The organism is Pseudomonas abyssi, assembly GCF_003444685.1.
In the GTDB taxonomy this organism is placed as follows: domain Bacteria; phylum Pseudomonadota; class Gammaproteobacteria; order Pseudomonadales; family Pseudomonadaceae; genus Halopseudomonas; species Halopseudomonas abyssi.
In genome coordinates, this window is record NZ_LMAZ01000004.1 from 80,924 (window position 1) to 136,190 (window position 55,267).

The 55,267-nt window shown below is 63.3% G+C and carries 53 protein-coding genes (1 of these 53 only partly in view); 23 read left to right on the plus strand and 30 right to left on the minus strand.

The annotated features are described in order from the left end of the window. Nucleotides 1-2: 2 nt before the first annotated feature. From ASB58_RS13320 to ASB58_RS13345, 6 genes are all read right to left on the minus strand, one after another. Nucleotides 3-1,232 carry a spore maturation protein gene (locus ASB58_RS13320; RefSeq protein WP_118131205.1) on the minus strand — a complete coding sequence of 410 codons (1,230 nt, stop codon included), beginning with the start codon at nucleotides 1,230-1,232 and terminating at the stop codon, nucleotides 3-5. Between the two features lie 6 nt (nucleotides 1,233-1,238). Next, nucleotides 1,239-2,126 (minus strand): N-acetylmuramoyl-L-alanine amidase, encoded by an 888-nt coding sequence (locus ASB58_RS13325; protein ID WP_118131206.1) that lies wholly within the window; start codon nucleotides 2,124-2,126, stop codon nucleotides 1,239-1,241. Beyond that, nucleotides 2,123-3,829 (minus strand): GGDEF domain-containing protein, encoded by a 1,707-nt coding sequence (locus ASB58_RS13330; protein WP_118131207.1) that lies wholly within the window; start codon nucleotides 3,827-3,829, stop codon nucleotides 2,123-2,125. Before ASB58_RS13330 ends, ASB58_RS13325 begins: the two co-directional genes overlap by 4 nt. A 51-nt stretch (nucleotides 3,830-3,880) precedes the next feature. Continuing rightward, nucleotides 3,881-4,690 carry an endonuclease/exonuclease/phosphatase family protein gene (locus tag ASB58_RS13335; RefSeq protein ID WP_118131412.1) on the minus strand — a complete coding sequence of 270 codons (810 nt, stop codon included), beginning with the start codon at nucleotides 4,688-4,690 and terminating at the stop codon, nucleotides 3,881-3,883. A 51-nt stretch (nucleotides 4,691-4,741) separates the two neighbouring features. After that, nucleotides 4,742-5,380, minus strand: a complete 639-nt coding sequence (locus ASB58_RS13340) for a thiol:disulfide interchange protein DsbA/DsbL (RefSeq protein WP_096005239.1) — start codon at nucleotides 5,378-5,380, stop codon at nucleotides 4,742-4,744. Between the two features lie 138 nt (nucleotides 5,381-5,518). Next, nucleotides 5,519-6,127, minus strand: coding sequence for a c-type cytochrome (locus tag ASB58_RS13345; RefSeq protein ID WP_096005240.1), 609 nt, complete (start codon nucleotides 6,125-6,127; stop codon nucleotides 5,519-5,521). 305 nt (nucleotides 6,128-6,432) lie between these two features. Between ASB58_RS13345 and yihA the strand changes: the two genes are divergently transcribed. Then, nucleotides 6,433-7,071, plus strand: coding sequence for a ribosome biogenesis GTP-binding protein YihA/YsxC (gene yihA, locus ASB58_RS13350; protein WP_118131208.1), 639 nt, complete (start codon nucleotides 6,433-6,435; stop codon nucleotides 7,069-7,071). Between the two features lie 395 nt (nucleotides 7,072-7,466). Here the strand turns inward: yihA and polA are convergent, their stop codons facing one another. Beyond that, the gene (gene polA, locus ASB58_RS13355; RefSeq protein ID WP_118131209.1) at nucleotides 7,467-10,208 is read right to left on the minus strand and encodes a DNA polymerase I; all 2,742 of its coding nucleotides are present in this window, start codon (nucleotides 10,206-10,208) and stop codon (nucleotides 7,467-7,469) included. A gap of 132 nt (nucleotides 10,209-10,340) precedes the next feature. On the opposite strand from polA, the gene ASB58_RS13360 reads away from it, so the two are divergent. The 4 genes from ASB58_RS13360 (at nucleotide 10,341) to ASB58_RS13375 (ending at nucleotide 13,171) form a co-directional block, all read left to right on the plus strand. Further along, nucleotides 10,341-10,565, plus strand: coding sequence for a DUF2782 domain-containing protein (locus tag ASB58_RS13360; RefSeq protein WP_235827309.1), 225 nt, complete (start codon nucleotides 10,341-10,343; stop codon nucleotides 10,563-10,565). 8 nt (nucleotides 10,566-10,573) lie between these two features. Next, nucleotides 10,574-11,527 (plus strand): homoserine kinase, encoded by a 954-nt coding sequence (locus ASB58_RS13365; RefSeq protein ID WP_118131210.1) that lies wholly within the window; start codon nucleotides 10,574-10,576, stop codon nucleotides 11,525-11,527. Between the two features lie 77 nt (nucleotides 11,528-11,604). Continuing rightward, the gene (locus ASB58_RS13370) at nucleotides 11,605-12,396 is read left to right on the plus strand and encodes a peptidoglycan-binding protein (protein WP_118131211.1); all 792 of its coding nucleotides are present in this window, start codon (nucleotides 11,605-11,607) and stop codon (nucleotides 12,394-12,396) included. A 76-nt stretch (nucleotides 12,397-12,472) separates the two neighbouring features. Further along, nucleotides 12,473-13,171 carry a P-loop NTPase family protein gene (locus ASB58_RS13375; protein WP_118131212.1) on the plus strand — a complete coding sequence of 233 codons (699 nt, stop codon included), beginning with the start codon at nucleotides 12,473-12,475 and terminating at the stop codon, nucleotides 13,169-13,171. 34 nt (nucleotides 13,172-13,205) lie between these two features. Here ASB58_RS13375 and ASB58_RS13380 read toward each other — a convergent pair whose 3' ends face one another. Continuing rightward, complete coding sequence (locus ASB58_RS13380; RefSeq protein WP_096005247.1) at nucleotides 13,206-14,669, minus strand: NCS1 family nucleobase:cation symporter-1; 1,464 nt, start codon at nucleotides 14,667-14,669, stop codon at nucleotides 13,206-13,208. Between the two features lie 355 nt (nucleotides 14,670-15,024). Between ASB58_RS13380 and ASB58_RS13385 the strand changes: the two genes are divergently transcribed. Together ASB58_RS13385 and ASB58_RS13390 are read left to right on the plus strand one after the other, a co-directional pair. Then, nucleotides 15,025-15,561 (plus strand): TFIIB-type zinc ribbon-containing protein, encoded by a 537-nt coding sequence (locus tag ASB58_RS13385; RefSeq protein WP_118131213.1) that lies wholly within the window; start codon nucleotides 15,025-15,027, stop codon nucleotides 15,559-15,561. A 92-nt stretch (nucleotides 15,562-15,653) separates the two neighbouring features. Further along, the gene (locus tag ASB58_RS13390; RefSeq protein WP_118131214.1) at nucleotides 15,654-16,157 is read left to right on the plus strand and encodes a metal-dependent hydrolase; all 504 of its coding nucleotides are present in this window, start codon (nucleotides 15,654-15,656) and stop codon (nucleotides 16,155-16,157) included. 50 nt (nucleotides 16,158-16,207) lie between these two features. Here ASB58_RS13390 and ASB58_RS13395 read toward each other — a convergent pair whose 3' ends face one another. Next, complete coding sequence (locus ASB58_RS13395; RefSeq protein ID WP_118131215.1) at nucleotides 16,208-17,113, minus strand: zinc ABC transporter substrate-binding protein; 906 nt, start codon at nucleotides 17,111-17,113, stop codon at nucleotides 16,208-16,210. 105 nt (nucleotides 17,114-17,218) lie between these two features. Between ASB58_RS13395 and ASB58_RS13400 the strand changes: the two genes are divergently transcribed. The 3 genes from ASB58_RS13400 to znuB are packed head-to-tail and all read left to right on the plus strand — an operon-like array spanning nucleotide 17,219 to nucleotide 19,252. After that, nucleotides 17,219-17,713, plus strand: a complete 495-nt coding sequence (locus ASB58_RS13400) for a Fur family transcriptional regulator (RefSeq protein WP_118131216.1) — start codon at nucleotides 17,219-17,221, stop codon at nucleotides 17,711-17,713. After that, a complete protein-coding gene (gene znuC / locus ASB58_RS13405) occupies nucleotides 17,710-18,474 on the plus strand; it encodes a zinc ABC transporter ATP-binding protein ZnuC (protein ID WP_096005337.1) in 765 nt (254 codons plus the stop codon). The genes ASB58_RS13400 and znuC overlap by 4 nt, the downstream gene beginning before the upstream one ends. Continuing rightward, nucleotides 18,467-19,252 (plus strand): zinc ABC transporter permease subunit ZnuB, encoded by a 786-nt coding sequence (znuB, locus tag ASB58_RS13410; protein ID WP_096005252.1) that lies wholly within the window; start codon nucleotides 18,467-18,469, stop codon nucleotides 19,250-19,252. Before znuC ends, znuB begins: the two co-directional genes overlap by 8 nt. 47 nt (nucleotides 19,253-19,299) lie before the next feature. Here the strand turns inward: znuB and ASB58_RS13415 are convergent, their stop codons facing one another. From ASB58_RS13415 to ASB58_RS13435, 5 genes are read right to left on the minus strand one after another with little or no spacing between them, the layout of a single operon-like run. Continuing rightward, on the minus strand, nucleotides 19,300-19,929 hold the full coding sequence (locus ASB58_RS13415) for an SCO family protein (RefSeq protein ID WP_096005338.1): 630 nt from the start codon (nucleotides 19,927-19,929) through the stop codon (nucleotides 19,300-19,302). Beyond that, nucleotides 19,926-20,831 carry a heme o synthase gene (gene cyoE, locus ASB58_RS13420; protein WP_118131217.1) on the minus strand — a complete coding sequence of 302 codons (906 nt, stop codon included), beginning with the start codon at nucleotides 20,829-20,831 and terminating at the stop codon, nucleotides 19,926-19,928. Before cyoE ends, ASB58_RS13415 begins: the two co-directional genes overlap by 4 nt. A 24-nt stretch (nucleotides 20,832-20,855) precedes the next feature. Then, on the minus strand, nucleotides 20,856-21,941 hold the full coding sequence (locus tag ASB58_RS13425; RefSeq protein ID WP_118131218.1) for a COX15/CtaA family protein: 1,086 nt from the start codon (nucleotides 21,939-21,941) through the stop codon (nucleotides 20,856-20,858). A 3-nt stretch (nucleotides 21,942-21,944) separates the two neighbouring features. Further along, the gene (locus ASB58_RS13430; protein ID WP_147336838.1) at nucleotides 21,945-22,544 is read right to left on the minus strand and encodes a redox-active disulfide-containing membrane protein; all 600 of its coding nucleotides are present in this window, start codon (nucleotides 22,542-22,544) and stop codon (nucleotides 21,945-21,947) included. Nucleotides 22,545-22,571: 27 nt separating this feature from the next. Then, nucleotides 22,572-23,297: an SURF1 family protein gene (locus tag ASB58_RS13435; protein ID WP_118131220.1), complete on the minus strand. Its 726-nt coding sequence runs from the start codon at nucleotides 23,295-23,297 to the stop codon at nucleotides 22,572-22,574. Between the two features lie 52 nt (nucleotides 23,298-23,349). On the opposite strand from ASB58_RS13435, the gene ASB58_RS13440 reads away from it, so the two are divergent. Continuing rightward, on the plus strand, nucleotides 23,350-23,562 hold the full coding sequence (locus tag ASB58_RS13440) for a twin transmembrane helix small protein (protein ID WP_118131413.1): 213 nt from the start codon (nucleotides 23,350-23,352) through the stop codon (nucleotides 23,560-23,562). A 24-nt stretch (nucleotides 23,563-23,586) separates the two neighbouring features. On the opposite strand, the gene ASB58_RS13445 is transcribed toward ASB58_RS13440, so the two are convergent. Genes ASB58_RS13445 through coxB form a run of 4 tightly spaced genes read right to left on the minus strand, consistent with a single transcriptional unit; the run spans nucleotide 23,587 to nucleotide 27,804 of the window. After that, nucleotides 23,587-24,474, minus strand: coding sequence for a cytochrome c oxidase subunit 3 (locus ASB58_RS13445; protein ID WP_096005257.1), 888 nt, complete (start codon nucleotides 24,472-24,474; stop codon nucleotides 23,587-23,589). A gap of 29 nt (nucleotides 24,475-24,503) precedes the next feature. Next, complete coding sequence (locus tag ASB58_RS13450; protein ID WP_096005258.1) at nucleotides 24,504-25,070, minus strand: cytochrome c oxidase assembly protein; 567 nt, start codon at nucleotides 25,068-25,070, stop codon at nucleotides 24,504-24,506. A gap of 15 nt (nucleotides 25,071-25,085) precedes the next feature. Then, nucleotides 25,086-26,669: a cytochrome c oxidase subunit I gene (ctaD, locus tag ASB58_RS13455; RefSeq protein WP_096005259.1), complete on the minus strand. Its 1,584-nt coding sequence runs from the start codon at nucleotides 26,667-26,669 to the stop codon at nucleotides 25,086-25,088. A 10-nt stretch (nucleotides 26,670-26,679) separates the two neighbouring features. Then, nucleotides 26,680-27,804, minus strand: coding sequence for a cytochrome c oxidase subunit II (coxB, locus tag ASB58_RS13460; protein WP_118131221.1), 1,125 nt, complete (start codon nucleotides 27,802-27,804; stop codon nucleotides 26,680-26,682). A gap of 416 nt (nucleotides 27,805-28,220) precedes the next feature. On the opposite strand from coxB, the gene ASB58_RS13465 reads away from it, so the two are divergent. Continuing rightward, entirely contained in the window at nucleotides 28,221-28,865 is a 645-nt protein-coding gene (locus ASB58_RS13465; protein WP_096005261.1) for a hypothetical protein, read from the plus strand. 22 nt (nucleotides 28,866-28,887) lie between these two features. Here ASB58_RS13465 and ASB58_RS13470 read toward each other — a convergent pair whose 3' ends face one another. Together ASB58_RS13470 and prlC are read right to left on the minus strand one after the other, a co-directional pair. Then, nucleotides 28,888-29,154 (minus strand): YheV family putative zinc ribbon protein, encoded by a 267-nt coding sequence (locus ASB58_RS13470; RefSeq protein WP_096005262.1) that lies wholly within the window; start codon nucleotides 29,152-29,154, stop codon nucleotides 28,888-28,890. Next, nucleotides 29,151-31,193 (minus strand): oligopeptidase A, encoded by a 2,043-nt coding sequence (prlC, locus tag ASB58_RS13475; protein WP_118131222.1) that lies wholly within the window; start codon nucleotides 31,191-31,193, stop codon nucleotides 29,151-29,153. The genes ASB58_RS13470 and prlC overlap by 4 nt, the downstream gene beginning before the upstream one ends. A 128-nt stretch (nucleotides 31,194-31,321) precedes the next feature. On the opposite strand from prlC, the gene ASB58_RS13480 reads away from it, so the two are divergent. The 4 genes from ASB58_RS13480 (at nucleotide 31,322) to amt (ending at nucleotide 37,817) form a co-directional block, all read left to right on the plus strand. Next, entirely contained in the window at nucleotides 31,322-31,864 is a 543-nt protein-coding gene (locus ASB58_RS13480; RefSeq protein WP_118131223.1) for a gamma carbonic anhydrase family protein, read from the plus strand. A gap of 55 nt (nucleotides 31,865-31,919) precedes the next feature. Further along, a complete protein-coding gene (locus ASB58_RS13485) occupies nucleotides 31,920-32,993 on the plus strand; it encodes a GGDEF domain-containing protein (protein ID WP_235827301.1) in 1,074 nt (357 codons plus the stop codon). 142 nt (nucleotides 32,994-33,135) lie between these two features. After that, nucleotides 33,136-34,158 (plus strand): NADP-dependent oxidoreductase, encoded by a 1,023-nt coding sequence (locus ASB58_RS13490; RefSeq protein WP_118131225.1) that lies wholly within the window; start codon nucleotides 33,136-33,138, stop codon nucleotides 34,156-34,158. Between the two features lie 269 nt (nucleotides 34,159-34,427). Beyond that, nucleotides 34,428-37,817 carry an ammonium transporter gene (gene amt, locus ASB58_RS13495; protein ID WP_118131226.1) on the plus strand — a complete coding sequence of 1,130 codons (3,390 nt, stop codon included), beginning with the start codon at nucleotides 34,428-34,430 and terminating at the stop codon, nucleotides 37,815-37,817. Here the strand turns inward: amt and ASB58_RS13500 are convergent. The 4 genes from ASB58_RS13500 to ASB58_RS13515 all read right to left on the minus strand — a co-directional run bounded on the left by ASB58_RS13500 (nucleotide 37,814) and on the right by ASB58_RS13515 (nucleotide 41,406). Next, the gene (locus tag ASB58_RS13500; protein WP_118131227.1) at nucleotides 37,814-38,185 is read right to left on the minus strand and encodes a YbaN family protein; all 372 of its coding nucleotides are present in this window, start codon (nucleotides 38,183-38,185) and stop codon (nucleotides 37,814-37,816) included. The two genes, amt and ASB58_RS13500, sit on opposite strands and share 4 nt — an antisense overlap. Before the next feature lie 52 nt (nucleotides 38,186-38,237). Then, entirely contained in the window at nucleotides 38,238-38,870 is a 633-nt protein-coding gene (locus ASB58_RS13505) for a sensor histidine kinase (RefSeq protein WP_096005341.1), read from the minus strand. Between the two features lie 62 nt (nucleotides 38,871-38,932). After that, the gene (locus tag ASB58_RS13510; protein WP_118131228.1) at nucleotides 38,933-40,537 is read right to left on the minus strand and encodes a response regulator; all 1,605 of its coding nucleotides are present in this window, start codon (nucleotides 40,535-40,537) and stop codon (nucleotides 38,933-38,935) included. 197 nt (nucleotides 40,538-40,734) lie between these two features. Beyond that, a complete protein-coding gene (locus tag ASB58_RS13515; RefSeq protein ID WP_096005280.1) occupies nucleotides 40,735-41,406 on the minus strand; it encodes a Rossmann-fold NAD(P)-binding domain-containing protein in 672 nt (223 codons plus the stop codon). Nucleotides 41,407-41,616: 210 nt separating this feature from the next. Here ASB58_RS13515 and ASB58_RS13520 point away from each other — a divergent pair, with 210 nt between their 5' ends. Next, nucleotides 41,617-42,300: a tellurite resistance TerB family protein gene (locus ASB58_RS13520; protein WP_118131229.1), complete on the plus strand. Its 684-nt coding sequence runs from the start codon at nucleotides 41,617-41,619 to the stop codon at nucleotides 42,298-42,300. A gap of 29 nt (nucleotides 42,301-42,329) precedes the next feature. Here the strand turns inward: ASB58_RS13520 and cadR are convergent, their stop codons facing one another. After that, nucleotides 42,330-42,770: a Cd(II)/Pb(II)-responsive transcriptional regulator gene (gene cadR / locus ASB58_RS13525; protein ID WP_118131230.1), complete on the minus strand. Its 441-nt coding sequence runs from the start codon at nucleotides 42,768-42,770 to the stop codon at nucleotides 42,330-42,332. Nucleotides 42,771-43,127: 357 nt separating this feature from the next. On the opposite strand from cadR, the gene ASB58_RS13530 reads away from it, so the two are divergent. From ASB58_RS13530 to ASB58_RS13545, 5 genes are all read left to right on the plus strand, one after another. Next, nucleotides 43,128-45,302, plus strand: coding sequence for a heavy metal translocating P-type ATPase (locus ASB58_RS13530; RefSeq protein WP_118131231.1), 2,175 nt, complete (start codon nucleotides 43,128-43,130; stop codon nucleotides 45,300-45,302). Between the two features lie 162 nt (nucleotides 45,303-45,464). Continuing rightward, nucleotides 45,465-45,620 (plus strand): hypothetical protein, encoded by a 156-nt coding sequence (locus ASB58_RS20060; RefSeq protein WP_165771290.1) that lies wholly within the window; start codon nucleotides 45,465-45,467, stop codon nucleotides 45,618-45,620. Between the two features lie 81 nt (nucleotides 45,621-45,701). After that, a complete protein-coding gene (locus ASB58_RS13535; protein WP_096005284.1) occupies nucleotides 45,702-46,073 on the plus strand; it encodes a DUF2946 family protein in 372 nt (123 codons plus the stop codon). A gap of 89 nt (nucleotides 46,074-46,162) precedes the next feature. Beyond that, complete coding sequence (locus ASB58_RS13540) at nucleotides 46,163-48,325, plus strand: TonB-dependent receptor (protein WP_118131232.1); 2,163 nt, start codon at nucleotides 46,163-46,165, stop codon at nucleotides 48,323-48,325. A gap of 46 nt (nucleotides 48,326-48,371) precedes the next feature. After that, entirely contained in the window at nucleotides 48,372-49,862 is a 1,491-nt protein-coding gene (locus ASB58_RS13545) for a PepSY domain-containing protein (RefSeq protein WP_118131233.1), read from the plus strand. Nucleotides 49,863-49,898: 36 nt separating this feature from the next. On the opposite strand, the gene ASB58_RS13550 is transcribed toward ASB58_RS13545, so the two are convergent. The 3 genes from ASB58_RS13550 to ASB58_RS13560 all read right to left on the minus strand — a co-directional run bounded on the left by ASB58_RS13550 (nucleotide 49,899) and on the right by ASB58_RS13560 (nucleotide 51,905). Beyond that, the gene (locus ASB58_RS13550) at nucleotides 49,899-50,108 is read right to left on the minus strand and encodes a YgdI/YgdR family lipoprotein (RefSeq protein ID WP_118131234.1); all 210 of its coding nucleotides are present in this window, start codon (nucleotides 50,106-50,108) and stop codon (nucleotides 49,899-49,901) included. A gap of 90 nt (nucleotides 50,109-50,198) precedes the next feature. Beyond that, nucleotides 50,199-51,053 (minus strand): SDR family NAD(P)-dependent oxidoreductase, encoded by an 855-nt coding sequence (locus tag ASB58_RS13555; RefSeq protein WP_118131235.1) that lies wholly within the window; start codon nucleotides 51,051-51,053, stop codon nucleotides 50,199-50,201. A gap of 135 nt (nucleotides 51,054-51,188) precedes the next feature. Next, the gene (locus ASB58_RS13560; RefSeq protein ID WP_118131236.1) at nucleotides 51,189-51,905 is read right to left on the minus strand and encodes a hypothetical protein; all 717 of its coding nucleotides are present in this window, start codon (nucleotides 51,903-51,905) and stop codon (nucleotides 51,189-51,191) included. 215 nt (nucleotides 51,906-52,120) lie between these two features. On the opposite strand from ASB58_RS13560, the gene ASB58_RS13565 reads away from it, so the two are divergent. Next, nucleotides 52,121-52,831, plus strand: a complete 711-nt coding sequence (locus tag ASB58_RS13565) for an extensin-like domain-containing protein (protein ID WP_181977936.1) — start codon at nucleotides 52,121-52,123, stop codon at nucleotides 52,829-52,831. On the opposite strand, the gene ASB58_RS20390 is transcribed toward ASB58_RS13565, so the two are convergent. Together ASB58_RS20390 and ASB58_RS13575 are read right to left on the minus strand one after the other, a co-directional pair. Beyond that, on the minus strand, nucleotides 52,828-54,942 hold the full coding sequence (locus ASB58_RS20390) for a phosphatase PAP2 family protein (RefSeq protein WP_328587546.1): 2,115 nt from the start codon (nucleotides 54,940-54,942) through the stop codon (nucleotides 52,828-52,830). The genes ASB58_RS13565 and ASB58_RS20390 overlap by 4 nt on opposite strands. Before the next feature lie 174 nt (nucleotides 54,943-55,116). After that, nucleotides 55,117-55,267, minus strand: the 3' end of a protein-coding gene (locus tag ASB58_RS13575; protein ID WP_235827302.1) for a YbaN family protein. 224 nt of this gene lie beyond the right edge of the window; 151 of the gene's 375 nt are visible here — the last part of the coding sequence; the start codon falls outside the window, past its right edge — the gene reads right to left on this strand; the stop codon is at nucleotides 55,117-55,119.

The window sequence follows — 55,267 nt, forward strand, 5'->3', positions numbered from 1 at the left end:
TGTCAGCCAAAAAACCAGTAGCAGACGCCGATGGCCGTCAGCATGCCGGCCAGGTCGGCCAGCAGCGCGCAACCCAGTGCGTGGCGTACGCGGCTGATACCGATGGCACCGAAGTAGACGGCGAGCACGTAGAAGGTCGTCTCGGTACTGGCCTGGAAGGTCGCGGCCAGCTGGGCGGGGAAGCTGTCGACGCCGAAGGTGTTCATGGTTTCGATCATCATGGCGCGTGAGCCGCTGCCCGATAGCGGTTTGATGAAGGCGGTCGGTAGCGCATCGATAAAGCGGGTGTCCCAGCCGAGCCCTTCCGCCAGCCAGCGAATGGCGTCGAGTATCGCGTCGAGCACCCCGCTGGCGCGCAGTACGCCGACGGCGACCAGCATGGCAACCAGAAACGGTAGCAGTGAGATGGTGACTTCAAAACCCTGCTTGGCGCCTTCAATAAAGCTGTCGTAGACGTTGACCTTGCGCAGGGCTGCGATCAGCAAGAAGGCGATGACGATACCGAACAGGGTGAGGTTGCCGACCAGTGTGGAAGTGGCCGCCAGCGCCTCGGCCGACAGGCCGGCGAGGGTGGTCAGCAGCAGTCCGAGCGCGGCGGCGCCACCCGCCAGGTAGGCCAGCACAACCGGGTCCCAGAGCTTCAGGCGCTGCATCAGCGCAACGCTCAGCAGACCAACCAGACTGGAGGCGCTGGTGGCCAGCAGGATCGGCAGGAACACCTCGGTCGGGTCGCTGGCACCTTGTTGGGCGCGGTACATGAACACAGTGATCGGTAGCAACGTGAGCGACGAGGTGTTGAGTACCATAAACAGGATCTGCGCGTTGCTGGCGGTCTCCTTGCTCGGATTCAGGCTTTGCAGCGAATGCATCGCCTTGATGCCGATGGGCGTGGCGGCGTTGTCCAGGCCGAGCACGTTGGCAGCAAAGTTCATGGTGATGTGGCCCAGCGCCGGGTGCCCTGCCGGCACCTCCGGCATCAGTCGGCGAAACAACGGGGTGAGCAGTCGCGCCAGCTGGTTGATCAGCCCGGCGCGCTCGGCAATATTGAGAAACCCCAGCCACAGGGTCATGGTGCCGACCAGTACCAGAATGATGTCCACGCTCAGCCGCGCCATATCGAACAGCGCTGTCACCAGGCGGCTGAACACCTCGGCGTCGCCCAACCCCAGCCATTGCCAGAGCGCGGCAGCAAAGGCACTGATGAAAAAGCCGAGCCAGATCCAGTTCAGCATGCCTGATCAGTCCGCCGCGGTGCAGGGTGGCAGCCGTGGACTGAGCTGAGCCTGATCGGGCTGATACCACTGAGGGGCGGGGTCATTGAGCAGCTCGCTGCCCTGCTGCGGCACCAGTGCAGCGAGCAACGCGGCGGTCTCGCTGTCGGGCAAGCCGTCAAAGCGCGCCGGGCGAAAGCGCATCTGGAAGGCGGCAATCACGTTGCGCGTGGCCTCATCCAGGCTGCCATGGGCCGGGACGGCGTAGCCCCAACGCTGCAGGCCCTGCTGGAACCAGGTCACCGAGGGAACGCGTCCCATCAGCCAGTGGCGCATGACCTCGGCGCGCTGCGGGTCAACGCGGGTGGCCAGGCCAGCCGCTTCGAGCTGCGCCCAGGGGAACAGCGGGCCGGGGTCGACCTTGCGCTGTGGCGCGACATCGCTGTGGCCGAGGATGGCTTCTGGCGGCAGCTGGTGGCGTTGCTGGATGCCCTTGAGCAGGCTGATCAATGCATCGATCTGCGGTTGCGCCCAGGGGTGCCACTGACGGCAGGTCGGAGTGTCGGTGTAGCCGGGTTGTACCATTTCGATGCCGATGGTGCTGGCGTTCAGCCAGGTGCGGCCTTGCCAGCTGCTGTCGCCGGCATGCCAAGCGCGGCGGTTTTCGTTCACCAGTTGATAGATCACCGGTTCACCATCACTGATCAGGTAATGACTGCTGACGTCGCCCTGGGTCAGGCTGAACAGCGAGCGCGCGAAACCCGACGAGGTGTAGTGCAGCACCACGTACTGCACCCGGCTGTCCTGACTGCGGGCCTGGTAACGGGTGTCGATGGCGGGGCCGGTGGTGCAGCCTGTCAGCAGGGCTGCGGACAGAGCCAGCAGGGTGCGTAAACGAGGGAATAGCAGACTCATGACGTTGCGGCGTGCACCACTCGGTTGCGGCCCAATTCCTTGGCCTGATACATCGCCTTGTCGGCGCGATCAAAGGCGCTGTCCAGCGAGTCGCCCCGGGTGAACTCGGTGAAGCCCAGGGAGATGGTGACCGGCACCGGCTCGCTCTTGAAGTGGAAGGGCGTGCCTTCGATACCGCTACGCAGCTCTTCCAGGGCGACGATGCCCTGTTCCGGGCTGACGCCGGGCATCAGGATGACAAATTCCTCGCCACCAAAGCGCCCGATAAAGTCGGTCTTGCGCAGGCGCCGAGACACTTGCTGGGCGATCAGGCGCAGCACCTTGTCGCCGGCCAGATGGCCAAAGCGATCGTTGATCGATTTGAAGTGGTCGACGTCCAGCACGACCAGCAGCAGGCGGCCACCGTAGCGTTGCCAGCGTTCAAACTCTTCGTCCATACGTTGCTGCAGGCCGCTGCGGTTGGCCAGGCCGGTCAGGCTGTCGATCAGCGCCTGCTGGCGTTGCTCCTCAAGGTGGTGGCGGAAGGTCTGTGCCTCTACCTCCATGGCCTGGATACGCTCGACCATGGTGCTCAGGCGTTCGGCGACTTCGCTGTCGCGCGCCTCGCGCAGCTCACGGGCCTTGTCGATATTCTCCAGCAGCGAGTTCAGCCGGGCTTCAACGTTGGCCTTGAGTGAACTCAAATCGTCGGCATCGCGCACGCTGTCATTGAGCACCTGCACCTGGCCGCGAATGGTCCCGCTGAGTTCGCGCTCGGCGTCCAGCGAGCCGCTGTAGCTGTTCTGGGCTTCTTCCAGGTTGCCCTGGAACTGGCTCAGGCGCTCATTGAGTTGCAGCAGGTAGCGCTCAAAGTCGGCCTGGCGGCTCTGCTGGGCGCCCAGCACCAAGTCGCACAGGGCGTCGAGGGCGGCGGTCAGTTCATACCAGTTGAGGCCCTTGCTGACCTGCTCGCGCAGCCGGTCGCGGGCTGCTTGCTGGGTTTCCAGTACCTGCAGTTCGCTCAGCAGACGCAGCAGAATCGATTCGATATGGGCCGCCAGCTGGGAAAAGTGCTGCTCCTCGCCGCTGATATTGCTGGCGCTGTCGGCGGGCTGCTCTTGCTCTTGCTCTTGCTCTGGTGGCGGTGAGGCGACGGTGTTGTCCTGGGCCGCTTGCTCGGCGGCGGGGGCTGCTACCTCATCGTCGCTGAGCGGGCCTGCCTGGAGCTCTGCGCGCTGCTTGCGACGCAACAGGCGGGACCAGAGACCGCTGCTGCTTTGCTCTTCGCTGTGCTGCAGGGCTTGCTGTTGCAGTTGCTGCAACTCACCCAGCAGCGAGGGCAGTTTGCGTGGGAGTTCGGCAAGCTCACCGAGCTGACGCTCGAGCGCGCGCAGTGCGCGGGCCACCTCGCGCGGGGGCTCACACTCCTGCAGCTGTTCGATCAGTTTGTGCACTGCCTTGCTGGTGTCGCTGGAGGCTTGCTGACGGTTCTGGTCGGCAGCCAGCACGGCTCGCTCAAGGTCGGGCAGCAGCTCGCCCAGCAGGTGCGCAGGCGCGTCCGAGCGCAGGGCGCGGCGTAGCTCATTCAGCCGTTTGTCCAGCAGCGGGTCGATGCCCGCAGCCGCGATACTGACGCGCACCAGGCCACGTTTCAGCAGCTCGGTCTGTTCCTCAGACTCGAAATAGCGGGAAGAGCCGTGGGTGTTAGGCTGGGTGTCCGACATGATGGCTCCGGGGTTGATTCCCAGAGATTATAGGGTATGTGGGGTGGCTGGCTAGCTTTGACAGAGGCTGGTTGGCAGTTTGATATGCATGGCGACGGGCAGATGGTCGGAGATGGCTTGCGGCAGCACGTCGACCCGATCGATCTCCAGGCTGGGGCTGATGAGGATATGATCCAGCACGCGTGCCGGCCGCCAGCTCGGGTAGGTGCCCGGCAGGTCTGGTGCCTGCAGGTTGGCGCCCTTGAGCGGCGAGTGTTCCAGCAAGTCCTCGGCGTGGGTATTCATATCGCCCATCAGCACTACATGGCGGTGATCGGCGATGCGCTCGCGCACGTAGGCCAGCTGGTTCGCGCGCCCTTTGGTACTCAGTGCCAGGTGCATCATGACCACCAGCAGCGATTCTTCGCCCTGGCCGAATTGCGTCAGGATGGCGCCACGGCCCGGCAGGATGCCCGGCAGCTTATGGTCTTCCAGCAGGTCAGGCGCGTAGCGGCTGAGCAAGCCGTTGGAGTGCTGGGCAAAGCGCCCAAGGTTGCGGTTGAGCTGCTGATACCAGTAGGGGAAGGCCCCTTCGCGGGCCAGGTGCTCCACCTGATTGACGAAGCCGGAACGCAGACTGCCGCCATCGACTTCCTGCAGGGCGACCAGATCAAACTCGTTGAGCAACTGCGCTACGCGCCCCAGCTGCTGCTGGCGTCCGGCGTGGGGCAGCAGATGCTGCCAGCTGCGGGTCAGGTAGTGGTGATAGCGCTGGGTATTGATGCCGACTTGGATATTGAAGCTCAGCAGGCGCAGGACATCGGGCAGCGGCTGCCGGTCGTTGGCGCAGTGTTCATTGGTGCGCAGCTCTCCCGGGGCCATGTGACCCCGGGTGGTGCGGCGACCATTGATGTTGCCGACCGAAAGCATGGATCAGCCCTGGGTGGCCTGACGTTCCTGCTCGATCAGGTATTCGGCAATTTTCATCATGTTTTCGTAGCTGCCGGCCATCTGGCCTTCGATACGGTATTTGCCGTTGATGATCAGGCAGGGTACACCGGTTGCGCGGTACGAGCGGGCCAGGCGGGTGGCCTGATCGATGCGGCTCTTCACGCCGAAGGAGCTCCATGCCTTGCGGAACTCGTCTTCAGTGATGCCGTAGGCTTCAAGGAAGTCGATCATGGCGTCTTCATCTTCCAGGCGGTTGTTCTGCTTGTGAATCGCGTTGAAGACGGCGTCGTGGGTCTCTTCCAGCTTGCCCAGGCTGTCCAGGGTGTAGAACAGCTGGCCGTGGGTGTTCCAGGCGCCACCGAACATGGCCGGTACCGGACGGAAGACCACGTCGTCGGGGAGGGTCTTGCTCCACTCGGTGACCATCGGGTTCAGCGTGTAGCAATGCGGACAGCCGTACCAGAACAGCTCTGCCACCTCGATCTTCTCCGGGTCGGCGGTCGCGGCCGGGGTCGGTAGGACGACGTAATGCACGCCAGCCTGGTAGGGGGCTTCCTGGGCCTGGGCCAGAGCAAAGCTGCCAAGCAGCCAGATCAGGGCAACGCTGAACAACGCACGCATGTAGAACTCCAAAACGGGGTGATGACGGATGTGAGACCCGACAGTAGAACAAAGATTCCGTGATTACCAGATACAAAGCGTGCGGGCACAAAAAAGGGCAGCCGCTGGCTGCCCTTTATTTGTTACAAGCGCTTACGCTTAACGCAGGCCCTGGATATAGGCGGAAACCGCTTCGATATCCTTGTTGCTCAGGCGGCTGGCAACGGTGCGCATGATGGCGGCGTCACCGTCGTTGGTGCGGTTGCCTTCACGGAAGTCGGTCAGCTGCTTGGCAGTGTAGGTGGCGTGCTGGCCAGCCAGGCGCGGGTAGGAGGCCGGCGGGTTACCCTTGCCAGTCGGAGAGTGGCAGCCAGTGCAGGACGGCAGACCGGTGTCCAGATTGCCGCCACGGAAGATGGCTTCGCCGCGTTCGGCCAGGGCCGGATCAGCAACGCCCAGCGTCATGCTCTGGGAAGCAAAGTAGGCAGCGATGTCTGCCAGGTCCTGCTCGTTCAGTCCGTCCAGCATGCCGGTCATTTCGACGACGACGCGACGACCTTCCTTGATATCAGTGATCTGCTTGAGCAGATACTGTTCACCCTGGCCAGCCAGCTTGGGGAAGTTGGGGGCTGGGCTGTTGCCGTCTGCACCGTGACAGGCGCCACAGACGGCGACCTTGCCCTGACCGGCTTCTGCGTTGCCCTCAAGAGCGTGCGCGCTCGTGGCGACACCCAGGGTCAACACCAGACTAACGAGTAATTTATTCATCGGCTAATCCAATAACGGCTAAAAGAAAACGTGTTGGCTTTGCCTGCTGTCCGGCCTTGATGACCGCGTTATCCAGCGCAGGCTACCTTGATTTTGTGCTCATGCTAGCGGCGCACTGGCCCCGGTGCAATGGCTGAAATGCCGCACCCTGGACCACAGCCTGACCGGCAGGCCTCTTTTGAGCCTGACACGAGCCGAGGCAATTGGTCAGTGCTTCCCACAACCGCCGCATTATATACTAAGCGGGCCGCAAACGTGAACGTCATCAGTGTCCGGCCTGTTGCGCCGGCTTCAATGGGAATCCCATGTCCTCCAGCACCCCTCTCGTCTCCCTCTGTCAGCAGGCTACCTTCATCAAAAGCGCCAGCCTGGTGTCCCAGTGCCCGCCCGATCTGGGGCTGGAAGTGGCTTTTGCCGGCCGCTCCAATGCGGGTAAGTCCAGCGCCCTCAATACCCTGACCCACGCGCGTCTGGCACGCACGTCCAAGACGCCGGGGCGTACGCAGCTGATCAACTTTTTCCGGCTGGATGACGAACGTCGCCTGGTGGATCTGCCCGGTTACGGCTACGCCAAGGTACCGCTGGAGCTGAAGGCGCACTGGCAGCAGCATCTGGATGCCTATTTGACTGGACGTCAGAGTCTGGTCGGACTGGTGCTGGTGATGGATCTGCGTCATCCGCTGTCGGATTTTGACTGCATGATGCTCGAGTGGGCGCGCAAGAGCGACATCCCGGCGCATGTGCTGCTCAGCAAGGCCGACAAGATGGCCTTTGGCGCGGCCAAGAATGCGCTGCTCAAGGTTCAGACGCGGATGCGCAAGGAACTGGGCTCCAATGCCAGCGTCCAGCTGTTCTCCTCGCCCAAGCGCATGGGCATTGATGAGGCCCACGGGCGGTTGGCGCAGTGGCTGTTCCCGGCAGAGCAAGACGGTGGCGAAGGCTAGAGTCTTTGGCTGATCAACGGCCGCCGGCAGGCGGGTGAGCGCAACCGCATCAGACCCTGAATGTCAGGCAAAAAAAACCCCGAGCTTCTATGGGGAGGGAGGCTCGGGGTTAACTAACCGGGCTGTGCTAGGAAAGGGAGTGCCCGGTTTTTCTGCCAACACTAAATCACATCTAAGGAGCATGAATGGCTCTCAAGCCGTTCATAAGGTCTGACCGGGTAGGTTCGGGATAAGTTCAAAAAAAGTTTTAGATGGGTTGGTTATGAAAACGGCAGCGCTTAGGCGCTGCCGTTTTCAGCGGCAAGCTTCAAGCCGCAAGTTAAACCCGCGCAAGGTCGAATGTTGCGGGTTTAACTTGCGGCTTGAAGCTTGCAGCTCGGCCCAAAGGGCCGCCGCTAGTGCGCCTCGTCCCAGTTATCACCCACTCCTACCTCAACCACCAGCGGCACGTCGAGTTCGGCGGCCTGGGCCATGTGCTCCTTGAGGCCCTGGGTGACGGCGTCGATCTGGTCTTCACGTACTTCCAGAACCAGTTCGTCGTGTACCTGCATGATGACGCGGGCATCCAGGCTGCTGTCGTTCAGCCAGGCTTCTACCTTGATCATCGCGCGCTTGATGATGTCGGCGGCGGTGCCCTGCATCGGCGCGTTGATGGCGGTGCGTTCGGCGGCCTTGCGCATGGCCTGGTTCTTGGCGTGGATTTCCGGCAGGTACAGGCGGCGGCCGAACAGGGTTTCGACGTAACCCTGCTCGCTGGCTTGCTCGCGGGTCCGTTCCATATAGCTGAGTACGCCCGGATAACGCGTGAAGTAGCGGTCGATGTAGGCCTGGGCCTGTTTGCGGTCGACGCCGATCTGCTTGGCCAGGCCGAAGGCGCTCATGCCGTAGATCAGGCCGAAGTTGATCGCCTTGGCGCTGCGGCGCTGGTCGCCGGTGACCTCGTCCAGCTCGACGCCGAACACTTCGGCAGCGGTGGCGCGGTGGACGTCCAGATCGTGCTTGAAGGCATCCAGCAAGCCAGCGTCCTGAGCCAGGTGCGCCATGATGCGCAGTTCGATCTGCGAGTAGTCGGCCGCCAGCAGCTTGTAGCCCTTGGGGGCGACAAAGGCCTGGCGGATGCGCCGGCCTTCGGTGGTGCGGATCGGGATGTTCTGCAGGTTAGGGTCTGAGGACGACAGTCGGCCGGTGGCAGCTACCGCCTGATGATAGGAGGTGTGAATGCGTCCGGTGCGCGGGTTGATCTGCTCCGGCAAGCGGTCGGTGTAGGTGCTCTTGAGCTTGCTGACGCTGCGATACTGCATGATCACCTGCGGCAGCTCGAAGCCCTGTTCGGCCAGTTCGGCGAGCACCGCTTCGGCAGTCGAGGGCTGGCCCTTGGCGGTTTTCGACAGCACCGGCAGGCCCTGCTTTTCATACAGAATGGCACCCAGCTGCTTGGGTGAGCCGAGGTTGAACTCCTCGCCCGCCAGCTCGAACGCCTGGCGCTCCAGCGCCACCATCTTCTCGCCCAGCTCGATGCTCTGCTGGCCCAGCAGCTTGGCGTCGACCAGTGCACCGTTGCGCTCAATACGCGCCAGCACCGGCATCAGCGGCATCTCGATCTCTTGCAGTACGCGCGCCAGCGAGGTCTGTGGCTGCAGCTTGGCCCACAGGGTCTGGTGCAGGCGCAGGGTCACATCGGCATCTTCTGCGGCGTAGGGGCCGGCCTGCTCTAGGGCGATCTGGTCAAAGGTCAGCTGCTTGCTGCCCTTGCCGGCGATCTCTTCGAACTTGATGGTGCCCTGGCCCAGGTACTTGAGCGACAGGCTGTCCATATCGTGACGGGTAGCGGTGGCGTCCAGCACGTAGGACTCGAGCATGGTATCGAAGGCCACGCCCTGCACGCGGATGTCGTAGTGGGCCAGTACGTTGATGTCGTACTTGGCGTGCTGGGCGACCTTGGCCTTGGCCGGGTCTTCCAGATAGGGCTTGAGCGCGGCGAGTACCTGATCGCGGTCGAGCTGGTCGGGTACGCCCATATAACTGTGGGCAACCGGGATATAGGCGGCCTCGTGAGGCTGGACCGCCAGCGACACGCCAACCAGCTCGGCACGCTGGGCGTCGATGCTGGTGGTTTCGGTATCGAAGGCGAACAGCTCGGCAGCCGCCAGCTTGCCGAGCCAGCGCTCGAAGTCGGCCTGCTCGGTAATGATTTCGTAGTGGTTCTGTTGCGTTTCGGCGGGTTCGTCGGCACTGCCGGCCTGACCCTCGGCCTTGGCTTCGCGCAGCAGATCGTCGAGCCAGCTCTTGAACTCCATTTCCCGATACAGCTCGATCAGCGCTTCACGGTTGGCGGCGCTGGGCTGCAGCGCGTCGACCTGTACTTCCAGTGGCACGTCCAGCTTGATGGTGGCCAGCTGGTAGGAGAGGTAGGCCATCTCCTTGTGCTCTTCGAGCTTCTCGGGCAGCTTCTTGGCGCCGCGAATGGCCAGTTCCGGGACCTTGTCCAGGTTATTGTAGATCACGTCCAGACCGCCGCCGACGCCGGTCAGCAGGCCCAGCGCGGTTTTCTCGCCCACGCCGGGAACACCGGGAATGTTGTCGACCTTGTCGCCCATCAGCGCCAGGTAGTCGATGATCAGTTCCGGGCCGATGCCGAACTTGTCGTGTACGCCCTGAATGTCCATCACCGTGTTGGTCATGGTGTTGACCAGGGTGATGTGGTCATCGACCAGCTGAGCCATGTCCTTGTCACCGGTGGAGATCACCACGGCGCGGCCGGCGTCGGCGCTCTGGCGCGCCAGGGTGCCAATCACGTCATCCGCTTCCACGCCATCGACGCACAGCAGTGGCAGACCCAGCGCGCGCACGGCGGCATGCAGAGGCTCAATCTGCGAGCGCAGATCATCCGGCATCGGCGGGCGGTGCGACTTGTACTGCTCGAACATCTCGTCGCGGAAGGTCGGCCCTTTGGCGTCGAATACGACCGCGATCGGGCTGTCGGGATACTGCTTGAGCAGGCTTTTCAGCATGTTCAGCACGCCTTTCACCGCGCCGGTCGGCTGCCCCTTGCTGGTGGTCAGTGGTGGCAGCGCGTGGAAGGCGCGATAAAGGTAGGACGAACCGTCCACCAGGACGAGGGGTGTGGAGTCTGTCATGCGTCAGGTCAACAATTCCGGAGCCAATGGGGCTAGAATGAGGGCATCATTCAGGCAAAGGACAAGACTACCATGATTCGTAGAACGGGCTTTGGATTGGCCGCCGCGCTGTTGTTGGGCAGTGCTTCGGTCATGGCGCAGGACGCGGTACCGGGCGACCCTGAGGTGACCATCCGTCAGGAAGGCGACCGCACTGTGGAAGAATACCGCGTCAACGGTTTTCTCTATGCCATCAAGGTTATCCCCACCAGCGGCGCGCCCTATTACCTGGTGGCGGTAGATGACGACGGCAACTACGTGCGCTCAGACCAGCCCGAGGGGCTGCGTATTCCCTCCTGGAAGATCTTCGAGTGGTGACCTGAGCCGTGTCTGTGTTTACCCCGCTGGCGCGGGCTGAGCTGGAAGACTTTATTGCCGGTTTCAGTCTGGGCCGGCTGGTTGACTACCAGGGCATCGACGGCGGCAGCGAGAACAGCAATTTCTTTGTCAGCTGCGAGGGCGGTGAGTTTGTGCTTACCCTGGTAGAGCGCGGCGATCCGGCGGCATTGCCGTTTCTGGTCGAGCTGCTGTCCTGTCTGCAGCAGGCCGGGCTGGCGGTGCCCTATGCGGTGGCTGATCGCAGCGGTCAGTGTCTGCATCAGCTCAAGGGGCGTCCGGCCCTGCTGCAGCCCCGGCTGGCCGGTGGGCATGTCGGTCAGCCGGACGCCAGCCACTGCGAAGCGGTTGGCGCCTGGCTGGCGCAACTGCACCAGGCGACTCGCGATACTGCGCTGGCGCGGCCGGACGAGCGCGGTGTGGACTGGATGCAGGATCAGGCGCGGCAGCAGTTGCAGCAGCAGGCTGGCCCGCTGGCCGAAGCGCTGGAGGAGCTGTTGCAGCAGCTGGTGCACTGGCGACGACAGGACCCGGGTCTGCCGCGGGCGGTACTGCACGCGGACCTGTTCCGTGACAACGTGCTGTTTGACGGCCACCATCTGAGTGGTGTGATCGATTTTTACAACGCAGCCAGTGGCTGGATGCTGTACGACGTGGCCATTGCCGTCAACGACTGGTGTCTGGGTGACGATGGTGCCCTGATGCCCCGCCGGGTTCGCGCCCTGCTCGCCGGGTACGCGGCGCGACGTCCGTTCACCGCTGCTGAAGCCGAGTGCTGGCCGGCCATGTTGCGTCTGGCGGCACTGCGCTTCTGGCTGTCGCGGCAGATTGCAGCCGAGGAGTTTGCCGGGCAGGACGGCGTGCTGGTGAAAGACCCGCAGCACTTTGCCCGCCTGCTGCTGCAGCATCGGGTAGTTGCTGTTGGGCTGCCGCTGGCGCTCTAGGTGATAGCAGCTAATCTGGTTAGGCATTAACCCAGCGGCGTCGTCAGGCAGTGCCGTTGCCTAACGGAGCTGCCACCATGATTCCCGTCGACGGAGCCTTTATCCTCGCTGTTTCTCCCCGTTTTTCCGGCGCCCGCGCGGACGCTCAGCGCCGCATCGTCGGCGACATATCCGCCGCCTTTGCGCCGACCCTTGCCCATTACGGCATCGACTCCCGCCTGCGTATCGCGCATTTCATGGCGCAGGTGACCCACGAGTGTGCAGGATTCCGCACTACCGAGGAGTTTGCCAGCGGCGCGGCCTACGAGGGCCGGCGCGATCTGGGCAATACCGAGCGCGGCGATGGGCGGCGCTACAAGGGGCGTGGTCTGATCCAGCTGACCGGGCGGGCCAATTATCGGCAGATGGGCGAGCGCCTGCGCTTGCCCTTGGAGGCCGAGCCGGCGCTGGCCGCCGAGCCGCTGACCTCGCTGAAGATTGCCTGCGAGTACTGGCAGACCCGGCAGATCAACAACGCGGCTGATCGTGACGACCTGATCCGTGCCACCCGGCTGGTGAATGGTGGCCTCAACGGTCTGGACGACCGGCGTCAGTACCTGCAGAAGGCCAAGACCGCGCTGGCGGCCATGGAGGGATTGCGGGTGTCGCAGCTACAGGGCGGCACCTCGGTGGCCCTGCGCCGAGGCTCTTTTGGTGATGCCGTGCAGGCGCTGCAGGAGTTGCTGGTCGGCCGGGGTTATCGGTTGTCGATTGACCGCGACTTTGGCCCGGCGACCGAGCTGGCGGTCATGCAGTTCCAGCAGGCGGCTGACCTGCTGGTGGATGGCATCGTCGGCGAGAAAACCTGGGCGGCGCTGCGCAGCCGCTAGACGTCACAGTCCGGACGCATTGCTGGCCTATATTTCGCATTGGATTTTCTTTCCCAGCCCTGCACAGGACGCGTTCATGAGTACCATTCACTTCGTCGGTGGCGAGAAAGGCGGGGTCGGCAAGTCGGTCGTTTCGCGCTTGCTGTCCCAGTACTTCCTCGACAACGGTCTGCTGTATGCCGGCTTCGATGCTGACCAGTCCCACGCCACCCTCACCCATTACTATCCCGAGTTCACCCAGCCGATTGTGCTGGACGACTTCGAGAGCATTGATCAGTTGATCGAGATGGCCAGCGAGGATGATGAAAAGCAGCTGCTGGTGGACCTGCCCGCGCAGAGTCAGCGCTTTCTGGATCGCTGGCTGGAGGACAGCGGAGTACTGGAGATGTGCGATGAGCTGGGGGTCAATACGCTGTTCTGGTACGTGGTCGATGGCGGACGGGACTCGGTCATGCTGTTGCGCACCTTCGCCCAGAAGTACGGCGCGCTCATGCCCTGTGTGGTGGTCAGAAACCATGGCTGCGGCAGTGACTTCAGCGACATTGATCAGGTGGTGGCGGAGGCGGCGGCGCCCCGGTTGCTGGCGGTGGTCGATATTCCCGAGCTGCACGTCGGCACCCTGCACCGCATCGACAAGCTGGCCCTGAGCTTCTGGTCGGCGATCAATCAGAAGAGCAGTACTGGTGCGCAGTTGAGCATGATGGAGCGTCAACGCACCAAGGTGTGGCTGCGCAAGGCCAGCCAGTCCATCGAGGTGGCCCTGCAGCGTTTGTAGCCAGGCGCCGGGAGAACCCCGGCGCGGGTTCGGTCTAGCTCTGGCGCGGGGACGCCTGCAGCACGGGCGCATTGCGCATCAGCAGGTAATGCAGCACGGCGCCCATCAGCGCGCCCAGGAGCCAGGCGTAGCCGTGCAGCTGGCTGACCGCCGGCACCCAGACCGAGGCCACCGAAAATACCGAGGCCACGGCAAAGGCAATCAGCGCCTTGCGGTTCCAGCCGCCGTCAAAGTAGTAGGCGCCCTGCTCGCGCGCGCTGAACAGATCCTGCAGATCCAGCTGCTGTTTGCGGACCAGGTAGTAGTCGGCCACGATGATGCCATACAACGGTGCCAGGATGGCGCCCAGGGTGTCGACAAAGGCGGCGATGCCGACCTCACTGATGAAGGCAACCCAGAGCGCACCGATGAAGAACGCGATGGCCGCGGTGATGAAGCCGCCGGTGCGGGCGCTGATGCGTGACGGGGCCAGGTTGGCAATGTCGTAGGCGGGCGGAATGAAGTTGGCCACCAGGTTGATGCCTACGGTCGCGGCAAAGAAGGTCAGTGCGGCGATGATGGTCAGCGTCAGGCTGTCGACGCGGGCGACGATATCGGTCGGGTTGGTCAGGGTTTCGCCAAACACCACCACGGTGCCGGCGGTGATCACCAGCGCAATCAAGGAGAAGATCGCCAGGCTAACGGGCAGGCCCAGCAGGTTGCCCTTGGTCATCTGCTGCTCGTTTTTTACGAAGCGCGCGAAGTCACCGTAGTTGATCACCACGGCGGCGAAGTAGGCCACCATGGTGCCAACCACCGCAAAGAAGGCGGCGACCGGGCCTGCGGCGTACTCGCCACTGCCCGCAAAGATGCTGCCCAGCTCGTTCAGCAGACTGGGTCCTGCCTGATACCAGATGATCAGCATCAGCGCGATCATCACCACATACACCAGCGGGCCGGCCCAGTTGAGGAAGCGGGTAATCCACTCCATCCCGCGTACGAACAGCAGTACCTGAAAGGCGCAGACCAGGCAGTAGGAGACCCAGCCGATAGCGGTCATGCCAAGAAAGGTGCCGGCATCTGCCGGTGAGTCCAGTAGGGCGTTGAGCAGCAGCGCTACCGCGGTAGAGGCGAAGTAGGTCTGCACGCCATACCAGAAGATCGCCACGATGCCGCGCACCACCGCGGGGAAGTTGGCACCGCGAACCCCCATGCTGGAGCGCGCCATGACCGGAAACGGGATGCCGTACTTGACGCTCGGCTTGCCGGTCAGCTGCACCAGGCCCATGACGATAAAGCCCGCCAGTACGATACCGGCGAGCACCGCCCAGCCACTCAGACCATAGGAGATGAACAGGGTCGCAGCCAGGGTATAGCCGAACAGACTCTGAATATCGTTGGACCAGACGTTGAAAATCTCGAACCAGCCCCAGCTGCGCTTGCCCGGCGGCAGCGGTGCCAGGTCTTCGTTGTGGAGCGACGGATCGATGTCGCGGATCTGAAAGTCGTCGTTAGCCATGGGCCTTTCCTTGCGTCTTGTTGTGGGTACCGGGCAAGGCTGCTGAACCTGACAGCCCTCGCCGTTGCGCTTGCACGTTTTGTTCCGCCTTCGCAGCGCAGCCGACACCGGGCCGCCACGACCATCTGCGCTGAACGGTCGCATATTGTGTACAAAAACGTCGTCATTTTGTATTCAAAAATGTAGTGCATGGAAAAAAACGCTACAAATGCGGCTTTCAGAGCGGCAGGCATCTGGCTGCTGCCCAGCTTCGCCCGGGCAACTCAGGCTTGTTGCTATTGCTCCCCAAAGGCTAAGCTGCTGCCCCGAGGAAGCGGCAAGTCGCCGCGTGGTTCAAGGACGGAAAGGTAATCCTATGCAGTGTCCCAAGTGTCGAAATACCCGCCTGCAGGCGAGCAAGGTCGAAGAGGGTTTGCCCGCGATGGGCTGCCCCGCGTGCGCAGGGTCGTTGCTGTCGTTGCTCTATTACCGTGATTGGGTGGAGCGAAACGAGCCGCCGCTGGCGGATGGGGAGGTCGCCACCGAGGTGGTGGAGGAGGCAGACGCCAAGGCCGCGCTGGCCTGCCCCAAGTGCAGCGGCCTGATGACCAAGTTCTCGGTCTCGGGGGCGCTGGCCAGCCGGATTGATCTGTGTGGTCGCTGTGACGAAGCCTGGCTGGATGGCGGCGAGTGGCAGTTGCTGAAGTCGCTGGAGCTGGCGCACAAGCTGCCGGCGGTATTTACCGAGCAATGGCAGCGGCGGGTGCGCAGCGAAAAAATGGCCCAGCTCAAGCGCGAGCGCCTGGAGCAGCAGGTCGGTGCCGCTGATGCGGCCCGGGCGGCGGAGATCAAGAGCTGGCTCGCTGGGCATGCGCAGCGCGCTACCTTGATGCAGTTTCTCGCCTCGGACTGAGAGCGTTCAGAACCGGCCGGCAGCTTCGTGGTCAGAGTGCTGTCCGGGCCCTCATACGGCCTGCCCTTTCACTGCCGAACAGGCGCTGGTCCATGCTGATTGCCCATCTGCCGTCTGGTTACATCCTTTCAAGCTATATGTTGTCGCCGCTGCGCCGTACGCCGGTGCGTCCCGTCTGGTTGCTGATTGCCGGTACCCTGGGCGGCATCTTCCCCGACTTTGACATGCTGTACTTCTTCTTCGTTGACCACGGCATGGTCCACCACCACCGCTATGCGACCCATTGGCCGCTGCTCTGGTTGTGTCTGCTGTCGGGCGCACTGGGCTGGTTGGCGCTGTGTCGACGCCTGGCTGCGCCCTGGTTGCTGCTGATGTTCAGTCTGGGCGGCCTGCTGCATGTGGTGCTGGACAGCCTGGCGGGAGACGTCTGGTGGTTCGCGCCATTTGTCGATCAGCGCTATTCGCTGGTCACGGTCACCGCGCGCTATCAGCCCTGGTGGCTCAATTTCATCGTCCACTGGGTGTTTTTGCTCGAGCTGGCAATCTGGGGGTGGGCGCTCTGGCGGTGGCGGCTACGCGGACGCTGGCTGCGTTGAGGTATCGGGCAGCTGGCCGACGTCCGCAGCGGGACGTCGGCCATGCAGGGTCAGAGGCTTTCCAGGCAGCCGCCGAGATTGTCGGTCAAGGTGCTGAGCATGTGCACGTAGCCGTCGGCGCTGGCTGGCGTGTCCGCACCCAAGGGGTCCAGCTGAGCACTTTCGACTGGCAGTCCGGCGGTCAGGCTATTGACCAGGCGCGGGGTGAACTGGGGCTCGCTGAAGACACACGCGCGACCGGCGTCACGCAGCTTGGCGCGCAGCTCGTTGACGTGGCGTGCACCAGGCTGTACCTCGTGTGACAGGCTGAATACATCGCGATGCTTGATTCCCAGATACTCTTCCAGGTACGCATAGGCGTCGTGAAAAACGAAATAGGGCTTGTCCTTGAGTGGCAGAAAGCGCGCTTGCAAGGCCTGCTCCAGCTCGCCCACCTGCTGCTCGAAGTGCGCCAGGTTTGCGTCCAGCTGCGCTTGCTGTTCGGGGTACAGCGGCGCGAGGTCCTGCTTCATCCAGCGTGCCAGGACCAACGCGTTGTCCAGCGACAGCCAGATGTGGGGGTCCAGGCTGCCTTCGTCGTGGTGGTGGTCGTGATGGTCATGACCATGCTCGGCATGTTCTTCCGCATACTCGCGCAACGTCAGGCCGGGCACGTCCATCAGCTCGCGGGCATTGGCGGCGTTGTGCAGGACGTCCTCAAGGAAGCGCTCCAGATTGGGCCCGACCCAGTAAATACGCTCGGCATCCGCCAGTGCGCGGCGGTCTGACGGCCGTAAGGCGAAGGAGTGAGGTGAGGCGCCCGGCGGCAGCAGAACGGCTGGTTCATCGATGCCGTTGAGCAGCGCGGCACTGATCAGTTGTACCGGTTTGATGGTAGTGAGTACCCGACTGTCGGCGAAAGCCGAGCAGGACAGCAGCAAACCTGCGGCCAAAGCCGACAGCAAGCGTAGTAACATGGGGAATTCCTCGAAACGCAAAAGCGTTATATGATAACAGGTCATTGACCTCTGAACAGTCCCTGTCGCCAATTGGTGCCGGGGCGCAGCCAGCGAGGCAGCCCGATGAGCCACCCCCCCCACCTTTCCGACCCTCAAGCACCGCACAACCACGATCACTGCGTCAGCCATGCCCTGCAGGCTGCAGAACAGGTGTGTACCCGTGAGGGTGTGCGTTTTACCGCGTTGCGCAAGCGGGTGCTGGAGTTGGTCTGGCAAAGCCACAAACCGCTTGGCGCCTATGACATTCTGGACACCCTGTCCCGTGACGACGGCCGCCGCGCGGCACCGCCGACGGTCTATCGCGCGCTGGACTTTCTGCAGGAGCAGGGGCTGGTGCACCGTATTGCGTCGCTTAACGCCTTTATCGGTTGCCCCAGCCCGGAGCACCGCCATCAGGGGCATTTTCTGATCTGTCTGGGGTGCCACGTGGCCATCGAGCTGGAGGAGTCGGGCATCAGTGAGGCGATCGCCAGTGCGGCTGCGGCGCATGATTTTGTCGCCAGCAGTGAAACTGTTGAAGTGAGCGGGTTGTGCGCGCGTTGCCGGGCGGCGGCATGAGCGACGCGTTGTTGTCGCTGCGGCACGTCAGCCTGCGGTTGAACGAGACTGACGTGCTGGAAAACGTCAACCTGAGCGTTCAGCCTGGCGAGATTGTCACCCTGATCGGCCCCAACGGCGCAGGCAAGACCAGTCTGGTGCGGGTGGTGCTTGGCCTGCTCAAGGCAACCAGCGGCGAGGTGCGTCGGCGGCCGCGTCTGCGCATCGGCTACATGCCGCAGAAACTGCAGGTTGATCCGTCGCTGCCGTTGACGGTACTGCGCTTTTTGCTGCTGGTACCGGGTGTGCGGCGGCCGGCGGTGGAGGCGGCGCTGGTCGACGTGGGCGCCGAGCATTTGCTGGAACGGCCGCTGCAGCAAGTATCCGGTGGTGAGCTGCAACGTATCCTGCTGGCGCGTGCGCTGTTGCGCGAGCCCGACCTGCTGGTGCTGGACGAGCCGGTGCAGGGCGTCGATGTCAATGGCCAGATCGAGCTGTATCAACTGATTACCCGGCTGCGCGACCGCTATGGCTGTGGCGTGCTGATGGTTTCTCATGACCTGCATCTGGTGATGGCCACGACCAACACCGTGGTGTGCATCAACCGACACGTCTGCTGCTCCGGGCATCCGGAGCAGGTCAGCACCGACCCGGCCTTTGTCGCCATGTTTGGCGAGCAGGCCAGCGCCCTGGCTGTCTACAGCCATCACCACGACCACGGCCACGATCTGCACGGCGAAGTGGTGCCCCACGAACACGGACCTGGTTGCAAGCATGCCTGATTTTCTGCTGTACGCCCTGTTGGCCGGGCTGTCGCTGGCGCTGGTGGCCGGCCCGCTTGGCTCCTTCGTAGTCTGGCGGCGCATGGCCTATTTTGGCGACACCCTGTCCCATTCGGCACTACTCGGCGTGGCGCTGGGCATGTTGCTGGATATCAATCTGACGGTGGCGGTGACGGTGGGCTGCGTGCTGATCGCGGTGCTGCTGGTCGCCCTGCAGCACAAGGAGTGGCTGGCCAGCGACACCTTGCTGGGTATTCTTGCCCACAGCACCCTGTCGCTGGGGCTGGTGGTCCTGGCCCTGGCAGAAAACATGCGGGTTGACCTGATGGCCTACCTGTTCGGCGACTTGCTGGCCATCACCTCAAGCGAGCTGGCGTGGATGATCGGCGGCTTGCTGATTGTACTGGTGCTGATGGGGTGGCTCTGGCGCAGCCTGATGTCGATCACGGTGCATGAAGAGCTGGCGCGGGTTGAGGGGCTGCCGGTCACGGCTATCCGCCTGGCATTGATGTTGCTGATTGCGATTGTCATCGCGGTGGCGATGAAGGTGGTTGGCGTACTGCTGATCACCTCGCTGCTGATCATTCCGCCGGCGGCAGCGCAGCGCCACGCCCGTACGCCGGAGCAGATGGCGTTGGGGGCCAGCGTGCTGGGCATGCTGGCGGTACTCGGCGGGCTGGCATTGTCCTGGGAGCTGGATACGCCGGCGGGCCCCTCGGTGGTTGTCTGCGCGGCCGCCTTGTTCATGCTGGCGCTGGCGATTCCACGCCGCGCCTAGTCGAACAGGGGCTCTCGGCAGGCCGGTGAGCGGAGCGGCAACAGACCCTACTGCTCCGCCATGATGCGGGGCAGCCACTGGGCCAGCTGGTCGATGTTCAATGGCGGACGGATGAAGCCGGCATAGCGCCCCTGAGGGTCGACGATCACCACCTGACCACTGTGGTCGACCAGATAGTTTTCGTTGCTGGTGTCTGGCTCGATATAGGCGATCGACAGCGCCTTGGCCAGGGTGGCGAGCTGATCGCTGTCACCGGTGGCGCCAGCAAAGCCGGCGTTAAAGAAACTCAGATAGCTTGCCAGCTGCTCCGGTGTGTCGCGGTTTGGGTCCACGCTGACCAAGGTGACCTGCAGCTGGGTCTGGGTTTGTTCAGGCAGTTTTTGCATCAGCTGGCGTAGCTCGGCCAAGGTGGTCGGGCAGATATCCGGGCAAAAGGTGTAGCCGAAGAACAGCAGATCCCACTGGCCGTTCAGGTCATCCAGCCCCCAGGGCTGATCGGCAGCAGAGCGCAGGCTGACCTCGGGCAGGGCGCGCGGGCTGTCGAACAGATAGACCCCGGCTTGCTGCAGGGCGTTGCGGTCCAGCGGCGCTGGACGGGTTACCTTGTTGACCACGGCGCCAACCACCAGCGCAATGCTTGCCACACATACCAGAACGGTTTTCTGTACCCCGGTCAAAGCCATCCAGCCACCTCGATATAGTGGTCCAGCAGCAGCGCCACAAATAGCCACAGCAGGTACCACAACGAATATTTGAAGGTCTTGATGGCCGCATGTGGGCGGCTGTTGCGCAACAGGGCAATCGCCCAGTCGATAAAGCGCAGGCCCAGCACCACCGCGGCCACCAGATAGAGCGGGCCGCTCATGTGGATCACAAAGGGCAGCAGGCTCACGGCCAAGAGCATAAAGGTATACAGCAGAATATGCAGCTTGGTGTACTGCTCGCCGTGGGTGACGGGCAGCATCGGAATGTTGACCTTGGCGTACTCGGCCTTGCGGTGAATCGCCAGCGCCCAGAAGTGCGGCGGGGTCCAGGCGAAGATAATCAGCACCAGCAGCAGGCCGCCAGCATCGATCTGGCCGCTCACGGCCGTCCAGCCGAGCAAGGGCGGCGCGGCACCGGCCAGCCCGCCGATGACAATATTCTGCGGCGTGGCACGTTTAAGAAAGGCGGTATAGACCAAAGCGTAGCCCAGCAGCGAGCCCAGGGTCAGCACCGCAGTCAGGGTATTGGTCCAGGACAGCAGCACGGCCAGCCCTGCGCTGCCCAGTAACATGGCAAAGAGCACGGCATTCAGTGGCTCGACGCGGCCCTGGGCCAGGGGGCGGCGCTGGGTGCGGGCCATCTGTACGTCGATACGCCGATCTACCACATGGTTGATGGCCGCTGCGGAGCCTGCGCACAGGACAATCCCCAAGTTACCGAGCAGCAAGGTGCTCCAGGGTACCGCGCTGTCGCTGGCCAGCAGCATGCCGATGGCCGAGGTAATGATCATCAGCGCAACGACCTTGGGTTTGGTCAGTTCCAGATAATCACGCCAGCCGGCCTGTGCCGTTACTGCATGGGTGATGCTAGCCATGGTCCGTCCCCCCTGTCGGTGCGTTTAGCGCACCTGTGTTGTTGTTCTCGCAGTATGGTTGCCAAGTAGTGGGCTTGCCAGTTTGTGCGGTGGTTTGGCGACCAGCCGAACCCGCGCCGGCGTCGGTGCGCGCAGTCGGTACGCGACGGACACGGTACACAGCAGCAGCAACGCCGCCATGCCGTTGTGTGCGACGGCAATCGCCAGTGGCAGGGCCGCCAGCACGTTGGTGATGCCCAGGCTGACCTGTGCGATCAGGGCCAGACTCAGCAGCGCAGCGAGGCCGCGCAGGCGCGACCGCCAGAGCTGCCAGCCCAGCAGCAGTACCACCAAGGTGGTGACCAGTGCGCCTAGGCGATGGGTGAAGTGGATCGCGGTGCGGCCGGGCCCTTCGAGCATGCCGCCGAGGTAGTTCGGGCCTATCTCCTGGTGCAGCAGATTGAAGCCGGTGTGAAAGTCCATCTCCGGCCACCATTCACCGTGGCAGGTGGGCAGGTCGATGCAGGCCACCGCTGCGTAATTGGTGCTGGTCCAGCCACCGAGCATGATCTGCACAATCACCACTGCCAGTGTGACCTTGGCCAGCGTGCGCAGGCGCGTCAGCGCGCGGCTGGGTGTCAGGGCGGGCAGGCGACCGGACAATCGCAACACCAACAGCAACAGCAGGCTCAGGGTCGCGAAGCCACCCAGCAGGTGCGCGGTTACCACCTGTGGCCAGAGTTTGAGTGTCACCGTCCACATGCCGAACAGAGCCTGACAGACCACCAGCGCCAGCAGGCCAAGGCCGAGGCCTGTGGGGTAGTCGGGGTTACGGCGCTGGCTGATGCCGATCACTGCCAAGGTCAGGATGACCAGGCCAAGCGTGCCGGCAGCATAGCGGTGAATCATCTCGGCCCAGGCTTTGAAGGCTTCCACCGGCTCATCCGGGAAGCGCAACTGCGCTGCCTGCAAGGCATGCTCGCTTTGTGGGACGCTGAGAAAGCCATAGCAACCTGGCCAGTCCGGGCAGCCCAGCCCGGCGTGTACCAGGCGGGTGTAGGCGCCGAGAATGACCACTACAAAGCAGAGCAGCAGCGCTGCCAGAGCGAGTGCGTAGCCGGGTTTGCGCATGGCTTAGCCCACCTTGGAGAGTTTCAGCAGACGCTTGAGGTCATCCAGCAGGTTCTTGCCTGGTTGGCTGGCACTGTGATGCAGCACCACGCGGCCCAGCGGGTCGACCAGCCACAGCTGTGGGCCGATCAGCCAGCTGTCGGGCTGGGTCTGCAGGCTGTGCAGGTAGGCGTTGCTGTCAAAGGTGGTGCGCTCCAGGCGCGGAAACTGTGCCTCCAGCGCGGCAACCTCGTCGGCGCGCAGCGCCACCGGAGACGCCAGTACATGGGTCACGCGTTCGGCCTCGCGACCGACCGCCACGTTGATCTGCCTTGCTTCGTGGACCAGCGCCATGCACTGGCGCTCGCAGGCGCCGGTGTGGGTGACCAGCAGGCGCCATGGCGCGCCATAGCCGACCGGCTCCACCGCGAGCTGCCAGTCGCTGGTCTGAATCGCGGGTTCCACCAATGCGGACTTGTTGGCGTGGCCTTTAGGCATGCCAATATCCAGCTCCGCCATCAGCGCTGCCAGCGCAATAGGCCCTACCACGACGCCGATGATGGCCAGCAACTTGAGCTGGCCCCTTGGGCGTGACGGGCGTTGTTCGGATTCGGTCAGGCTCATCATTGTTATTCCCCCGAGATCAACGTGCTATTGAGGCCGAAAACCGGCCCAGAGAAACAGGGCGAGCAGTGCCGCTGCCAGGCTGAACCATTGCACCGCGTAGCCGGTGTGGCGGCTGGCGCTCATGGGTAGCGCCGGCCAGTCCAGCGTCAGTGCGGCGCTGCCGACATTGCTCAGTCGGGCGCTCCAGCCCAGCAGCGGTAGCGCTGACTGCGCGCGCAGGGCATCCAGATCCAGCTGAGCGATCACGCAACTGCGCTGATCCGCGTCACAGGCGCGTCTGCCCGGCCGCCAGCCGGCGCTGCTGGCGGGCAGTTTTTCTGCTTGCAGCTGCAGCCTGCCCGGTGGTGTGCTGATGTGTGGCGGCTGGCGCCGGTCCGGCCAGGGTAGCCAGCCGCGATTGATCAGCAGCCAGTCCCCGCTATCTGCCTGAAAGGCCTGCAGTACCTCGACGCCGGCCTGTCCGTTGCGGGTGCGGTTGTCCAGCAACCAGATGTGCTGTGGGTCGAGCCGACCCTGCAGGCTGAGCGGCTGCCAGTCGGCAGGCGCTTGCCCGCCGAGCTGTGTCAGGGTCTTGGCTGGTGCGTGCTGCAGGGCATCGATGCTGGCCTGCAGTTGCTGTTTCTGATCGGCCCGTTGCAGCTGCCAGACGCCCAGCCCCAGCAGCACCGGCAGCAGACTCAGGGTGAACACCCAGAGTGGCCAGCCCGGCGCGAAACGTCGGTTGGTCACTGCGGCCTCAGACAGCACCATGAGCTGCTCCGGCTATACTCAGGCCGACCATAACAACAATCAGGGGAAGACCATGTGGCTCAAGCTGGTCATCGTGATCTTGCTGGCGCTGATACTGATCAGCCTGTTCAGCGGTTTGTTCTTTTTGATGAAAGACACTGATGGGCGCGGCCGGCTGGTAACGGCATTGAGCGTGCGTATCGGCCTGACAGTGCTGCTGATGGCGCTGATTGCCTGGGGCTTCTGGGCGGGCCAGCTGACCTGGCACACGCCCTGGTTGCATTGACTTGGCAGGCATCATGGGTACCGCTCAGAAGATGTAGACGAAGATAAACAGCCCAACCCAGACCACGTCCACGAAGTGCCAGTACCAGCTGGCGGCTTCAAAACCGAAGTGCTGCTGCGGGGTGAAATGGCCCTTGGCGATGCGGATCAGCATGATGGCCAGAATCAGCGTGCCCATGGTGACGTGGGCGCCGTGGAAGCCGGTCAGCATGAAGAAGGTGGCTCCATAGATGCCCGAGTTCAACGTCAGCCCCAGGTCGTGATAGGCGTGCTGGTATTCCAGTGCCTGCAGCACCAGAAAGACCGTGCCCAGCGCGACGGTCAGGCCCAACCAGGCCTTGGTAGCGCCGCGATTGTCTTTGCGCAGGGCGTGATGGGCAAAGGTGACGGTCACGCTGGAGGAGATCAGCAGCAGGGTGTTGATCAGCGGCAGTTGCCAGGCGCTGATCACCTCGCTGGGACCGGGAAAGGTTTTGGGGTCCGGGTTGATCATCAGCGGCCATTGATAAGTGAAATCCGGCCAGAGCATGTTGGCCAGGCCCTTGTCGCCCTCACCACCGAGCCACGGGCCGGCAAAGGTACGCACGTAGAACAGGGCGCCGAAGAAGGCGGCAAAGAACATCACTTCCGAGAAGATGAACCAGCCCATGCCCATGCGGAAGGAGCGGTCCATCTGCGGGCTGTAAAGGCCCTCGCGGCTTTCCTTCACCACATTGCTGAACCAGCCGAACATCATCCAGGCGGTCAAGAGTGCACCGGCAAAGAACAGCCAGCGGCCCAGGCTGCTGCCGGCTCCGGCGCTGTCGCCGTTCATCATGCTGCCGCCGCCAAACACCAGCAGCAGCAGCGCTATCGAGGCAATGATCGGCCACTTGCTTTGGGCCGGCACATAGTAGGTCTGATGATTGGCCATCTGTTGTTCTCCTTGTACGGCAATCGTGCTCAGTGGGCCTGCGCCTGGGCGGCGGCCAGCTTGTCAGGCATTCGCTCCGATACATCAAACAGGGTGTAGGCCAGGGTCAGGTGCTTGACCTGTGCCGGCACCGCCGGATCAACAATGAAACGCACCGGCATCTCGACGCTTTCCCCCGGTTGCAGCACCTGCTGGGTAAAGCAGAAACACTCGGTCTTGTGGAAGTAGGCTGCGGCAATCGATGGTGAAACGCTGGGAATGGCCTGTGCCACCATCGGCCGGTCAGTCGGGTTATGCGCCAGAAACAGCATCTCGCGCGTTTCGCCCGGGTGCAGGCTGAGCTGTTCGGCCTCGGGGCCAAAGTCCCAGCTCATGCCTTCGGCCCGGGTGGCGACAAACTGCACCCGCAGGGTGCGGCTGCTGTCGATCTGCTCGACTTCCTGCTGGTAAGCGGTGCCGCTGGTCTTGCCGTTGATGCCCAGCGCATCGCACATCACGTCATACAGCGGCACCATCAGGAATCCGAAGCCGAACATGCCGAATACCGTCAGTACCAGTTTGCCGACCAGGCGGCGGTTGGACTGTGTCTCGCTCATTGCCGCGACCTCCGGTCACTTCACCTCGGGGGGCGTCGAGAAGGTGTGGTATGGCGCGGGTGAGGGCACGGTCCACTCCAGCCCCTCTGCACCTTCCCAGGGGTTGGCGGCCGCCTTCTTGCCGCCTTTGATGCACTTGATGACGATAAACAGGAACAGCAGCTGGGTAACCCCAAACATGAAGGCGCCGACCGAGGAGATCATGTTGAAGTTGGCGAACATCACGTTGTAGTCGGGAATACGCCGCGGCATGCCTGCCAGCCCGACAAAGTGCATCGGGAAGAAGGCCAGGTTCATGCCGATGAAGCTCATCCAGAAATGCGTCTTGGCCAGGGTTTCGTCGTACATGTGGCCAGTCCACTTGGGCAGCCAGTAGTAGGCCGAGGCGAAGATACCGAAGATGGCTCCGGGCACCAGCACGTAGTGGAAGTGCGCGACCACAAAGTAGGTGTCGTGATACTGGAAGTCGGCCGGTGCAATCGCCAGCATCAGGCCGGAAAAGCCGCCGATGGTGAACAGAATCACAAAGGCCACGGCGAACAGCATCGGCGCCTCGAAGGTCAGCGCACCGCGGAACATGGTGCTGACCCAGTTGAACACCTTCACCCCGGTCGGTACGGCGATCAGCATGGTGGCGTACATGAAGAACAGCTCACCGGTAATCGGAATGCCGACGGTAAACATGTGGTGCGCCCAGACGATGAACGACAGAAAGGCGATGGCGGCGGTGGCGTAGACCATCGAGGTGTAGCCGAACAGCGGCTTGCGGCTGAAGGCCGGAATGATCTGGCTGACCGCACCAAACGCCGGCAGGATCATGATGTAGACCTCGGGGTGACCGAAGAACCAGAAAATGTGCTGGAACATCACCGGATCACCGCCGCCGGCGGCATTGAAGAAGCTGGTGCCGAAGTGGATGTCCATCAGCATCATGGTCACCACGCCGGCCAGCACCGGCATCACCGCGATCAGCAGGAAAGCGGTAATCAGCCAGGTCCAGACGAACAGCGGCATTTTCATCAGCGTCATGCCGGGGGCGCGCAGGTTGAGAATGGTGGCGATGATGTTGATCGCGCCCATGATCGAACTGATGCCCGCCAGGTGAATGGCGAAGATGAAGAAGGTGACGCTGGGCGGCGCGTAGGTCGTCGACAGCGGTGCGTAGAAGGTCCAGCCGAAGTTCGGGCCGCCTCCCTCCATGAACAGTGTCGAGACCAGCAGCCCGAAGGCCATCGGCAGCAGCCAGAAGCTGAAGTTGTTCATCCGTGGCAGCGCCATGTCCGGTGCGCCGATCATCAGCGGAATCATCCAGTTGGCCAGGCCGACAAAGGCCGGCATAACCGCCCCGAACACCATGATCAGGCCGTGGGTGGTGGTCATCTGGTTGAAAAATTCCGGTTGCACCAGTTGCAGGCCCGGCTGAAACAGCTCGGCACGGATGACCATGGCCATCGAGCCGCCGAGCAGGAACATGGCAAAGCTGAACCACAGGTACATCGAGCCGATGTCCTTGTGGTTGGTGGTGAGCACCCAGCGCATCAGGCCCTTGGCCGGACCGTGGGCATGGTCGTGGTGATGGGTATCGATCACAGCGCTCATGACAGGTCTCCTATTGGCCTTCTTTGGCGTTCAGCACGTCGACGGGCGCCAGCATTTCGCCGGTGTCGTTGCCCCATGCGTTACGCTCGAAGGTGATCACGGCCGCCACATCGACTTCCGACAGTTGCTTGCCGAACGCCGCCATCGCGGTACCCGGTACGCCGTTGAGGACGATATCCAGGTGCTGGGCCATATCTTCGGTGACAATGGCGCTGCCCTTGAGCGCCGGGAACATCGGCGGCAGGCCCTCGCCGGTGGGCTGGTGACAGGAGGCGCAGGCGGAGGCATAGACCTTTTCCCCACGCTCGACTAGCTCTTCCAGGGTCCAGTCCTTCTCGCGCAGCTCTGCTTCCTTGGCGGCGGCCTCTTTTTGCTCGGCCATCCAGGCGTCGTATTCATCCTGGGGTAGCACTTCGACCACCACGGGCATGAAGCCGTGGTCCTTGCCGCACAGTTCGGTACATTGGCCTCGGTAGATGCCGGGCTCTTCTACGCGGGTCCAGGCTTCGTTGATAAAGCCGGGGATGGCGTCTTTCTTGACCGCAAAGTCGGGTACCCACCAGGAGTGGATGACGTCGGCGGCGGTGACCAGGAAGCGGACCTTCTTGCCGACCGGAATGACCAGCGGGTTGTCCACTTCGAGCAGGTAATTGGGGTTCTTGTCGCTGACGTTGCCGATCTCGTCGCGTGGCGTCGACATGCTGCTGAAGAAGCTCACGCCTTCGCCGACGTACTGGTACTGCCAGCGCCATTGATAGCCGGTTACCAGAATGTCGATGTCCGCCTCATCGGCGTCGTAGATATCGATCAGTGTTTTGGTGGCCGGAATGGCCATGACGATGAGAATCGCCAGCGGGATCACCGTCCAGAGAATCTCCACACCAAGGTGTTCGTGGAAGGTCGCCGGTTTGCTGTCCTCGGATTTGCGATGCATCAGCATCGACCAGAACATCACACCAAATACCACGATGCCGATGACCACGCAGATCCAGAAGATGGTCATGTGCAGATCGAACACGGATTGACTGACTTCGGTGACGCCCCGGCGCATGTTGACGCCCCACTCGGCACTCGCTTGGGCGCCGAGCACAGACAGGGACAGTCCAACCGGCCAGGTGATTGCTGCTCGCAACATTCCCGGTCCCCCTTTATTGTTTTTATCGCTACCGGTGCACGGAACGAAGGGGTATCACACTGCGCAGACACCCAGGCAGACTGCTGCAAATGTGGCGCTACTACGACGCCAGACTCCTCAGCAACCCGCTTACCGCAGGACATACAGCGCGTTGTTCGCGGCGTTTCATCCCCCGGCCAGCACTTCCCCCACAGGCCACCAGTCATCTGGAGTATAGACGGGGGTCATCGGCGCGCAATGTTGCGGCGGATAATTGTTGGCGGGACCGTCGGGTGGGCTTATTACAATTTGATCTCATGCCTCGTGGTGAGGCACTTTGACGCACTAGCACTCCTCTGCTAGGTTTTTCGCTTTACAATAATGTCAAAGTGATGCTGCTCGCTGGCAGCCTCCGTTTGCCGTTGTGGAGCTAGAGTATGAACATCGCTGGGCTGAAACACCGTATTGCCGAAGCAACGGCACAGAGTGATTCGCGTGAGGGAATGCAGGCCTGGTTGCAGACCCGGATCGCGGATCTACACCCCTCCATTCGCCTGCAGGAGGACCCGGTCGGGGCACTGCAGCGCTTTGCCACCGCTTACATCGAACAGGTGCCGGAGGTGCTGGAAGCCGCCGCAGCGGTGGCCGAGTCAGCTCAATTGAAGCCGCGCATGCTGCCGGTCCTCAAGGTGGCCGAGGCGTTCTTTTTGCAGCCGCCAGATTTGCCGGCCGAACATCGCGGGCTGGTAACGCTGCTGGATGAGGCCTACCTGGCCCATCGCTTGGTGGAAGACGTGAACGATCGCTACGTCGCCCACGGCGGCGAGTCGCTGATTCCGATGGACACCACCCGTGCCAACCTGATCGTGCATCATCTGCTGGGCGAGTCCTTTGCCAATCGGTTGGATGCGGCGGTCGAGGAGGCGGTCTCGGGGCTGTTGCCCGAGGACCTGTTTCAGTCAGCTGAATTTCAGGCCTACCGGGCGCAGCTGGATCCGGCCGAGGTACAGCGTCTGTGGGCGCAGTGGCCGTGTATGTCACAGCAACTGGGTGTGGATATCGAACTACGCAGCGTTGCCTGAGCAAGCAACGCTGCGTTGCGCTTCAATCTTTCTTTTTCAGACGCGGATTGGGGAAGAACTGTACCGTCTGGCTGGTGGGTTTGCTTGGTGCCTTGCGCACTTCGTTGACCCGGGTACCCAGCTCCTTGGGTACCGAGTTGCCGCGGGCATCCAGCGTATCGGTGTAACCGCACTGCACGCATTCGCGGTGCGGTACGCCGTCTTCCTCGTACATCTTGATGGTGTCCATGGCGCTGCACGCCGGGCAGACCGCACCGGCGATAAAGCGCTTCACCGGGCCGTTGGTCATGCCGCTTCCCCGCTCAGGCCGCTGTGACGCAGCAGTGGATCAATCGATGGCTCGCGACCACGGAAGGCGACGAACAGCGCCATCGGCGCCTCGCTGCCGCCGCGGGCAAGAATGTTGTCGCGGAAGGCGCGACCGGTCTCGGCGTTCAGTACACCCTCTTCCTCGAAGCGCGAGAAGGCATCAGCCGACAGCACTTCTGCCCACTTGTAGCTGTAGTAACCGGCTGCATAGCCACCGGCAAAGATATGGCTGAAGCCGTTCTGGAAACGGTTGAACGACGGCACCTTGATGACTGCAACCTCTTCGCGTACCTGATCTAGCACCTGCTGCGCGCTCAGCTGCGGTTGTTTGCGTACGTGCAATTCAAAGTCGAACAGCGAGAATTCGATCTGGCGCAGCATGCCCAGGCCGGACTGGAAGTTCTTGGCCGCCAGCATCTTGTCCAGCAGGTCCTGCGGTAACGGCTCGCCGGTTTCATAGTGGCTGGAGATCAGCGCGAGGCCTTCCGGCTCCCAGCACCAGTTCTCCATGAACTGGCTGGGCAGCTCGACCGCGTCCCAGGCCACGCCGTTGATGCCGCTGGCAGAGGCGTAGTTCACCCGGGTCAGCAGGTGGTGCAGGCCGTGGCCGAACTCGTGGAACAGGGTGGTGACCTCGTCGTGGGTCAGCAATGCCGGCTTGCCGCCAACCGCCGGGGTGAAGTTGCAGACCAGATAGGCAATCGGGCGCTGCAGGGCGCCGTCAGGCAGCAGCCGGCGGTCGCGGCAGCCATCCATCCAGGCGCCGCCGCGCTTGTTGGCGCGGGCGTACAGATCGAGGAAGAAGCGGCCGATGACTTCGCCTTGCTCAATCACCTCGAACAGGCGTGCGTCCTTGTGCCAGCGCTCGAACTCGGCGACTTCGCGCAGTTCGATGCCGTAGAGTTTCTGGACGATGGCGAACATGCCGTTGATCACGGTATCGATCGGGAAGTAGGGGCGCAGCATTTCCTGCGAGATGGCGTAACGCTGCTGGCGCAGTTGCTCGCTGTAGAAGCCAACGTCCCAGGGCTGCAGGTCGTCACAACCCTGCTCGGCTGCAAAGGCCTGCAGCGCAGCCAGATCCTGCTGCGCGAAGGGTTTGCTGCGCTCGCCCAGGTCACGCAAGAAGCCCAGTACCTGATCGGTACTCTCGGCCATCTTGGTTGCCAGCGACAGTTCGGCGTAGTTGGCAAAGCCCAGCAGCTCGGCCAGCTCCTGACGCAGCAGCAGAATCTCGTCGATGATCGGGCCGTTGTTGAACTGGCCGGCGTTGGGCCCCTGATCCGATGCGCGGGTGCAGAAGGCAGTGTACACCTCCTGACGCAGTGCGCGGTCGGTGGCGTAGGTCATCACCGGGAAGTAGCTGGGGAATTCCAGCGTGATCAGCCAGCCGTCCAGCTCGCGGGCTTCGGCGGCCTGCTTGGCCTGGGCCAGCGCGGACTCGGGCAGGCCGTCGAGTTGGGCCGCATCGGTAATATGTTTGGTCCAGGCCTGGGTTGCGTCCAGCACCTGATTGGAGAAGGTGCTCTGCAGCTCGGACAGGCGCATCTGCAGCTCGCCGTAGCGCTTTTGCTGCTCCGGCGGCAGCGCGATACCGGACAGCTTGAAGTCGCGAAGGGCGTGTTCAAGGATGGTTTGCTGGGCGGTGTCCAGCTTGGCAAATTCCTCGCTGTCGGCCAGTTGCTGATAGGCGTCGTACAGCGCCTGGTTCTGACCCATCTCAGTGTAGTACTGGCTCAGCAGCGGCAGGCAGCTTTCGTAGGCTTCGCGCAGCTCGGGGCTGTTCATTACCGCATTGAGGTGGCTAACCGGCGACCAGGCGCGGCCAAGGCGCTCGCCCATGTCATCCTGCGGCTCGATCAGGTTGGCCCAGGTCCATTGCGCTGGAGGGTTGGCCAGCAGGGCATCGAGCTGTGCGCGGTTGTCGGCCAGAATCTGCTCGACGGCCGGTTTGACATGTTCGGCACGGATCTCGGCAAAGGGCGGCAGATCGTAGGGTTGCAGCAGCGGATTGGGCATGGCGGGTATCCTGATTCGATCGATGACTTACAATGCGTCCATGGTAATCAACTCGGGCGCGCTTGGCATCGTGACTTCGTTAGAAGTTCTCAATGACGGCGATAGCCGCAAAATTCAAGGGTAAGACAATGAACGTACGTGGATTCAGGGACTGGCAGCCGGTGCTGGGTGACCGGGTATTTGTTGACCCGTCGGCGGTGGTATTGGGCGATGTAGAGCTGGGTGACGATTGCTCGGTCTGGCCGGGCGCGATCATTCGCGGCGACATGCACCGTATCCGCATCGGCGACCGCACCAGCGTGCAGGATGGCAGCGTGCTGCATATTACCCACGCGGGCCCGTTTAACCCGGACGGTTATCCGCTGACCATCGGCGATGACGTGACCATTGGTCACAAGGTGCTGCTGCATGGCTGCAGCATCGGCAGCCGGGTGCTGGTCGGTATGGGCAGCATTGTCATGGATGGCGCGGTGGTCGAGGACGAGGTGATCATCGGTGCCGGCTCGTTGGTGCCGGCCAACCGCACGCTGGAAAGCGGCTATCTGTATATGGGTAGCCCGGCCAAACAGGTGCGTGCGCTGACCGACAAGGAGCGTGAGTTCTTTACCTACTCGGCGGCCAACTATGTGCGCCTGAAGGACCAGCATCTGCTGGAGAACTACGCGGACTAGCTGACGGCGACTATACTCCGCCGTCAGCGGGTGCGAGCAAGGAGAGGCAAACGACGTGAACGGGAAGTTCCCAATGGACGAGGCGGCGGGTAACGGTCTGGGCGAACAGGCGCGCCGGTCGTTGTTGCAGCTGATCTTCGTGTCCACCGGCGTCCTGCTCTGGGGCTTCGCCTGGCTGCAGTTCGACAACAACAATGCCCTGCTGGCGAGCCTGGAAATCGCCGTGGGGGCGCTGCTGGTGTGGGCCGCCTGGCATATGCGTCAGGTACGTTGGTTGACGCCCTGGATTTACGCTTACCTGCTGCCCACCTTCTGCTTCCAGATATACATCATGCTGATGCCGGCCGCCTCTATGACGGCCTTTGTCTGGATCTACATGGTGCCGATGCTGGCGTACCTGTTGCTGGGGCGCAAAGCCGGCCTGCTGCTGTCGTTACCCTTCATGTTGCTGGCGGTAGTGCTGTACGTGATCCGCTATGCCGATCTGCAGACAGCGCACGGGCTGATCGATCTGGGCAACGCGGTGATCTGCGGCTTGATGATCCTGTTGTTTGTGCACTTTTACGAAGTGCGCCGAGCCAACGCCCAGCAGACGCTGGAGCGGCTGGCGGAAACCGATGCGCTCACCGGGGTCTACAATCGAGGACGCTTCCAGCAATTATTCGAACAGTGCATTGAGCAGGGGCAGCGCAGTGGCGACGGTTTTGCCCTGGTGTTGCTGGATGTCGATCACTTCAAGCAGGTCAACGATGGCTGGGGGCATGAAGTCGGCGATCGTGCCCTGCGCCATCTGTGTAAAGTGCTGCAGCGCCGCCTGCGCAAGACCGATGCGATCGGCCGGCTGGGCGGTGAGGAGTTTGGTCTGTTGTTGCGCAGCACCGATGCGCAGGCTGCCGAACAGCTGGTGCAGACTCTCTGCAGTCAGTTGCAGCAGACGCCGCTGACCTGGGGCGACAAACAGGAGCTGCGCATTACCGCGACCTTTGGCGTGGCGCACTGGCCGAGCGATGCGCTGGACGCCGAGAGCCTGTATCGTCGTGCCGACCAGCGTCTGTACCGGGGCAAGGCCTATGGCCGCAACCGGGTGATCAGCCAGGGTGGCCCATTGCAGATCAGCGAGCTTGGCTGAGCGCGTTTCGGCCTGCGGATTGGCGTCCGATCAAGTGCGTGAATAGTAGGTCGGTTCGCGCGGGTCCCTGGCGATGTTCGTTTATGATCCGGGAGTTCGCGGAGTTTTCCGCCCATTCATCCATTCAAACGAGAGGCATCCGATGTCTGCTTATAGCAACCGTAAAGTCGTGCTCAACAAGCGCCCGCAGGGTGAAATCCAGGATGGCGATCTGGTTCTCAAAGAAGAGCCGGTACGTGATCTGAAAGACGGTGAAGTCCTGATCAAGACCCTGTGGCTGTCGCTGGACCCCTACATGCGTCCGCGCATGAACGACAGCAAGGGCTACATGGATCCGATCGAAATCGGTGCGCCGATTGTCGGCGAGAGCGTTGGTCGCGTTGTTGAGTCCAAGTCCGACAACTACCAGGTCGGTGATGTGGTTACCGTGTACTCCGGCTGGCAGGAGTACTGCATCATCCCGGGCAACGCCGAGATGGTCTACAAGATCAAGGACCAGGGCGTGCCGCTGCAGACCTATCTGGGTGTGGCCGGCATGCCGGGCCGCACCGGCTATTGCGGCCTGATGTACGTGGGCAAGCCCAAGTCGGGCGAGACCGTCGTTGTGGCTGCCGCGTCCGGCCCGGTCGGCACCGTGGTTGGCCAGACTGCCAAGCAGGAAGGTTGCCGCGTGGTCGGTATCGCCGGTGGCCCGGAAAAGTGCCGTTATGTGGTCGAGGAGCTGGGTTTTGATGCCTGCATCGATTACAAAGCCGGCAACCTGGACGCAGACCTGGCGGCAGCCTGCCCGAACGGCATTGACGTGTACTTCGAGAACGTCGGTGGCGAGGTGGCCAAGGCTGTGGCCAAGCTGATCAACCCGGGTGCCCGTGTGCCGATCTGTGGCTATGTATCGGCCTACAACGCGGAAGATCAGAGCAAGGTTGAAACCCCGTTCCACATCTTCGGCGCGCTGGATCCCAAGCCGGAGCATCGCTTCTTCCTGGTCACCGAGTGGCAGGACAAGCACCAGGAGATCACCGCGCTGCTGGCTGAGCAGGTAGCTTCCGGCAAGCTGAAGTACAGCGAAACCGTAGCCGAAGGCCTGGAGAACGCCGTTGAGGCATTCAAAGGCATGCTCAAGGGCAAGAACTTCGGCAAGCAACTGGTGCATATCGCCGACTGACCGTGAACTGCCTACCTGTTTCGGGCGCCCTGGCGCGCCCGAAACAGGGCCTCGGCTGCTGTTCAGCGGTCGATCGTGACGCCCCCGCCTTTCGCCTTTCTGGCGACACATTCTGACCAGTTCGACGACTTTTGGTACAGAAACTGCATTGTTCTGCACTGTCCTGAGCCGGGCTGCCTATACCTGCTCAGTGGCTGCACTACTCTGGTGCGCAGGCTGTTTGGTCGCGCTATCAAAGTGCCAGTTTCCAAATGGAACAGGTATCACCTATGCCCATCTCGATGATCGATGTTCTGTGGTTGGTCTTGTGTGCTGGTCTGGTGTTCAACATGCAGATTGGCTTTCTCTGTCTTGAGTCGGGGCTGACCCGCAGCAAGAACGCGATCAATGTGGCCGTGAAGAACATGGCCGACCTCAGTCTTGCAGTGTTCTGCTACTGGTTGTTCGGTTTTGGGCTGATGTTCGGTGGCAGCGCGGGTGGCTGGTACGGCGAAGGGTTTGCCATGTTGCCGTTCACCGATACCTGGCATTCGGCCTTCTTTCTCTTTCAGGCGATGTTCTGCACCACGGCAGCGACCATCGTGTCCGGCGCCGCCGCCGAACGCATGCGCTTTGCTTCCTACCTGCTGGTGGCGTTGCTGATCGCCGGGCTGATCTACCCGCTGTTCGGCCATTGGGCCTGGGGTGGCGTATTCGCTGATGGCCTGGGCTGGTTGGCGGCGCGCGGTTTCGTCGATTTTGCCGGCTCCACCGTGGTCCACGGTGTTGGCGGTTGGGTGGCGCTGGCGGTGATTCTGATTCTGGGCCCGCGTCAGGGCCGCTTTGATCAGGACCGCGATGGCCGCAGCATGCCCGGCTCCAACCTGCCGCTGGCCATGCTCGGCGCGCTGATGCTGATGTTTGGCTGGTTCGGCTTCAACGGCGGCAGCACCCTGAGCTTCGATGGTCGGGTGCCGGGTATCATCGCCAATACGGTGCTGGCGGCCATCGCCGGCACTCTGGGCGGGATGGTCATGTCCTGGTGGCGCTGGCGTCTGGTGGACCCGGTCTACCCGCTCAATGGCATGATTGCCGGGATGGTGGCCATTACCGCGGGCGCCCATGTGATGGATGCGCCGGCGGCGTTTTTCGTCGGCCTGGTTGGCGCTGTGGTGATGTATCTGGCCGACCGCCTGTTGAATCATCTGCGCATCGACGATGCCGTGGGCGCGGTCCCGGTGCACCTGGCCAGCGGCATCTGGGGCACTCTGGCGGTCGCGCTGTTTGCCAATCTGCAGACGCTGGGCACGGGGCTGAGCCGCACCCAGCAACTGGTGGCGCAACTCGAGGGTGTGGTGGTGGCCGGGCTCTGGGCTTTTGGTGTCACCTGGCTACTGCTACGCCTGATCAATCGCTTCTGGCCGATGCGGGTCACGCCCGAGGACGAGCTGGCCGGCCTGAACGTATCCGAGCATGGCGCGCGCACCGAGTTGATCGAATTGCTGGAGGCGATGGCCGCGCACCAGCGCGATGGCCGCTTTGAGCGCGATGTGCCGGTCGAACCCTTTACCGAGGTCGGCCAGATTGCTGCCCAGTACAACAAGGTAATCCATGCTCTGCGACGGGCGGTAGGGGTCACCCAGAGCATCATCCGCGACATTCGCGACGGCGTGGTGACCTGCAACCGCGAGGGCGTGCTGGCCACCTGCAACCCGGGTGCCGAGCGTTTGTTTGGGCTGCCGGCCGGGCTGCTGATTGGTCAGCCGCTGGGCCGGCTGGTGGCCGAGCGCAACTGGAGTGGCTTGCCGTTGCCGGAGGCGGGCAGCGAGACCAAACAGGAGGTGCTGTTCAGCCGTAACGAGCACGATCAGTTTGTGGCCGAGCTGACGGTCAGCCAGGGTGCGCTGGAGGATGAGCACTACACCTGTCTGATTCGCGATATCACCGAGCGGCGGCGCATCGAGCAGCAGCTGTTTCAGGAAAAGATGCTGGCGCAGGTGACCCTGGCCTCGATTGGCGATGGCGTGATTACCACTGGGCCGGACGCACGGGTGCGTTACCTTAATCCGGTCGCTGAACAGTTGACCGGCTGGACCGAGGAAGAGGCCAGCGATCGACCGCTGGATGAGATCTACTGCCTGTTTGACGAGGTTACCGGGGACAGTCTGCTGAACCCGGTCAGCGCCATGTTGCGGCGCTACCGGCAGGCGCTTAGCCGCCAGCCCGGCAGCATGTCGCAGTTGCGCCGGCGTGACGGCAGCGAAGTGTCGGTACAGGACGCAGTGGCGCCGATTCGTGATGCCGAGGGGCACATCATTGGTGCCGTGCTCACCTTTCGCGACGTGACCGCCAATCGCCGCTTGGCACGTGAGTTGTCCCATCAGGCGGCCCACGACACCCTGACCGGACTGGTCAACCGCAAGGAGTTCGAGCGCCGGGTTGCCCAGGCGCTGCAGCGCCATGAGAACAGCGCCGGGGAGCAGGTGCTCTGCTACATGGATCTGGACCAGTTCAAGATCGTCAACGACACCTGCGGCCATGCCGCCGGCGACGAACTGCTGCGGCAGCTGGCTAAACTGTTCCAGTCGCACATTCGCAGCTCCGACGTGCTGGCGCGTCTGGGCGGCGATGAATTTGGCCTGCTGCTCAGCGGCTGTACGCTGGAGGAGGCGGTGCCGATAGTCGAGGGTATTCGTACCCTGGTGGAGGAGTATCGCTTCAGCTGGGAGGGCAAGACTTTTGCCGTCGGCGTTAGCATCGGCCTGGTGCCGGTCGAATCGCAGCTGGCCAGTCTGGATGTGCTGCTCGGCGCCGCCGACAGCGCCTGTTACGCCGCCAAGGACGCGGGGCGCAACCGTATCCACCTGTACCAGGCCGATGATGCGCAGATGCAGGAGCGGCGGGGCGAGATGCAATGGGTCAACCGCCTACGCCAGGCGCTGGACGCCGACCTGCTGCGTTTGTACGTGCAACCCATCTACCCGATCAGCGAGCGCGACAGCCAGCCCGGTTATGAGGTGCTGGTACGGCTGCTGGGTAACGACGGTCAGGTGATTCCGCCTGGCGCCTTTATGCCGGCGGCCGAACGTTACGACCTGGCGTCGGCGATTGATCGCTGGGTGGTGGGCAACTTCCTGGCCTGGTTGGGCGATTACAACCGCCGCCGCAGCGGGCCGTTGGGCAATTACTCGATCAACTTATCGGCAGCGTCGCTGGGCGAGGAAGGCTTTCTCGCCTTCGTACTCGAGGCGCTGGAGCGTCATCAAGTGCCCACCAGCCATGTCTGCTTTGAAATCACCGAAACCAGCGCAGTGTCCAACCTGGGCAAGGCGGTTGAGTTCATGCGCGGTTTGCGGGACATCGGCTGCCAGTTTGCGCTGGATGACTTTGGCTCGGGGTTGTCGTCCTTTGCCTACCTGAAATCGCTGCCGGTCGATTACCTGAAGATCGACGGAGTGTTCGTCAAGGACATCGCCAGCGACCCGATCGCCCGCGCCATGGTCGCCTCGATCAACACCATTGGCCACGAGATGGGACTGCAGACGGTGGCGGAGTTTGTTGAGAGCGAGGCCATTCTCGAACAGCTGCGCGAGCTGGGCGTGGATTACGCGCAGGGCTTCCATCTGGGGCGTCCGCAACCACTCAGCGAGCTGGACGGCGTGCGGATGATGCCGCGTTAGCGTTGAGGCTGGGGGTTGGGTTCGGGGCGGGTCCAGAGCCAGCAGGCCACGCACAGCAGAAAGAGTGGCAGGCCGATGCGCAGCCAGTTCGGCGTGGGCATCAGCCAGAGTGCCAGCACGCTGCTGGTCATCACCGCACTGGCCGCCCATTTTGCGCGTCGCGGCACCGCCCGCCGGGTGCGCCAGTCGCGGATCAGCGGGCCGTACTTGGGATGAGCCAGTAGCCGAGCCTCAAGTGCCGGCCAACCGCGCGCGCCAGCCCAGGCAGCCACTAGCAGAAACGGCGTGGTCGGCAGGCCCGGCACGACAATACCGATGGCGCCCAAGGCGACGCAGAGCGAAGCTAGCGTGCGCCACAGCCAGGTCATTGTTCAGTGCGCCGTTTGGCGGGCAGGCGTTCGGCCCTTGATGCCGGCATGCTCAGGGCAGCCAGATACGGAATTCGCCACCACCGAGCGCGCCCTGATTGCTCAGGGCAATGCGTCCGGTAACGCCGTTGCGGCGATGCAGGTGCGCGATGCGCTGACCAAAATACAGCCCCAGGCCGGTACTGCCGGTGCTCATATTGATGCCCAGGGCGTAGTCCGACTGCCCGTCGAGCATGGCTTGTGGATAGCCGTCGCCGTCGTCGCTGATGCTGATCAGTAACTGATCGTGATCCATGCGCGCAGCCAGATGGATGGCTGAGCGGGTGTAACGGATGGCGTTGTTGATGACGTTGCCGACCACGGAGCCGACCAGCTCACCATCGAAAAAGCCCATCAGCCCGTCCTCGGCGACCTCGAAGCTGCCCTGAATAGCGCGAGCGCGCAGGATGTCGTCGTGGCGCGCCAGCTGCGCCTGCAGGAAGTCGTCCAGCTCCAGGTAGCTGGGGCGCAGCGGCAGCTGGTTGACCTCCAGCTTGTACAGCCCGAGCATCTGTACCAGCATGCCGTTCAGGCGCATGGATTCGTATTCGATGACGCCGCGTTCATCGGCATTGCCGGCGGACGGTGGCAGACGCTCGAGCAGCTGCCCGTAGGACTGCATCAGCAGTCCAAGGGAGTTTTTCATGTCATGCACGGTGGAGGCGATGACGGTAGAAAAGTCCAGCTGCTCGTCGTCCCGGTGCTCGCTCACAGCGAATCGACCCGTTCCAGCAATTTGCGGTAGCGCTCGTGGCGCGGGTCGCTGGCGGGCAGGCTGCGGACCTGCGCGAGGCAGGCCCGACACTCGGTCAGCAGCGCCTCATCGGGTGTGGCGAGCAGCAGGCGTAGCAGCGATTGGGCGGTGTTGAGCGCGTAACTGATGTTGCGTGGCTGCAGTGACAGCGCTTCGCGGAATGCCTCCAGCGCGGCCGGATACTGTTGCTGTTGGTAGCAGCGCATGCCTTCGCGGTTGCGCGCTGCGGCTTCCTCGCCACCATGCAGGATACCGGGGTTGCTGGTTTGCGCCGCAATGCCGGCCATCACCGCCGGGTCATCGCCGTACATTTCGGCGCAGGTGCCGAGTAACTGGTCAGACTGCTCAGCACAGCCCAGCTCGCGCAGTTGTTCGGCAACGGCGAGGGCGGTGTCTGCACTGAAGAAGGTCTCCAGGTTGGCCAGCTTGTCGGTGGCGCTGCGCAGCATCTGGTCTGCTTCGGCGCTCTTGCCGCTGCGGCGCAGGACGTCGGCCTGCAGCAGGTCGGCACGGGCGCCCAGGCCCTGATCGTCCTTCCAGCCTCGCGTCAGGTCTTCCAGGGTCTGGCGAATCTCCAGCTGAACGCGGGGGTTGGGCGCGGTATCGCCACTTTGTACCTTGAGGCTGTCGGCCAGGCTGAGATGGTGTTCGGGGTTGCGAAAGGCGGAGTGGCGGCCCAGGGTCACGGCCTGACGGTAGGCGCGCACGGCGCGCTCCGGGTCTTCGTTGCTGCGCGCCACGCGCCCGAGCTCGGCCTGGCGTTGCGGGTTGTTGGGCGAGATTTTTACCGCCTGTTCCAAAAATACCTGCGCCTTGAGGGTTTCGCCGCGGGCCAGCTTGACCCGAGCCAGCCCGTCAAAGGCCGCCGGCAGCATTGGGAACTGCTCGATGCCCTGCTCGTAGAGTGCTTCGGCCTGATCCAGCTGGCCGCGTTGCAGCAGGTGGTCGGCGAGTTTCATCAATGCCCAGGGCAGAGGCCGCTGGGCAAGGATGGCCTGCAGTAACTGCTCCAGCGCCTCGTGCTGCTGGAGGGCCGCCAGCGCGTTGGCCTTGTAGCGCTGGCACAGCGGTGCCAGGCGAGGATCGCGTTGCAGCAGGGCATCGCAAGCGCTGGCGACGGCGCGGTGATCGTCGCGCGCCAGCGCGTCGAGAATCGGTGCCAGCAGGCGTTTGCGCTCGACCAGCTTGTCCAGCCGCTGCTGCAGGCTGGCGCGGTTGAATGGTTTGGTCAGATAGGCGTCGGGCTCGAACTCCAGTGCGGCCATGACCATGGCCTGGCTGCTCTCGGCAGTGACCATGATGAAGATGCAGTGGGGGCTGATCAGCTTTTCGTGGTGCAGCTCTTCGAGCACCTGCTGCCCGTTCTTGCCCTGACCGAGGTTGTAGTCGTGCAGGATGACGTCATATCGGGTTTTGCGGCAGAGGCTGAGAGCTTCCTCGCCGTTGGCGGCAATATCGATGTGCTGGGCGGCCATTTGCCCGAGCATGCCCTTGACCGATGAGCGGAAGTCGCTGAAGTCATCCACTACCAGAAAGCGCATGTTGCTGTAGACGATCATGATTGTTCTGTTTTCCGCTGGACCTGTGTGCATTCTAGACGGTTTGGAACGCCTGCCCGTTCCCGCGGCCAAGACGATGGCGCGAGTAGGCACAGTATACAGTGAAATCAAAAGGCCATTATTGATGCGATCGGCAGAACGGCAAGCGGGTTGGTCTGCGCGCCCGGCAGTCGGGCGAGCGCAGTGGCATCAGCCCCTTAGCGACGACGCGCGATGGCGTCGGACTCTATCACATGCTGTCCGACTGGAGCGATAAGCGCGGCCTGCAGCATGGCGGCGGCGACATCGGTGGCTTTGACCGCGCGCAGGCGCTTGGGAATCAGCGGCTTGAAGGTGCGCGATACCAGCAGCCCGACCAGCTCACCCGGCCGGTCTTCGGGGCGGGCGCCATCGAGCAGCGACGGGCGCAGCAGGCTGAGCGAGCGAAAGTCCATGGCGGCCAGATCCTGCTCTACCTCACCTTTGACACGCAGATAGAACGAGCCCGAGCGTGGGCTGGCGCCCAGCGAGGAGTTGAGTACGAAGGTGCGGGTGCCGGCGTGCCGGGCCAGCCGGGCGCAGGTGCTGACATAGCCCCGGTCCACTGCGCGGAAGGCCTCGCGCGAGCCGGCGTGTTTGCGGGTGGTGCCCAGGGCGCAGAGCGCTGCATCGCAACGCCACCAGTCGGCGTCCTCGGGCAGGTTGTCGAAGTCGACTTGCGGGTTGTCCAGGTGGGCGTAGTGATTCACCGCTGTGGGCAGTGGGCGCCGCGTGGGGGCGACCACCCGGCTGACCTGCGGATCAGCCAGTGCCTGGCGCAGAATTTCCATGCCTACCAGCCCGCTGCCGCCGAGCACCAGCAGGGTCTTGCCTGTGTTGTTGTTGTGCATGTTGTCACTCCGATCCGTGGGGGTTGCGGGGCTGGGCATGTGCCTTTGTGCCGCGGCGCATACTCAGTTAAGCGCTCTGGGACGCCGTTGGCGAGTCGCTGAAAAATATCGCAACAGCTTGCCGTGGAGTGATCGCCTGCAAATCGTGGTCCAAGCATACAACGCGTAGACGCCCAGGTGTCTGCGTTCTGTCTGCATAAGGAGTCTTGAATGAACACCCAAGGGTTGCTCGATCAGTTGTTGAAGTCCGCCAGTGGTGCACTGTCTGGTAGCAGCAGCACCAATAAGAGCCAAAGCACTGGCGGAGGGAGCCAGCTGGGCAGTCTGTTGTCCGGCGCGGGTGGCGGTGCGCTGGCGGCGGGTGCCGTGGGTCTGCTGCTGGGCAACAAGAAGGCGCGCAAGATGGGCGGCAAGGCGGTGAAGTACGGCGGTATGGCCGCGCTTGGAGTGGTCGCCTTCAAGGCCTGGCAGCAATGGCAGAAGAACAACGCCAGCGCGCCGCAGGGAGAGCCTCAGACGGTAGACCGCCTGCCCGCACCGCAACAGCAACAGCACAGTCACGCCATCCTGCGCGCGTTGATCGGCGCAGCCAAGGCCGACGGGCATATCGATGACCGCGAGCGGGAGCTGATCGATGCCGAGGTGGCGAAGCTGACCAACGATCCGCAGACCCTGCAGTGGTTTGATGCCGAGCTACGCAAACCGCTGGACCCGGCCGAGGTCGCCAGCGCGGCGCAAACGCCGGAGATGGCGGCGGAGATGTATCTGGCCAGCCTGCTGGTGGTGGATGAGCAGAGCTTTATGGAGAAGGCCTATCTGCAGGAGCTGTCCAGCCAGCTGAAGCTCGATCCGCAGTTGCTGACTGAGCTGGATAATCAGGCTCGGCAGGCCTGAAGCACGGCTGCCGGAGCCTCGTGCGACGGTCAATGGCTGTGACCGATATGCGAGTCCTCCTCCGGTGGCTGCACGCTGCCGCTGGTGCCCAGTTGCTGGATGATGCCGCAGGCGTCCATCGGGTGCGGCGCCTGGCACTGGCGGCGTAGTTCTACCAGCTGCTGTTGCAGGTGGGTCAGGGCGGCGATGCGCTGGCCAACGTGCTCGATATGTTCATCGATCAACCCGTTGACGCTGCCGCAGGTTGCCTCGGGTTGCTCGCGCAGGCTGAGCAACTGGCGGATTTCCTCCAGGGTCATGTCCAGTAGCCGACAGTTGCGGATAAACACCAGGCGTTCCAGGTGGGCTTCACTGTACTGGCGATAGTTGCCGGCGCTGCGTCTGGGCGCCGGCAACAGGCCCTCGCGTTCGTAGTAACGAATCGTCTCCACTGCACAGTCGGTGCGTGCTGCCAGCTCTCCGATTTTCATCTGTGTTCTCCCGTTGCTTGACTCTATAGTGGCTACAGGGTTTTTACTTGGCAACAGACCTTAGGGAAGCACTGATCAATTCCACACGCACTCTGCGAGTGCTCAAGCGTGTAGATGCAAGGCGCGATGTGTAGCCAATAGTGGTTCCATTGGCAAGCAGCGCAACGCAGTCAGATGCTTGCTTGAGGGCTCGCCCTGCGGGGCGCTCAGGCCGGGCCGCACTCTGCGTTGTGATTTCTCGACAGGTCCCGACATGCCTTCGAAACCACGCCTTGATTGCAGCCCAGCCGGATGCGGCCCAGCCTGAACGCCAGAGGGCATGTGGAATTAATCAGTGTTTCCCTTGAGAGAACAGCCATGCCTGCCGATCGATCCTGCCACGCCGAACACAGCTGCTGCGCCGCTGCCAGCGCAGCGCCAACCGCCGACCTGCAGCCCCATGAGGGCAGTATGCTCAGTCGTATTCGTATCCTGCAGATGGACTGTCCGACCGAGGAGCGCCTGCTGCGCGCTCGACTGGAGCGGCGCCCGGAGGTGCTGGAGCTGCACTTCAACCTGCTGCAGCGGGTCATGACTGTACGCCATTCGCCGCAAGGCTTGGACGCTGTGCTGGCGGCCATCGACAGCCTGGGCTTTACCCCGCAGCTGCTCGGTGATGAGCCGGCGCCTGCCGCGCCCATGCGGCCCTGGTGGCCGCTGGCCGTAGCCGGCGTGCTGGCACTGGGCGCGGAGGTCAGCCACTGGCTGGACCAGCCCGGCTGGATCAGCGCCTTGCTGGCGTTGGCAGCCATTGCGCTGGGTGGGTTGGACACCTACCGCAAGGGCTGGGTGGCGGTGCGCCAGCGGACCTTGAATATCAACGCGCTGATGAGCATCGCGGTGACGGGGGCGGTGCTGATTGGTCAGTGGCCCGAGGCGGCCATGGTGATGGTGTTGTTCAGTCTGGCCGAACTGATTGAGGCGCGTTCTTTGGCGCGCGCCCGCGATGCCATCGGGGGCCTGCTGACGCTGGCGCCGGAGCAGGCTAGCGTGCGCCAGGCTGACGGCAGCTGGGTATTGCAGCCGGTCGGCGAGGTGCCGCTTGGCGCCGAGGTGCGGGTGGGCCCCGGCGAGCGCATCGCGCTGGATGGAGAGGTGCTGGAGGGGCGCTCCAGCGTTGACCAGGCGCCGATCACCGGGGAGAGCATGCCGGTCGACAAGCAGCCGGGTGCGGACCTTTACGCGGGCACCATCAATCAATACGGCAGCCTGGTTTACCGCACCACGGCGCTGGCCGGCGGCACCACCCTGGCACGCATTATCCAGGCGGTGGAGCAGGCCCAGGCGCAGCGCGCGCCGACCCAGCGACTGGTCGATCGCTTTGCGGCGCGCTACACCCCGGCCGTCTGTCTGCTTGCCCTGCTGGTGGCGGTGCTGCCGCCGCTGCTGCTCGATGGCCAGTGGCTGGACTGGGTCTACCGCGCGCTGGTGCTGCTGGTGGTGGCCTGCCCCTGCGCGCTGGTTATCTCGACCCCGGTGACCATCGTCAGTGCGCTGGCGGCCGGTGCCCGGCGCGGCATGCTGATCAAGGGCGGGGCTTACCTGGAGCTGGGCGGCAAGCTGGATCTGGTCGCCCTCGACAAGACCGGCACCCTAACTGAAGGGCGTCCGCAGCAGACCGACTTTGAGCTGCTGGCCGGGGACTCGCCCGAGCAGGTCCAGCAGCTGGCTACCAGTCTGGCGGCGCGTTCTGACCACCCGGTCTCGCGCGCGCTGGCCAACGCCTGTGAGCTGCCCCGGCAGGAGGTGACGGACTTTGCCGCGCAGCCCGGTCAGGGCGTCAGCGGGATGATTGGCGGCCAGCACTATTACCTGGGCAACAGCCGTTTGCTGAAGCAACTGGCCCTGCGTGACGATGCGCTGGGCTGGCGGGTGCAGCTGTTGCAGCGTGAAGGCAAGTCGGTGGTGCTGCTGTGTACCGACGAGCAGGTGCTGGCGCTGTTTGCCGTGGCCGATACGCTCAAGGCCGGTAGCCGCGATGCGGTGCGCGAGCTGCATGCGCTGGGCGTCGAAACCCTGATGCTCAGTGGCGACAATGCGCCAACGGTGCAGGCCATGGCGACCCAGGTGGGTATTGAACAGGCGCGGGGCAACCTGCTGCCCGAGGACAAGCTGGCGGCGGTGCGCGCCGAACGTCAACGCGGCCGCTGTGTGGCCATGGTCGGCGACGGTATCAACGATACGCCGGCTCTGGCGGCGGCCGACATGGGCTTTGCCATGGCAGCAGCCGGGACCGACACGGCGATCGAGACCGCCGATGTGGCGCTGATGGATGATGATCTTCGCAAGCTGCCGGCGTTCATACGGCTGTCGCGGCAGACCGTGCGTGTGCTTCATCAGAACATCTGGCTGGCGCTGGGCTGCAAGGCGGTGTTTCTGGCGCTGACGGTGGCCGGCACCGCGACACTGTGGATGGCTGTGTTTGCGGACTTGGGCGTCAGCCTGCTGGTGGTGGCAAACGGTTTGCGGATGCTGCGCACCGCCCAGGGGTGACGCGAAAGCGACACACAATTTTCACTGGACGAAGGGCGTTTTCTGCAACAGACTGTTGTGACTGAATGCTGCCACGCGTCCATGAGCATCTGGAACGGGGCAGTGCTTCGCTAATAAAAACAACATCTGCGTGCCACACCGATGGCATGCAAGGAGCACATCATGACCCGCCGCTACTCCGTGTGGCTGTTGCCCGGCGCCCTTGCCGTTGTTCTCTGTGCCGCCAGTCTGCTGGCATCGGCCCAATCCGAGCTGGCCGTGCAAACCATTGCCGGTATTCCGGTCGCCCCCTTTGCCGATATCTTCAATCGTTTCTGACCCGGTGCCCGCGGCCAGCAGGACGCTGCGACCTTTGGTCGCGTAACCGCGCCAGGTTTCAGTGCTGCTAAACTGCGTGCCATGACGCTGAGTCCTACCCGCCGCTCCTTCACTGCCTGGCTGCTCTATGCCAGCCTGTTGCTCAATGTGCCGACCTGTGGTCTGGCGCACGGGCAGCTGTTGGGGCTGGATCTGAGTGGCGCAGGCATCGTGTTCTGCTCCATGAGCAGCGGCATGATCAGCCTCGGCGACGACGACGCCTCCGGCGCCGGCATGCTGGCGGTCAAGTGTCCGGTGTGCGCCGTGGTGCTGGGCATGGGGCTGTTGTTTGCGCTGGCCTGGCTCGGCTTGCTGCGCCGCCCGCAACGCCTGCGCCCACCGGCGCGCAGCTATCCTCCCCATCCCCGTTATCTCTGGCCGTCTGCCAACCCCCGCGCCTCGCCGGCGTTCTGACCTGTACCGCGTTTTCCATTCGCAGCGCTGCCTGACCGCCAAGGTCGGTTGCGCGCGCGAGCCTGTGTACCTGTCAGGAATGACCTTGCATGAAATCGACTTACCCGCTGTACGTTGGCGCACTGCTGTGTGCGCCTTTTACCCTGGCTGCCGCCGAGCAGGCCACGGAACTGCCGACCCTGCTGATTACCGGTCAGCAAGACCATAACAATGCGCTGCAACTGGATACCCCTGCCGAGTCAGGCTCGCGCCTGGGGCTGACGGTGCGGGAAACGCCCGCCTCGGTCAGCGTGGTGGGCCGCGAGCAAATCGAACAGCGTGATGCGCTGGATACTCAGGATATTCTCTCCGGCGTGCCGGGTGTCACCGCTGCGTCGCCGCCCGGCCAGGCCGGTTTTGTGTCCTGGCGCGGCTTTACCGGCGCGCAGGTGACGCAGATGTTCAACGGCATCACCGTGCAGTACGACAGCATCGCCGCCCGCCCGGTTGACAGCTGGATCTTTGACCGCGTTGAGGCCATCGGCGGCGCTTCCAGCTTTCTCAATGGCGCCGGCGGGGTTGGCGGCTCAATCAACTACATCACCAAACTGGCCGACCCGAGCGAGTCGTTTCGCGAGGCGCGCATCCGCTATGGCAGCTTTGACAGCCGTGAGCTGGCGCTGGGTGTCAATCAACTGCTGACCGAGGGGCCGGTACGCAATACCCTGCGGCTGGATATCAGCCAGACCGACAGTAACGGCTGGGCTGACCGCGAAGAGCGCAGTGCCTTTACCGGCGCGCTGTCGCTGCGCACCGATTTCAACGAACGGCTGTCGCATACCCTGGCGCTGGAGTATCAGAACGAGCAGGTGGACAGTCCCTACTGGGGCACCCCGGCGCTGCAGCCGCTGGGTGGTGAGATGAAGATCGATGACAGCCGCCGCTTTGAGAACTACAACGTCGAGGACGGGCGCTACGAGCAGCGGGTGCGCTGGCTGCGCTCGATCACCGAGTATCAGCTCAGCGACCAGACTCGCCTGCGCAATACCTACTATCACTACAACACCCAGCGCGATTACCGCAATCTGGAGCGCTATACTTATACCGCCGACAACAGCCAGATCAGCCGCTCGGCTGCGCTGCTGCAGCGTCACGATCAGGAGCTGAACGGCAACCGCGTCGACCTGCTGCATGAAGGCATGCTCTGGTCACGGCGCAGCGACTGGTCGCTGGGGCTGGACTATAGCCACAACGTGCAGACCCGCTACCCGCGCTCGATCTCGGCGGTATTTGATGTGGTGGACCCGGATCACTTCAATCCGGGCCAGTTCTACGATATTCCCGGTATGACCCCCGGCCACGATCCGCAGCGCACCAACGAGGTAGATACCTGGGCGCTGTATCTGGAAAACCGCACCGAGCTGACCGACCGGCTGGCGCTGATCAGCGCCCTACGTCACGACTGGATCGACCTGGAGGTCACCAACCATCAGACGCCGTCGGCGACCAATCCGGCGTTCTTCAGCCAGACCTACGAGCCGACCACCGGCCGTCTGGGCCTGGTCTACCAGCTCACGCCGGCAGCCAACGTCTACGTCCAGTACAGCACGGCGGCGGACCCGCCGTCCGGCATTCTCACCACCGCCAGTTTCAATCAGGTGCAGGACTTTGATCTGACCACCGGCGAGCAGTGGGAAATCGGCAGCAAGCTGGATTTCCTCGACGGACGCGGCTCGGCCACCCTGTCGCTGTATCAGCTGGAGCGTGAAGACCTTTCCACCGCCGACCCGAACAACCCGGGTCAGACCCTGCCGGTCGGCAAGCAGTCAGCCCGTGGCATCGAACTGGCAGCGGCGCTGCAGGTGACCGACAGCGTGCGCGCCGAGGGCAACATGGCCTGGGTCGATGCCGAGTACGACGAGTTTAATGCCAACGTCGGCGGCAGCGCTGTGTCCTACGCGGGCAACCGGCCGAGCAACGTACCCAAGCGGGTCGCCAACCTCTGGCTGACCTGGGAACCGGTCAGCGACTGGCTGCTGGGGCTGGATACCCGCTATGTGTCCTCGGTCTATGCCGATTCGGCCAATACCCTGTGGGTGCCGTCCTATACCCTGTTTGGGGCGCATGTGCGTTACCAGCTCAGCGCTGAGACCGAGCTGACCCTGCGTGGGCGCAACCTGACCGATGAGGTCTACGCCCGGCAGGCCGGGAGCAGCATGCTGTATCTGGGTGAACCGCGCAGCGTCGAGCTGAGCCTGCAGACGCGTTTCTGATGCAATCGTGCCGCCGGCCGTGCAGGCCGGCGGTCAGGAGATCCCGATGAAACGTTATCTGTACTTATGGCATCGCTGGCTGGGTATTGGCCTGTGCCTGTTTATGGCCATGTGGTTTTTTTCGGGCATGGTGATGCTCTATGTCGGCTATCCCAAGTTGACCCCGCGTGAGCATCTGGCGCACCTGCCGGCGCTGCCGCTTGAGGGCTGCTGCGCTGTACCGATGAGGGCTGGCGCCGACTGGGCCGAGGGGCTGACCCTGAGCAGTATCGGCGGCGAGCCGGTTTATCTGCTGCCACGCCCAGGCCAGGCTGCGCAGGTGCTCGACGCGCGAACAGGAACGCCTGCCGGGCCGGTGGATGCGGCGCGGGCACTGGCGGCCGCAGCCCAGTTCGCGCCGGGGGCAGCGGCCGAGCTGCAAGCGCTGATCGACGAGGACGCCTGGACGCACTCGCGCGGGCTGGATGCCCACCGACCGCTCTATCGCATCGCCCTGCACGACGCAGAGCATCGACTGATCTATGTCTCCAGCCAGACCGGTGCGGTTGTGCGTGATGCTACTGGCACCGAGCGGGTATGGAACTGGGTCGGTACCTGGATTCACTGGTTGTATCCGCTGCGCGGCAATGCGCTGCAGCCGATCTGGACGGACACCGTAATCTGGCTGTCGCTGATCGCTACCCTGATGGCCGTGTTGGGCATGGTGCTGGGCGTGCTGCGTTGGCGGCGCAGGCCCTATCGCAGTGGCAGCCACTCGCCCTACAGCGGCTGGGCGCGCTGGCACCATGTGACCGGTCTGGTGGCCGGGGTATTGCTGGTGAGCTGGATTTTCAGCGGGCTGATGTCGATGAACCCCTGGGGCATCTTCAGTCATCGCCCATCGCTGGATGTAGCGGCTTTCAGTGGCGCACCGGCAGCACCGCAGACCGACACCGAGTCGTTGTTGCGCCGGTTCCAGGCCGACGACTGGCGCCCGGTCGAGCTGCAATGGCGCCCGGTCGCTGGCCGCTATTGGGTTACCGCGCGCAGCGCCGACGGTGAGCAGCGGGTACTCGATGGGCGCAGCGGCCAGCCGGTGGCGAAGCTGCCCGTTGAGCTGTTGCACGGAGCCATTGCAGCGATGGCGCCGCACCGTCAGGTGCAGTTTGAGTGGCTGACCGATTACGACTTCTACTATTACCCGCGTACCGAGCACAGCATGCTGGGGCATCTGCCCAAACCGCTGCCAATGCTGCGGGCGCGCTTCGATGATGGCAGCTGGGTAGAGGTCGACCCGGCCACCGGAGCGTTATTGGGGCAGAGCACGCCGGCGCGGCGGGTGTCGCGGGTGCTGTTTGCTCTGCTGCATAGCTGGGACTGGCTGCCGCTGCTGGAGCGCAGGCCTTTGTGGGATATCTGGATGGTCGGTTTCAGCCTGGGCGGGCTGCTGATCAGTGTCAGTGGCGTGGTGATCGGCTGGCGGCGGTTACGCCTGCGTCGGCGCCGCCGGGTCCGCCAGGGGCTGCAGGGGAGACGCGTGATCGAAGGGCAACAGTGACAACAACGCGCCCTGCCTGGCAGGGCGCGGCGGGGCTCAGCGTTCCATGACCTGTTTGACGCTGGCAGAGGGGATGGCCTGCTCGCGGCCTTCGGCATCCTTGAAGATGTACATGCCGGAATCGGGGTCGAGCTTGGGTTTGCTGTCGGTGGTGATCATCTGACCGTCGTTGGTGCTGATGATGTACTCGCTGGAACAACCAGCCAGGGCGGTTGCGCACAGCAGTGCGATAAGCAGGTGTTTCATAGGTAACGCTCCTTGTGCACAGAGCGCGCATCACACCCCGTGATGCGCTGCTTGATTCACCTTAGACCGGCTTTGCGCAACCCGCCACGCCTACTGGTTCACAGCACTGGGATCTACTGACGCGCCCGCGCCACGTTGTGCGCGCTGCTTGGCGAGTCGGGTGCCTTCGGCGGCGGTAAAGGCAAAGGTGCGCTCCGGGTCGCTGGCGCGCAACTGCAGGGCCAGCAGTTCCTGCCCCTCGGCCACCACGATGTCGTGCTGGCGCTGTGCCAGACCGTCGAGAATGGTCTTGGCAGCGTCGTTCGGGTCAATGCCATTGTCGATATTGGCGTCAGAGCGCCCGCGTGCGGCGCCGCTACCTTCCAACGCATTGCTGGCGATGGCGGTGCGCACCGAGCCCGGCAGAATCACGCTCACGCCAATCCCGTAGGCCTCTTCCACCTCGGCGCGCAGGGCTTCGAAGTAGCCGACAACGGCGTGCTTGGCGCCGCAGTAGCCGGTGCGCATGGGGGCGCCGAGCTTGCCGGCTACCGAGCTGACCACGGCCAGCTGGCCGCTACCTTGTTCGACCAGACGCGGCAGCAGTAGCTGGGTCAGGGCGACCGGCGCCAGATAGTCGATCTCGATCAGTTGGCGATAGACGTCCAGGCTGGTGTCCAGCGCCAGGCTGCGCTGGCTGACGCCGGCGTTGTTGATCAGCAGGTCAATGCGTCCGCGCCAGGCCCAGGCTTGCTCGACCAGAGCAGGCAGGCGGTCATAGTCGGTGGTCTCGAAAGGCAGTATCAGGGTGCGTTCAGGCGCCAGCGCAGCCAGTTGTTGCAGCGCCTCGACCCGGCGACCGGACAGAATGACAGCGGCGCCATCGGCCAGCAGTGCCCTGGACAGGGCCTCACCGATGCCCGATGAGGCGCCGGTAATCCAGACTACGCGGGAAGCAAAGCTCATGGTTGTTATTCTCCGTTGTTGAGCGGGCAGCAGTGGCCCTAGGAGGCCCACCTTATGCTCTGCCTTGCTACGGAGACTGTCATGCGTATGACAGTTGGTCCGAGGCGCAGGGCTTTCTGCGCCTCGGGGTCAGGCTCAGTTGGTGTTCAGCGCCGTTTGCAGAGTGCCGACATCCAGCTGGTTGGCGGTGGCGTAGGACATGAAGGATTGCGAGGTGCCGGACCAGGCCGACAGCAACGCCGGCAGATTGCGGGCGATGGTGCTCGCCTCGCTCAGGCTGCTGGTCAGCTGCGCCGCTGCCATCGGGTTGGACAGCAGTGAGCTGGCGCTACCCTGGGCGTTGTTGATCCACTGGCTGAAGGCACCGCTCAGCTTGCCGCCTTCCTGAATGCCGGCGGTGTAGTACGGGATCGCCTCAACCAGCATGGCGCGGTTCTCGCCGCTCATGGCGGCGGCCTGGCTCAGCGCGTTCTGAATCAGTTGCTGGTTGGTGCTGGTCAGTTGGGTGTCACGCAGGATGACATCAGAGTCGGTGACGCCGCCGATGGCATACTGTTGCGCGGCGTTCAGGGTTTGCGTCGCCGCGTCGGTGTTACCGGTGGCCTGCAGGGTTTTGGCCTGGGCCATCAGCATGTTGTTCATGCTGGCATTGAAGCGCAGCATCAGATCGCTGTGCTGCTGCTCCAGCGCGCCGTTGTCGCTGGCGTTGTCGCCGCCTTGAGTGGCGGTGTTCAGGGCAGCGCCGGCGGCGGATTTCAGGGCGTCCAGGCCAAAGGCCTGGGCCTGGCCGGAGGCCAGCAGGCCGGCTGCAACAAGGCCAATCAGGCCGGTGTGGAAGCGTTTAGTGTTCATATCCGTTGCTCCTGGAAAAGTGCATCATGCTAGGTGTGATTGCCCGCCCCGTTGGCTAGTCTGTATTGCTGAAACAACCGGTGTAGAGCTGCGCAGTCTTGTCTGTTCTGACGGGCTTGGCGAATGTACAGCAAATGCAGGCGAGGGCGTACCCCGCGTTCTGGGGGTGTGAAGGGCGTCAATCAAAAACATGCTCGAGGATGCGAACCCGCTTGATGAGAGTGTTCTGTGTTGTTTGTCTGATACTACTGCTTGTCGCTGGCGGCTTTTTGCTTGGTCTCCAACAGCAGTGGTGGACAGTGCCGCGCCAGTGGAACCCCTTTGCGCCGCTGCACCTGGCAGACCCGGTCACCCCGCTGACGCGCTGGAAGTTGCAGCGCCTGGGCGATGACCCCGAGGCTTGCCTGACTGTCCTGCAAACCGCGCCGGCCGGCACGCTGACCTATCAGCCACTGGCCGACTACACGCCGGTCGCCAATTGTCCATTAAACAATGTTGTGCGTCTGCGCGGCACCACGCTGCAGCTCAGCAGCAGCTTTGTCGCCCGTTGTCCGCTGGTCGCCGCCTGGGCGCTGTACGAACAGCATCGTCTGCAGCCATTGGCACAAACGCACTTTGGCCAGCCGGTCGCGCGGCTGACCCACTACGGCAGCTTCGCCTGTCGCAACATCTACCACCGTGAGAATGCCCGGCGCAGTGATCACGCCACGGCCTCGGCGCTGGATGTCGCGTCCCTGTCGCTGGCGGACGGCACGGACATTTCGGTACTGCGGGACTGGGATGACGGGGGCGAGAAAGGTGCTTTTCTGCGAGCCGCCTTTGCAGATGCCTGCTCGTTTTTTGGTACCAGCCTCGGGCCGGATTACAACGCCGCGCACGCCAACCACTTCCACTTTGGCCTGCGCGGCTTTGGCATTTGCCGTTAACGCACCGTTGCGGTGACGCGTTGACCGCTGTAGCTCAGATCTACCGCGACGTCAGACTCGACGCTGTTGAAGGTGCCGCTCAACCGGTTGGCTGACAGCAGCACAAACTGGCTGCCACTGGCCGGTGCCAGCTCGGAGAAGTCCAGCTTCAGGGTAGCGCCGTCGATAAAAGCAATCTCGCCAACGGTAACCTGGGTGCCATCGTCTGCCATGCGCAGCTCCAGGGTGCCGGCGTCTAGCGTGAGGTTGCCAGCAAGCGCTAGTGCGCCCTCAACATCGACAGCGACGCGGCCATCCTCAAGATAGAGGTCACCGTCGCCGAAGGCACTGGTCGATTCGGCGCGCAAGGTGCCGGCGCTTACCAGGGTGCCGCCGGTGTAGCTGTTGTCGCCGCTCAAAACCAGCTCGCCGCTACCTGACTTGCTCAGGCGTCCGCTGCCGCTGATATCGTTTCTCCACCAGTCACGGGCGTGAAAGCCACCCTGGCTGGCATCCATATCGACTGCCACGTCGGCGAGAAAGGCGCCGTAACCGTCAGCGGCAGTCACCAGGTCAAGACGTCCCCAGCCGTTGGTGGCATCCAGCAGCGGATAGCCGGAGTCGATGGACGTGGTGTAGAGCACTGCGCGGCGTTGTTCGTCGCTCAGGTAAGGTTGGCGTGTGAGCAGCAGCGCTTCGGCGCCGTCCGGCACTATCGGGTCCTGCCCGGCGCTGGCCTCGTCGTGCCCCAGCTCATAGGTCATGCGGAAGCGATACAGCGCTTTGTTGGCCTCGTGATCGTCGTACTGGCTGGTATTGAAGACCTCGGTGTTGACCAGATTGCCGCTGATGCGCCCGGCCTCGTTCGTGACCGGCTGGTGGGCGAGCTCATACAGGCTCAGGTCCTGTTCGGCGGCGAGCTGGCCGAAGAAACCCTGAGCGCTGTCATAGGCGGCGGTGGCGTCGGCCAGGATGTCCGGCTGAGCCAGTGCATGGGCGGCCACCATCATGGCGTGAATGCGCCCGCCAATGACATCGACCGGCGAATGCATGCCGGCAACGATACGGTTCTCGCCGAGCTGCGAGCCGCGCGTCAGCATCTCCGCGTAGCGCTGCGGTAACGCGTAGGCGTATGCCATGGCCGCCAGATAGCCGGCGTTGGTGTGGCCGCTGGGGTAGCCCCCGTCCTTGCGGCGGTTCTCGGTGTTTTCGCTGTAGAGGCCTTTGTCGTGATCGCTGCTTTTATGCGGGCGCTGCGCGCAGGTCAGACCGGGGACCAGCTTCACGCTGGTGGTGTACTGATCAGTCAGCTGGACCGTCAGGTTGCCGTCCACGTCGTAGCAGTTGTGATTGGCGGTACCGAGAAAATCGATGGCGCCGGTGTCGGTCATGCGCCAGGGGCGCGGAGTGGAGAAAATGTACTTGGACGCGTTGGTGGAGGCGGGTGAGCGTTGGCGGAAGGCGTCGACCAGCGTCACGACGGCACCGAGTTCAGATGTCTTGCTGCCAGCCCAGGCAATACCATCGTTGTTGCCGGAGCCAAAGTTGACGTCCTGCAGCACCTGATCAACCGTGGGTACCGGCACATCGACGTAGGCACCTGAATGGGCCACATAGGCCTCGGTGAGCGGGCCGTAGCCGTCGATCACGCTGTAGTTCTTGGAGCGTACATCATCCAGGAAGGCATGGATGGCCTGGTCGTCAGTCCGCTCGGTGGTGACATCGATCACGTACTGGATGTTGGCCTGCCAGACTGGCGCGTCAACAATGGGATCGTCCAGATAGTCGCTCGGACCATCGCCTGAAGCCCCTTGCTGGTAGGCGTCGGAGGTGCCCTTCCAGACCTGGTTGATATCGCGCAGCAGGTAAGCAATCGGGTTGTCGTCCAGCACCCAGCGCAGTGTGCCGTCGGCGTTGTTGCCGGCATACAGGGTGGCCGGTGTGGGGTACAGACTGTCAGGTACCGGCACAGCAAACTCGCTACCGGTGCCTGCTGGTTTGGCAGGTTTGCTGATGCTGGCGTTGTCGTCGCTGTCCGAGCTGTCGCTGTTGCAACCACTCAGGGTGAAGGCAATCGCTGCGGCCAGGGCAATGCGGACGGACAGGGTGCCCGTCCCTTCAGAATAAGGCATTTGATTCTCGCTTGGCTGGTGGTGGACGCCTCGCGTGCGAGGCGGTCGGACCGGCGCCCTGGGGCGCCGGCGTGGAGAGCCGAGCTTAGGTGAGAATGATGACTTTTCTGTTTCACGCCAACGCTGAATGGATGCGTGTAATGGCCGTTCTAGAGCGCTTCCTGGGGGCGGCTGTCACAACTGCGGGTAGCGCGGTTCCGGCCGGCTGCATAGCCACAGCAGCACCAGACACATGCTGCTGGGTACCAGCCATTGCACCCAGGGGGTAGGCGCGCTCAGGCAGATCAGCGGCATGCTGATAAACATGCTCACGCCGGCCAGCCAT

Coding starts and splice junctions, on each gene's coding strand:
- ASB58_RS13320 (WP_118131205.1), bottom strand. CDS start 1,232: ATGCTGAACTGGATCTGGCTCGGCTTTTTCATCAGTGCCTTTGCTGCC.
- ASB58_RS13325 (WP_118131206.1), bottom strand. CDS start 2,126: ATGAGTCTGCTATTCCCTCGTTTACGCACCCTGCTGGCTCTGTCCGCA.
- ASB58_RS13330 (WP_118131207.1), bottom strand. CDS start 3,829: ATGTCGGACACCCAGCCTAACACCCACGGCTCTTCCCGCTATTTCGAG.
- ASB58_RS13335 (WP_118131412.1), bottom strand. CDS start 4,690: ATGGCCCCGGGAGAGCTGCGCACCAATGAACACTGCGCCAACGACCGG.
- ASB58_RS13340 (WP_096005239.1), bottom strand. CDS start 5,380: ATGCGTGCGTTGTTCAGCGTTGCCCTGATCTGGCTGCTTGGCAGCTTT.
- ASB58_RS13345 (WP_096005240.1), bottom strand. CDS start 6,127: ATGAATAAATTACTCGTTAGTCTGGTGTTGACCCTGGGTGTCGCCACG.
- yihA (WP_118131208.1), top strand. CDS start 6,433: ATGTCCTCCAGCACCCCTCTCGTCTCCCTCTGTCAGCAGGCTACCTTC.
- polA (WP_118131209.1), bottom strand. CDS start 10,208: ATGACAGACTCCACACCCCTCGTCCTGGTGGACGGTTCGTCCTACCTT.
- ASB58_RS13360 (WP_235827309.1), top strand. CDS start 10,341: ATGGCGCAGGACGCGGTACCGGGCGACCCTGAGGTGACCATCCGTCAG.
- ASB58_RS13370 (WP_118131211.1), top strand. CDS start 11,605: ATGATTCCCGTCGACGGAGCCTTTATCCTCGCTGTTTCTCCCCGTTTT.
- ASB58_RS13375 (WP_118131212.1), top strand. CDS start 12,473: ATGAGTACCATTCACTTCGTCGGTGGCGAGAAAGGCGGGGTCGGCAAG.
- ASB58_RS13380 (WP_096005247.1), bottom strand. CDS start 14,669: ATGGCTAACGACGACTTTCAGATCCGCGACATCGATCCGTCGCTCCAC.
- ASB58_RS13385 (WP_118131213.1), top strand. CDS start 15,025: ATGCAGTGTCCCAAGTGTCGAAATACCCGCCTGCAGGCGAGCAAGGTC.
- ASB58_RS13390 (WP_118131214.1), top strand. CDS start 15,654: ATGCTGATTGCCCATCTGCCGTCTGGTTACATCCTTTCAAGCTATATG.
- ASB58_RS13395 (WP_118131215.1), bottom strand. CDS start 17,113: ATGTTACTACGCTTGCTGTCGGCTTTGGCCGCAGGTTTGCTGCTGTCC.
- ASB58_RS13400 (WP_118131216.1), top strand. CDS start 17,219: ATGAGCCACCCCCCCCACCTTTCCGACCCTCAAGCACCGCACAACCAC.
- znuC (WP_096005337.1), top strand. CDS start 17,710: ATGAGCGACGCGTTGTTGTCGCTGCGGCACGTCAGCCTGCGGTTGAAC.
- znuB (WP_096005252.1), top strand. CDS start 18,467: ATGCCTGATTTTCTGCTGTACGCCCTGTTGGCCGGGCTGTCGCTGGCG.
- cyoE (WP_118131217.1), bottom strand. CDS start 20,831: ATGGCTAGCATCACCCATGCAGTAACGGCACAGGCCGGCTGGCGTGAT.
- ASB58_RS13425 (WP_118131218.1), bottom strand. CDS start 21,941: ATGCGCAAACCCGGCTACGCACTCGCTCTGGCAGCGCTGCTGCTCTGC.
- ASB58_RS13430 (WP_147336838.1), bottom strand. CDS start 22,544: ATGAGCCTGACCGAATCCGAACAACGCCCGTCACGCCCAAGGGGCCAG.
- ASB58_RS13435 (WP_118131220.1), bottom strand. CDS start 23,297: ATGGTGCTGTCTGAGGCCGCAGTGACCAACCGACGTTTCGCGCCGGGC.
- ASB58_RS13440 (WP_118131413.1), top strand. CDS start 23,350: ATGTGGCTCAAGCTGGTCATCGTGATCTTGCTGGCGCTGATACTGATC.
- ASB58_RS13445 (WP_096005257.1), bottom strand. CDS start 24,474: ATGGCCAATCATCAGACCTACTATGTGCCGGCCCAAAGCAAGTGGCCG.
- ASB58_RS13450 (WP_096005258.1), bottom strand. CDS start 25,070: ATGAGCGAGACACAGTCCAACCGCCGCCTGGTCGGCAAACTGGTACTG.
- ctaD (WP_096005259.1), bottom strand. CDS start 26,669: ATGAGCGCTGTGATCGATACCCATCACCACGACCATGCCCACGGTCCG.
- coxB (WP_118131221.1), bottom strand. CDS start 27,804: ATGTTGCGAGCAGCAATCACCTGGCCGGTTGGACTGTCCCTGTCTGTG.
- ASB58_RS13465 (WP_096005261.1), top strand. CDS start 28,221: ATGAACATCGCTGGGCTGAAACACCGTATTGCCGAAGCAACGGCACAG.
- ASB58_RS13470 (WP_096005262.1), bottom strand. CDS start 29,154: ATGACCAACGGCCCGGTGAAGCGCTTTATCGCCGGTGCGGTCTGCCCG.
- prlC (WP_118131222.1), bottom strand. CDS start 31,193: ATGCCCAATCCGCTGCTGCAACCCTACGATCTGCCGCCCTTTGCCGAG.
- ASB58_RS13480 (WP_118131223.1), top strand. CDS start 31,322: ATGAACGTACGTGGATTCAGGGACTGGCAGCCGGTGCTGGGTGACCGG.
- ASB58_RS13490 (WP_118131225.1), top strand. CDS start 33,136: ATGTCTGCTTATAGCAACCGTAAAGTCGTGCTCAACAAGCGCCCGCAG.
- amt (WP_118131226.1), top strand. CDS start 34,428: ATGCCCATCTCGATGATCGATGTTCTGTGGTTGGTCTTGTGTGCTGGT.
- ASB58_RS13500 (WP_118131227.1), bottom strand. CDS start 38,185: ATGACCTGGCTGTGGCGCACGCTAGCTTCGCTCTGCGTCGCCTTGGGC.
- ASB58_RS13505 (WP_096005341.1), bottom strand. CDS start 38,870: ATGAAAAACTCCCTTGGACTGCTGATGCAGTCCTACGGGCAGCTGCTC.
- ASB58_RS13510 (WP_118131228.1), bottom strand. CDS start 40,537: ATGATCGTCTACAGCAACATGCGCTTTCTGGTAGTGGATGACTTCAGC.
- ASB58_RS13515 (WP_096005280.1), bottom strand. CDS start 41,406: ATGCACAACAACAACACAGGCAAGACCCTGCTGGTGCTCGGCGGCAGC.
- ASB58_RS13520 (WP_118131229.1), top strand. CDS start 41,617: ATGAACACCCAAGGGTTGCTCGATCAGTTGTTGAAGTCCGCCAGTGGT.
- cadR (WP_118131230.1), bottom strand. CDS start 42,770: ATGAAAATCGGAGAGCTGGCAGCACGCACCGACTGTGCAGTGGAGACG.
- ASB58_RS13530 (WP_118131231.1), top strand. CDS start 43,128: ATGCCTGCCGATCGATCCTGCCACGCCGAACACAGCTGCTGCGCCGCT.
- ASB58_RS20060 (WP_165771290.1), top strand. CDS start 45,465: ATGACCCGCCGCTACTCCGTGTGGCTGTTGCCCGGCGCCCTTGCCGTT.
- ASB58_RS13535 (WP_096005284.1), top strand. CDS start 45,702: ATGACGCTGAGTCCTACCCGCCGCTCCTTCACTGCCTGGCTGCTCTAT.
- ASB58_RS13540 (WP_118131232.1), top strand. CDS start 46,163: ATGAAATCGACTTACCCGCTGTACGTTGGCGCACTGCTGTGTGCGCCT.
- ASB58_RS13545 (WP_118131233.1), top strand. CDS start 48,372: ATGAAACGTTATCTGTACTTATGGCATCGCTGGCTGGGTATTGGCCTG.
- ASB58_RS13550 (WP_118131234.1), bottom strand. CDS start 50,108: ATGAAACACCTGCTTATCGCACTGCTGTGCGCAACCGCCCTGGCTGGT.
- ASB58_RS13555 (WP_118131235.1), bottom strand. CDS start 51,053: ATGAGCTTTGCTTCCCGCGTAGTCTGGATTACCGGCGCCTCATCGGGC.
- ASB58_RS13560 (WP_118131236.1), bottom strand. CDS start 51,905: ATGAACACTAAACGCTTCCACACCGGCCTGATTGGCCTTGTTGCAGCC.
- ASB58_RS13565 (WP_181977936.1), top strand. CDS start 52,121: ATGAGAGTGTTCTGTGTTGTTTGTCTGATACTACTGCTTGTCGCTGGC.
- ASB58_RS20390 (WP_328587546.1), bottom strand. CDS start 54,942: ATGCCTTATTCTGAAGGGACGGGCACCCTGTCCGTCCGCATTGCCCTG.